The organism is Aliiglaciecola sp. M165 (genome assembly GCF_007197995.1).
Classification (GTDB): Bacteria; Pseudomonadota; Gammaproteobacteria; order Enterobacterales; family Alteromonadaceae; genus Aliiglaciecola.
The window spans coordinates 230,686-288,356 of record NZ_VKKH01000006.1 but is presented as its reverse complement, the minus strand read 5'-3'; the positions used below and the strand labels follow the sequence as shown (position 1 = coordinate 288,356).

At 42.5% G+C, this 57,671-nt stretch carries 48 protein-coding genes (2 of these 48 only partly in view); 16 read left to right on the top strand and 32 right to left on the bottom strand.

Going from position 1 to position 57,671, the window contains the following annotated elements; genetic code table 11:
* The 14 genes from FM019_RS13120 to FM019_RS13055 all read right to left on the bottom strand — a co-directional run.
* Positions 1-1,198, bottom strand: partial view of an oligosaccharide flippase family protein gene (locus FM019_RS13120; protein ID WP_185969284.1) — the 5' portion only. The gene continues 263 nt to the left of window position 1, outside the view; only the first 1,198 of its 1,461 coding nucleotides appear in the window; it begins with the start codon at positions 1,196-1,198; its stop codon lies beyond the left edge, outside the window.
* Positions 1,191-2,183, bottom strand: a complete 993-nt coding sequence (locus FM019_RS13115) for a hypothetical protein (protein WP_143836392.1) — start codon at positions 2,181-2,183, stop codon at positions 1,191-1,193. Before FM019_RS13115 ends, FM019_RS13120 begins: the two co-directional genes overlap by 8 nt.
* Positions 2,184-2,192: 9 nt before the next feature.
* Positions 2,193-2,879, bottom strand: a complete 687-nt coding sequence (locus FM019_RS13110; protein WP_143836391.1) for a tetratricopeptide repeat protein — start codon at positions 2,877-2,879, stop codon at positions 2,193-2,195.
* 4 nt (positions 2,880-2,883) lie between these two features.
* A complete protein-coding gene (locus FM019_RS13105) occupies positions 2,884-4,245 on the bottom strand; it encodes a putative O-glycosylation ligase, exosortase A system-associated (protein ID WP_143836390.1) in 1,362 nt (453 codons plus the stop codon).
* Between the two features lie 79 nt (positions 4,246-4,324).
* A complete protein-coding gene (locus tag FM019_RS13100; protein ID WP_260681622.1) occupies positions 4,325-5,680 on the bottom strand; it encodes a phenylacetate--CoA ligase family protein in 1,356 nt (451 codons plus the stop codon).
* A 12-nt stretch (positions 5,681-5,692) separates the two neighbouring features.
* Positions 5,693-6,793 carry a glycosyltransferase family 4 protein gene (locus tag FM019_RS13095; protein ID WP_143836388.1) on the bottom strand — a complete coding sequence of 367 codons (1,101 nt, stop codon included), beginning with the start codon at positions 6,791-6,793 and terminating at the stop codon, positions 5,693-5,695.
* Positions 6,783-7,991 (bottom strand): TIGR04063 family PEP-CTERM/XrtA system glycosyltransferase, encoded by a 1,209-nt coding sequence (locus FM019_RS13090; RefSeq protein ID WP_143836387.1) that lies wholly within the window; start codon positions 7,989-7,991, stop codon positions 6,783-6,785. Before FM019_RS13090 ends, FM019_RS13095 begins: the two co-directional genes overlap by 11 nt.
* Positions 7,992-7,993: 2 nt before the next feature.
* On the bottom strand, positions 7,994-9,892 hold the full coding sequence (locus FM019_RS13085; protein ID WP_143836386.1) for an XrtA/PEP-CTERM system amidotransferase: 1,899 nt from the start codon (positions 9,890-9,892) through the stop codon (positions 7,994-7,996).
* A gap of 12 nt (positions 9,893-9,904) precedes the next feature.
* Complete coding sequence (locus FM019_RS13080) at positions 9,905-11,059, bottom strand: TIGR03088 family PEP-CTERM/XrtA system glycosyltransferase (protein ID WP_143836385.1); 1,155 nt, start codon at positions 11,057-11,059, stop codon at positions 9,905-9,907.
* Positions 11,052-12,494 carry an exosortase A gene (xrtA, locus tag FM019_RS13075; protein ID WP_143836384.1) on the bottom strand — a complete coding sequence of 481 codons (1,443 nt, stop codon included), beginning with the start codon at positions 12,492-12,494 and terminating at the stop codon, positions 11,052-11,054. Before xrtA ends, FM019_RS13080 begins: the two co-directional genes overlap by 8 nt.
* Positions 12,491-13,687 (bottom strand): TIGR03087 family PEP-CTERM/XrtA system glycosyltransferase, encoded by a 1,197-nt coding sequence (locus FM019_RS13070; RefSeq protein ID WP_143836383.1) that lies wholly within the window; start codon positions 13,685-13,687, stop codon positions 12,491-12,493. Before FM019_RS13070 ends, xrtA begins: the two co-directional genes overlap by 4 nt.
* 5 nt (positions 13,688-13,692) lie before the next feature.
* Positions 13,693-14,739 carry a FemAB family XrtA/PEP-CTERM system-associated protein gene (locus tag FM019_RS13065; RefSeq protein WP_143836382.1) on the bottom strand — a complete coding sequence of 349 codons (1,047 nt, stop codon included), beginning with the start codon at positions 14,737-14,739 and terminating at the stop codon, positions 13,693-13,695.
* Complete coding sequence (locus FM019_RS13060; protein WP_143836679.1) at positions 14,739-15,551, bottom strand: XrtA system polysaccharide deacetylase; 813 nt, start codon at positions 15,549-15,551, stop codon at positions 14,739-14,741. The genes FM019_RS13065 and FM019_RS13060 overlap by 1 nt, the downstream gene beginning before the upstream one ends.
* A gap of 28 nt (positions 15,552-15,579) precedes the next feature.
* The gene (locus FM019_RS13055) at positions 15,580-16,992 is read right to left on the bottom strand and encodes a TIGR03013 family XrtA/PEP-CTERM system glycosyltransferase (protein WP_143836381.1); all 1,413 of its coding nucleotides are present in this window, start codon (positions 16,990-16,992) and stop codon (positions 15,580-15,582) included.
* A 158-nt stretch (positions 16,993-17,150) separates the two neighbouring features.
* Here FM019_RS13055 and FM019_RS13050 point away from each other — a divergent pair, with 158 nt between their 5' ends.
* Genes FM019_RS13050 through FM019_RS13035 form a run of 4 tightly spaced genes read left to right on the top strand, consistent with a single transcriptional unit; the run spans position 17,151 to position 22,017 of the window.
* Positions 17,151-17,786 carry an XrtA/PEP-CTERM system exopolysaccharide export protein gene (locus tag FM019_RS13050; RefSeq protein WP_143836380.1) on the top strand — a complete coding sequence of 212 codons (636 nt, stop codon included), beginning with the start codon at positions 17,151-17,153 and terminating at the stop codon, positions 17,784-17,786.
* A gap of 46 nt (positions 17,787-17,832) precedes the next feature.
* The gene (locus tag FM019_RS13045) at positions 17,833-19,437 is read left to right on the top strand and encodes an XrtA system polysaccharide chain length determinant (RefSeq protein WP_143836379.1); all 1,605 of its coding nucleotides are present in this window, start codon (positions 17,833-17,835) and stop codon (positions 19,435-19,437) included.
* The gene (locus FM019_RS13040) at positions 19,434-20,390 is read left to right on the top strand and encodes an XrtA-associated tyrosine autokinase (RefSeq protein ID WP_143836378.1); all 957 of its coding nucleotides are present in this window, start codon (positions 19,434-19,436) and stop codon (positions 20,388-20,390) included. The genes FM019_RS13045 and FM019_RS13040 overlap by 4 nt, the downstream gene beginning before the upstream one ends.
* Before the next feature lie 22 nt (positions 20,391-20,412).
* Positions 20,413-22,017: a hypothetical protein gene (locus FM019_RS13035; protein ID WP_143836377.1), complete on the top strand. Its 1,605-nt coding sequence runs from the start codon at positions 20,413-20,415 to the stop codon at positions 22,015-22,017.
* A gap of 49 nt (positions 22,018-22,066) precedes the next feature.
* Here FM019_RS13035 and FM019_RS20825 read toward each other — a convergent pair whose 3' ends face one another.
* Both FM019_RS20825 and FM019_RS13030 read right to left on the bottom strand, forming a co-directional pair.
* The gene (locus FM019_RS20825) at positions 22,067-22,222 is read right to left on the bottom strand and encodes a hypothetical protein (protein ID WP_185969283.1); all 156 of its coding nucleotides are present in this window, start codon (positions 22,220-22,222) and stop codon (positions 22,067-22,069) included.
* Positions 22,223-22,877: 655 nt separating this feature from the next.
* The gene (locus FM019_RS13030) at positions 22,878-23,942 is read right to left on the bottom strand and encodes an XrtA/PEP-CTERM system-associated ATPase (RefSeq protein WP_143836376.1); all 1,065 of its coding nucleotides are present in this window, start codon (positions 23,940-23,942) and stop codon (positions 22,878-22,880) included.
* 213 nt (positions 23,943-24,155) lie between these two features.
* On the opposite strand from FM019_RS13030, the gene FM019_RS13025 reads away from it, so the two are divergent.
* Positions 24,156-25,010 carry a mechanosensitive ion channel family protein gene (locus FM019_RS13025; protein ID WP_143836375.1) on the top strand — a complete coding sequence of 285 codons (855 nt, stop codon included), beginning with the start codon at positions 24,156-24,158 and terminating at the stop codon, positions 25,008-25,010.
* Positions 25,011-25,039: 29 nt separating this feature from the next.
* Here the strand turns inward: FM019_RS13025 and hldE are convergent, their stop codons facing one another.
* Complete coding sequence (hldE, locus tag FM019_RS13020; protein WP_143836374.1) at positions 25,040-26,467, bottom strand: bifunctional D-glycero-beta-D-manno-heptose-7-phosphate kinase/D-glycero-beta-D-manno-heptose 1-phosphate adenylyltransferase HldE; 1,428 nt, start codon at positions 26,465-26,467, stop codon at positions 25,040-25,042.
* An 87-nt stretch (positions 26,468-26,554) separates the two neighbouring features.
* Positions 26,555-27,199 (bottom strand): PAQR family membrane homeostasis protein TrhA, encoded by a 645-nt coding sequence (trhA, locus tag FM019_RS13015; RefSeq protein ID WP_143836373.1) that lies wholly within the window; start codon positions 27,197-27,199, stop codon positions 26,555-26,557.
* 137 nt (positions 27,200-27,336) lie between these two features.
* On the opposite strand from trhA, the gene FM019_RS13010 reads away from it, so the two are divergent.
* Positions 27,337-27,657, top strand: a complete 321-nt coding sequence (locus FM019_RS13010) for a GIY-YIG nuclease family protein (RefSeq protein ID WP_260681621.1) — start codon at positions 27,337-27,339, stop codon at positions 27,655-27,657.
* Between the two features lie 44 nt (positions 27,658-27,701).
* On the opposite strand, the gene FM019_RS13005 is transcribed toward FM019_RS13010, so the two are convergent.
* Entirely contained in the window at positions 27,702-28,604 is a 903-nt protein-coding gene (locus FM019_RS13005; RefSeq protein ID WP_143836372.1) for a DUF350 domain-containing protein, read from the bottom strand.
* Positions 28,605-28,783: 179 nt separating this feature from the next.
* On the opposite strand from FM019_RS13005, the gene glnE reads away from it, so the two are divergent.
* Positions 28,784-31,672: a bifunctional [glutamate--ammonia ligase]-adenylyl-L-tyrosine phosphorylase/[glutamate--ammonia-ligase] adenylyltransferase gene (gene glnE / locus FM019_RS13000; RefSeq protein ID WP_143836371.1), complete on the top strand. Its 2,889-nt coding sequence runs from the start codon at positions 28,784-28,786 to the stop codon at positions 31,670-31,672.
* On the opposite strand, the gene FM019_RS12995 is transcribed toward glnE, so the two are convergent.
* Together FM019_RS12995 and lpxL are read right to left on the bottom strand one after the other, a co-directional pair.
* A complete protein-coding gene (locus tag FM019_RS12995) occupies positions 31,669-32,277 on the bottom strand; it encodes a TcpQ domain-containing protein (RefSeq protein ID WP_143836370.1) in 609 nt (202 codons plus the stop codon). The genes glnE and FM019_RS12995 overlap by 4 nt on opposite strands.
* Before the next feature lie 78 nt (positions 32,278-32,355).
* A complete protein-coding gene (lpxL, locus tag FM019_RS12990) occupies positions 32,356-33,288 on the bottom strand; it encodes an LpxL/LpxP family Kdo(2)-lipid IV(A) lauroyl/palmitoleoyl acyltransferase (RefSeq protein WP_143836369.1) in 933 nt (310 codons plus the stop codon).
* Between the two features lie 112 nt (positions 33,289-33,400).
* Here lpxL and FM019_RS12985 point away from each other — a divergent pair, with 112 nt between their 5' ends.
* Positions 33,401-36,922: a PAS domain S-box protein gene (locus tag FM019_RS12985; protein WP_143836368.1), complete on the top strand. Its 3,522-nt coding sequence runs from the start codon at positions 33,401-33,403 to the stop codon at positions 36,920-36,922.
* An 837-nt stretch (positions 36,923-37,759) separates the two neighbouring features.
* Here FM019_RS12985 and FM019_RS12980 read toward each other — a convergent pair.
* Positions 37,760-38,410, bottom strand: coding sequence for a GNAT family N-acetyltransferase (locus FM019_RS12980; RefSeq protein WP_143836367.1), 651 nt, complete (start codon positions 38,408-38,410; stop codon positions 37,760-37,762).
* 156 nt (positions 38,411-38,566) lie between these two features.
* Here FM019_RS12980 and FM019_RS12975 point away from each other — a divergent pair, with 156 nt between their 5' ends.
* Positions 38,567-38,797, top strand: a complete 231-nt coding sequence (locus tag FM019_RS12975) for a DUF2789 family protein (RefSeq protein ID WP_143836366.1) — start codon at positions 38,567-38,569, stop codon at positions 38,795-38,797.
* Here the strand turns inward: FM019_RS12975 and FM019_RS12970 are convergent.
* Positions 38,794-39,159: a DUF3192 domain-containing protein gene (locus tag FM019_RS12970; protein WP_143836365.1), complete on the bottom strand. Its 366-nt coding sequence runs from the start codon at positions 39,157-39,159 to the stop codon at positions 38,794-38,796. The genes FM019_RS12975 and FM019_RS12970 overlap by 4 nt on opposite strands.
* 170 nt (positions 39,160-39,329) lie before the next feature.
* Here FM019_RS12970 and FM019_RS12965 point away from each other — a divergent pair, with 170 nt between their 5' ends.
* Positions 39,330-39,635 carry a hypothetical protein gene (locus FM019_RS12965; RefSeq protein ID WP_143836364.1) on the top strand — a complete coding sequence of 102 codons (306 nt, stop codon included), beginning with the start codon at positions 39,330-39,332 and terminating at the stop codon, positions 39,633-39,635.
* Between the two features lie 19 nt (positions 39,636-39,654).
* On the opposite strand, the gene syd is transcribed toward FM019_RS12965, so the two are convergent.
* Positions 39,655-40,200 carry a SecY-interacting protein gene (gene syd, locus FM019_RS12960; protein ID WP_143836363.1) on the bottom strand — a complete coding sequence of 182 codons (546 nt, stop codon included), beginning with the start codon at positions 40,198-40,200 and terminating at the stop codon, positions 39,655-39,657.
* A gap of 54 nt (positions 40,201-40,254) precedes the next feature.
* Between syd and queF the strand changes: the two genes are divergently transcribed.
* The 6 genes from queF to FM019_RS12930 all read left to right on the top strand — a co-directional run bounded on the left by queF (position 40,255) and on the right by FM019_RS12930 (position 46,855).
* A complete protein-coding gene (gene queF, locus FM019_RS12955; protein ID WP_143836362.1) occupies positions 40,255-41,106 on the top strand; it encodes an NADPH-dependent 7-cyano-7-deazaguanine reductase QueF in 852 nt (283 codons plus the stop codon).
* A gap of 21 nt (positions 41,107-41,127) precedes the next feature.
* Positions 41,128-42,486, top strand: coding sequence for a nucleotide 5'-monophosphate nucleosidase PpnN (gene ppnN, locus FM019_RS12950; protein ID WP_143836361.1), 1,359 nt, complete (start codon positions 41,128-41,130; stop codon positions 42,484-42,486).
* A 122-nt stretch (positions 42,487-42,608) separates the two neighbouring features.
* Entirely contained in the window at positions 42,609-42,983 is a 375-nt protein-coding gene (locus tag FM019_RS12945; RefSeq protein ID WP_143836360.1) for a DUF3192 domain-containing protein, read from the top strand.
* Positions 42,984-43,012: 29 nt separating this feature from the next.
* Positions 43,013-44,734 carry an HDOD domain-containing protein gene (locus FM019_RS12940; protein WP_143836359.1) on the top strand — a complete coding sequence of 574 codons (1,722 nt, stop codon included), beginning with the start codon at positions 43,013-43,015 and terminating at the stop codon, positions 44,732-44,734.
* Between the two features lie 188 nt (positions 44,735-44,922).
* Positions 44,923-45,930, top strand: coding sequence for an isocitrate dehydrogenase (locus FM019_RS12935; RefSeq protein ID WP_143836358.1), 1,008 nt, complete (start codon positions 44,923-44,925; stop codon positions 45,928-45,930).
* 601 nt (positions 45,931-46,531) lie between these two features.
* Entirely contained in the window at positions 46,532-46,855 is a 324-nt protein-coding gene (locus tag FM019_RS12930) for a ComEA family DNA-binding protein (RefSeq protein ID WP_143836357.1), read from the top strand.
* 67 nt (positions 46,856-46,922) lie between these two features.
* Here FM019_RS12930 and galU read toward each other — a convergent pair whose 3' ends face one another.
* The 8 genes from galU to FM019_RS12890 all read right to left on the bottom strand — a co-directional run.
* Positions 46,923-47,825 (bottom strand): UTP--glucose-1-phosphate uridylyltransferase GalU, encoded by a 903-nt coding sequence (gene galU, locus FM019_RS12925; RefSeq protein WP_143836356.1) that lies wholly within the window; start codon positions 47,823-47,825, stop codon positions 46,923-46,925.
* Positions 47,812-49,167, bottom strand: a complete 1,356-nt coding sequence (locus FM019_RS12920; protein WP_143836355.1) for a UDP-glucose dehydrogenase family protein — start codon at positions 49,165-49,167, stop codon at positions 47,812-47,814. The genes galU and FM019_RS12920 overlap by 14 nt, the downstream gene beginning before the upstream one ends.
* Before the next feature lie 86 nt (positions 49,168-49,253).
* A complete protein-coding gene (locus FM019_RS12915) occupies positions 49,254-50,123 on the bottom strand; it encodes a glycosyltransferase family 2 protein (protein ID WP_143836354.1) in 870 nt (289 codons plus the stop codon).
* The gene (locus FM019_RS12910; RefSeq protein ID WP_313901696.1) at positions 50,120-51,034 is read right to left on the bottom strand and encodes a glycosyltransferase; all 915 of its coding nucleotides are present in this window, start codon (positions 51,032-51,034) and stop codon (positions 50,120-50,122) included. The genes FM019_RS12915 and FM019_RS12910 overlap by 4 nt, the downstream gene beginning before the upstream one ends.
* Positions 51,035-51,045: 11 nt before the next feature.
* Positions 51,046-52,167 (bottom strand): glycosyltransferase family 2 protein, encoded by a 1,122-nt coding sequence (locus FM019_RS12905; protein WP_143836353.1) that lies wholly within the window; start codon positions 52,165-52,167, stop codon positions 51,046-51,048.
* Positions 52,154-53,908 (bottom strand): glycosyltransferase family 2 protein, encoded by a 1,755-nt coding sequence (locus tag FM019_RS12900; RefSeq protein ID WP_143836352.1) that lies wholly within the window; start codon positions 53,906-53,908, stop codon positions 52,154-52,156. Before FM019_RS12900 ends, FM019_RS12905 begins: the two co-directional genes overlap by 14 nt.
* 45 nt (positions 53,909-53,953) lie before the next feature.
* Positions 53,954-57,022, bottom strand: coding sequence for a glycosyltransferase (locus FM019_RS12895; RefSeq protein WP_143836351.1), 3,069 nt, complete (start codon positions 57,020-57,022; stop codon positions 53,954-53,956).
* An 88-nt stretch (positions 57,023-57,110) separates the two neighbouring features.
* Positions 57,111-57,671 carry the 3' end of a hypothetical protein gene (locus FM019_RS12890; RefSeq protein ID WP_143836350.1) on the bottom strand. Its footprint extends 1,101 nt past the window's final position, so only the last 561 of its 1,662 coding nucleotides appear in the window; the start codon falls outside the window, past its right edge; it ends in the stop codon at positions 57,111-57,113.

Sequence of the window (57,671 nt, the reverse complement as noted above, 5' to 3'; positions counted from 1 at the left end):
TACTGAACAAAATCATTGGCAGCGACACTAGACTGCTTAAAAACAGCATCTTAGGCAGTTGGTTCACGTCTAAGTAGCTAATCGTTAAAAAGATGGTCGTCACCAAAATCGCGTTTCTAGCCCACATAAGGCGATTAGACAAAACCTCTCGCTCCATCATGACCAAGAATTGTTCACTGAAAAACATCATCATCCCTGCAAGCATGGCGTACAAGCTAAACCACTTTAATAGTGGAATGGCTTCTAACCACTTTTCCCCTAACAACACGGTAATAAACTCGGGAGCGACTAGTGACAAGCCAAGACCCACAGGAAAAAACACATATACCGCGGCAGCAAAGGTGGTTAGTAGAATGTCTTTAAAATTCTTTTCATCACGCAGTACGGATAAATTTGGGATCAATCCTCTAATCACAGGCATCAGAAGCTCTTTGGTGAACAATCCGGCGAGGTTCACGGCAACATGATAAATCCCGAGGAATTGGGCGGAAGCCACCCGACCGACAATGGCAACATCTGCCTGATTGTTGATGTATCGTCCTATGCTCAATGGCACTGTTGCTTTTGAGTATTTCAGCATGTCTCGCCAGTTATAAAGGCTCAGCTTTGGACGATAAGGGTGTAGATAGTAACTCAATGCGCATCCTACAAAAGCGGAAAGTAGTTGCCCAAACACCAACGCCCAAAACGATTCGAGATACCACGCAAACCCAATGGTAGCGGTTAAGTAACTAAGACGAGTCCATAGCGTTAAGACAAAATCTACTTTGAAATTCATCTCTTTTTGCGCGATAAAAATGCCAAAGTTGTTAAGCCCTTGGATCACTCTCACCAAAGCCAAACAGTAAATCACTTCAATAAGCACGGGTTGCGAATAAAAATCTGCAATAAGGGGCGCCAAGAGCACTAACGGAAGTGCGACAACAAAGGCTTGGATGATGCCAACCGTCCAGGCAGCGTTGAACACGCGTTCGTCATGCGACTTGTAACGCAGGATATAAAGGTTCAATCCCGCTTGTGTCATGGATTCAAGCAATGCAACTACAATCGTAGCCATGGCGATGATGCCAAAATCGGCTGGCGTTAATAGCCTGGCCAGCACGATAGTGCTGACCATACCAATTAATTTAGAGCTCCACTTGGATAAGATGGACCAAAATATACTAAAAAAGGTATTGGTCTTGACTGGCTCAGTCATAGTGGAAAGGCATAATTCCATATATTGCGTCTATCAAACCATCTGGCGAGGTGAAGACGTTTTCCACCTTTCTGGTCTTAATATTTAGCGCCACAACCAGGGAGTTGTTACCCGATGAATATTTAAAATTACCTTTGGACAAAAATTTAATCTTTGCTTTGAGATTAGTTTTTCGAAGTTTGGAATAGCCTACATAAAAAATGTCACCCTCTGCGTAAAGCCCACGACACCAACCAATTGGGCGGCTTAATGCACTACCAAAGGGGTCAAATGTTTCAATATGGGTTTTACTCACCGGATCGCAGAACACCAATTTGCCGTCCACACGAGTAAAGACCAGCTTGTCTTGCCACAAAATCCCATCATGAACACTCACCTCGCCTCCCTGACTAATATCGATGCGTTGTTCGACATTATTCAGGTTAACCGCATCCTCTTGGGTACACCTAGTAACCCAAAGATCCTTGTCCAATTTGAATACGAAGTTCGGGTGGCTATCATGAGGACGGGTAGAATGCACCATTCGATAATCGGTTTCTTGGTCGAAACGATGCCAGGGATCTTTACCTTGGGTATTGATGATCTTATCAATATCACCGGTTTCTTTGTTCATGACCACGACATTATCGAGCCCTGTAGAGGTCGCAACGACTTTGTCATCAATCAGGTGAACCGAATGGATATTATGAAAACACGGGTGAGAAAAAACTGACTTAAGCGTCAAATCAGGTAAAGAATATCTGTGCACTTCGGTATCAGTGGGCAACCACAAATCGTCGCCATCCACACAACCTGCAGTGAACTGCAGATTAGGGTGTTCATTGGGATAATTTTCACCGCCTTCTGTTTTTGACAATGCCTGAGAAAATTCACCGGTTTGTGTATCAAGCATCACCAAACTGGCTTTACCGTAATACTTTCCTTCGCCTAGTTCAAAACCGTTAGGTCTGAGGCAGCCGCCAGATAACAAGAGTTTACGTGACACCAATGACTCCTAGTTGTTTAATGCTTTTTCAAGTTCAGCAATTTTGTTTTTTAATCCTTGCAGAGGATAACCTAGCTTGTAGGCCTGCTCTGCGTATAACTTAGCATTGGCTAGATCCTTTAACTCGACGTAAGCCAAACCTATATTATATTTGGTTTCTGATGAATCTGGCATTAGCTTGTCGGCTTGCAGAAACTTCTCCACAGCTGATTCATATTCGCCTAAACGATGAAAGTAAATCCCCCAGGTAAGATAGGTATATGGACGATTGGGAAAAACTCGTGCTGCCCGTTCAAAAAAACATCCAGCCGAGTGAACAGGTTCGATATTCTCTTTATTTTCTTTAAAGGCTCTAGACGTATTCCAAAGATGCTCGTAGCGGGCGTAAGCGTCCAGCGCAACAGGATGATTCGGAATAGAAGTCAGCACAAACAATAAATCTTGGGGTTGCTTGCCTGTTTTACCGCCATTTAGACGACGAACACTTTTAGTGAAATGCGCTGACTCCACCAAATATAACAAACCACCTTGATAGGTACCTGTCGATGCGCGGGTTTCTGCAGAAAAATAGTCCCATGGCTTGCCCCTTCGCCACTTAAGTTCCATACACTTGGAGTTGGCAAAAGCTTCGCTTGATAAAAGCAAAGCGGGCAACAATACGCCAACGATTTTCAAGAATTGTCTTATACTCAACATATTACTACCCATAAGAATGTTCTTTTTGTCTTCTCGCATCGGCTTGTGCATCTGCCAGAGGACTTTTTACTTTCTGTTTGTACTTTTTAGTGACTATATGTATCTGAATACTGCATACCACGCCCACTATGGTATAGAACAAATCAAAGTAAGCCAAACTTACATTACCACCAGTAATACAATAGCCCACCAAGGACAAGTTGAGCGCGCGGCTCAAATTAACCAACCACTGCTGATCGTTCTCTAGCCCCCATCGTTTATTTTTTAAATTCAGCCTTATCGTACCCAATAGGATCATTAAGAAAATGAATAATCCGCCAAACCCATGATCACCCAACACTTGCATATAAATATTGTGCGCAGCTTTGGGTTTAAGCTCTTTGGGGATCTGCGGTGTTTGAATTGGCCCAAAATTGGGCGTCATCGGCGCGTAATATCGCCATAATGGCCCATCTTTAACAGCGTGGAATCCGCCTCCGGTCAAGGGGTAGTCCATTGCGATCAAAGTAGATATTTTCCACGCCCACAATCGTCCGATAAAGGAACCATCTTGCGCCGCTGCGGTAGAAACGGTGTTTTGCCTTTCTTTCCATTCTCCGGGGGCAAATGCAAAAAATAACGGAATGACTATCGCGGCTAACACGGCATAGAGAACTTTGCGTTTTGACGTCCACCAAAATGCGATAAACAAAATACACAAACCGATAAAGCCACCGCGGGAATAGGTACCAATGATCGCTAAGATATTCATCAAAAACAGAATTTTTAAACCGCGCTTCAACCAGAAGTTCTCTGTGATTGAGATGAGGTAAAGGATCATAGGAATGCACATATTAATGGCCACGGCCAAGTCATTCCTGTCTTGAATAATTCCTGCTTTACCAACAATTCTATGTCCACCACCGGATAAGATAAATTTCACCGCTTCCATCGCCGCGTAAGAGGAAATAGACAGCACAATCGCCCAGATTAAGGTATCTATATGCAAGCGTTTAGTAATACACAGCGTCACAAAAATGTAGAGCAATAGAACCTTGGTAAATTGGTTCCAGTAATCCCAGACGTAAAACGAAAATGAGGTTTGGTTGGTGGCGGTTGATATGAGCGTCCAGATCCAAAACAGTATCACCAGAAAGCTCAGGCTATTCATGCGCCAATGTTTGTTTTTTTGAACAAACACATAAGAAAGCGCCGCCACGACAACAATTGTCAAGTTAAGGCGGAAATCATTGGAAAACCCAAAAGCCCATTTTGCCGGTGCGGTCAGTGCAATCCACACCCAAGCAGCCACCCCAATATAGGGGCGCTTGATACTGAAATAGATTGCCATAAACAGCAATCCGACAAGGATCAGGTCGCGACTCATTCGTCTTCCTCCTGATTCGAAGACCACTGAAACAAAACATAAAGTGCTATGACGTCTGCTAGCAGATATAAACTGTCAATCATGTTATGTCGACCTTGCTAATGACATACCGATATTTACCCGACTTCTCAGGGGCAATGTCATCCACAGATTCAATCTCAATTTCCACGTCATTGCCCAATCGTGCTTTAAACCCTTGGCTAATTGTATCACGCATTTGCTGATCAACACTGCCCGTTTTAGAAACCACCTGTACGCGGGTCAATGTCTTGCTTTCTTGCACAATTTTGAAAGCATCGACGGTTTCCATGTCGCGTAAAATATAAATTAAAGACAAACCGTGAAGTATGGTGCCGTCGGCGGCGACCACAAAGTCTGTGCTGCGCCCTTCAATGGATTCCAACATAGGCAGTCCCCGCCCACAGGCACACTGTTTGTCTGACATCACTGCGATATCCCCAGTACGGTAGCGAACAAAAGGAAATTCAGATGTACCTAAATGAGTGACGACAATTTCACCCGATTGTCCAGGTGGTAGAGGGTTGCCTTCTCTATCAATGATTTCAACCACAATATCTTCAAATGATAAGTGCATTCCACCTTGTGGGCATTGGTGGGCAATAAAACCGGCATCTCTTCCGCCATAACCGTTAGCAACTGGACAGCCAAATATTCGTTCAATGTTCTCTCTTTGATACGGATACAATCGTTCCGAGGTAACAAAAGCGACTTTGATGCCCAAATCGTTCATCTTGATACCTTGCTTTTCAGCGGTTTTCGCTAACAAATCAAACACTGAAGGGTAACCAAACAGCATGGCAGGTTTGGTTTGACGGATTTGTTCAATGAACGCCAAGATCTTTTCCGGAGTGAGATCAAACGCGGCAATTAATTCTGAACGGAATAATTTATCGCGGATCAAACGCACTTTATCTTGAGCACCTAGCTCAATTGGTGAACCCCAAGCGACAATTTCTTTGTCGCCGATATCGACGTCCCACCAACGTGTCGCGCGCCATTTTTCTGCTACATCATAAGAAACACGTTCGTTCCCTAATAAAAAAATCAGTGGTTGTCCGCTAGAACCGCCGGTATTAAAGCGACTTAATGGACCTGCAATATCAGATTTTAACGCTTCAAAATTGGCCGCAATCGTCGCTTTGTCAAGGAAAGGCAACTTGCTGAGATCAGCAACGGTTTTTACATCTTGCGGCGCAAGCTGTTTTTGCGCAAACAAGTCGCGATAAAAAGGCACATGCTCTGTTATTGTTTTGATGAACGTCTGCAACCTAAGTTGTTGGGCTTCAACAAGCTGTTCGGGTGATTGCCACTGGCTTTTTTCCAGCTTTTTGCGGATTGACACGGTATCGTGCTTTTTCAGCTTCTCGTGAAGTGGGAATAACAACGAAGAAACAACTTTGCTATAAAGTGACACCACAATCCCCTTTTATTTGCCTTTTCCGGCAAAAACATAAGCGTCCATTAAACGTTGGCTGACGTTCGACCAGTAGAATCGTTGGACTTTTTCCAGGCCATTGACAATTAGTGCCATGCGCTTAATTTTATCATCCATAACCTGGATGACTTTCTTTGCCATCAAATCGGGTTGTCCTGGCGGGATCATCATCGCATCATGGTCATTCTCCACCAGTTTAGGGATGCCACCGACATTTGTAGTCACCACAGCAAGACCGCTTGCCAAGGCTTCAATGACTGAATTAGGACTATTGTCGACCGTGCTAGGGTTGAGCAGTACATCCGCTTCACGATACAACTCGGCAATGCGATTACTATCGAGGCGACCAAGAAATTCCACATTATTTACAATGCTAAGTTGCCGGGCTAATTTGTTTAACGCTTCATATTCGGGCCCGCTGCCAGCCACTAAAAGCTTGGCGTTGGGGTATTTTTCCATGACTCTGCGTAAACAACGTAGAGCGGTGGGAATATCATAAATTGGCTCTAAGTTTCGTGTAACCAGCAATACTGGACCAGATTCAGTATCAACGTCGCCAAGATGTTCCTTAGGGAAAAATACTTCGTTATTCAGGATATTCGGCACTACATCAGCACGCTTATCATATTTGCCAAACACTTCCTTTAGATAATCGGACGGCACAATAACGTGTGATGCTCGGTCAATTGACAGCTTAACAATTGGCCACGAACGCTCAAAGAACGGCTCTGCGTGACCGCCTCGATAATTTACCACCACAGGCGTTCGCAATAGAAATGCCACCCAAATCGCAGGTGTCGCGAAGAGATGCCACGACCACCCCGAATTGGCCATAATGTGCACAACATCGGCTTTTGAGGTGTGTTTGAACAAGTTAAAGATGTAAGGTACGAGACGGAAAAACGCGCGAAGAAAAGGAATACGACCAATAAACTGAGGCGAATACGGTTTGTTAACGGCTACCAGTTCAACATAGGCTCCGGAGCTTTGAAGCAGTTGACGCAGTTGACGAGTCTGGTTTGCCATGCCACCCGCGGGTGGAGGAATAGGCCCCACCAATAAAACGCTTAATCCTCGAAGGCTATTTTGCATGGGTTAAAGACTCGTATATAGATTGATAATTTGCCACAGAGTTTTTCCAATTGCGTATTTGGGTGACAAACTCCCGTCCATTGATGATGGTCTGGGGCCAACTATCGGGCTGTGACAAGACATCTACGGCTGAGCGAGCTAAAGCGTCAATATTACCACTTTCAAACAACCAACCCGTTTTGCCATGTTCTATCAACTCTTTGTGCCCACCCACGTCCGAGGCTAAAACTAATTTGCCCTGCGCCATGGCTTCTAATGGCTTAAGTGGCGTGACTAATTCGGTTAAACGCATGGGTTTGCGTGGGTACACCAACAAATCAACTAAGCTGTAATATTTGCCTACCTCAGCGTGTGGTACTCGGCCTGGCATAATGACATGGTGTTCAAGACCCAATTCTGCAATGAGCATTTTCAGGTTGCTTTCCTGAGGGCCACCTCCAACGAGAAGAAACATTGCATTGGGTATGGATTTGATAATTTCTGGCAGTGCTTTGATGATCAAATCCAGACCTTCGTAACCGTAAAAAGAGCCCAGGAAACCCAATACGACTTTGTCTTCTAAGTTGTATTGCTTCAGAAGCTCTTGGTTTTTTTCAGTGATGACTTCGAACTGCTCGATATTCACTGCATTTGGAATGACGGTAATTTTGCTTTGCGGGACATTACGGCCCAATAAATCTTGTCTTAACCCTTCACAAATCGTTGTCACCGCGTCTGCCCGATTCACCACAAAGGATTCCAGTTTGCGGGTAAGCCGGTAGCGCAAATCGCCTTCTTTGCAGGTGCCATGATCGACGGCTGCGTCTTCCCAAAAAGCGCGGATCTCATACACAACTGGGATACCTGCTTTTTTACCCGCTTTGAGGGCTGCTAAGCCATTTAGTGCCGGAGAGTGCGCATGCAAAACATCTGGTTTGTGCTCCTCTATCGCCTCAAGGATCCGATCTCTTAACGGATTCACCAATGCCATTTGGTTTAACACTGGCATTTTCATGCTTAAACCTTTTGGCACCGGCGTGCGATAAAAAGTTAGCCCATCAACTTCTTCAACGGCATTCTCACATTGGCCTTGTTTGGCGCTGGTGACATGGCAGGTTTCCCACCCACGTGCGCGCTGCTGATTGAGAATACTGCGTGTTCTGAATGTGTAACCGCTGTGCAGCGGTATTGAATGATCTAAGACATGCAGAATTTTCACAATTATGCTGCCTTCTGTTGACGTAAGAATGACTCGAACATCATTAATGTCCATAAAGGCGCGCTGTTATCCCGTCTACCACTTAAATGATCATCAATCAGCGTCTTGAGCTGCTTTTGGCTAAAGTAACCACTGGAGGTCATTTGATTGGACAGAATCCCATCGAACAACCTGTCTTTAAGTGGACCACGGAACCAATTAGCCAGGGGTACTGCAAAGCCCATTTTCTTGCGATACAACACATCGTCCGGCAAATGTGGCTCCAACGCTTTTTTAAGCGAATATTTGCCTATGCCTTTTTCGACATTGTGTGAAGAAGGTACATTGAATGCCCACTCGACATATTTGTGATCGATGAATGGTACACGCACTTCAAGTGAGTGTGCCATGGATGCTCGGTCGACTTTAGTCAGTATGTCACCCACCAAATAGGTTTTTAAATCGATATACTGGGCAATCTTAACCGGGTCTAAATGCTGAACCTTGTCTCCGTATTTCCGAAAAACTTCTAAAGACGAATAGCCGTTTAGGCCGGTTTGGAATTCTTTGGAAAACAATTTTGCCCGCTCGTCTGCCCGTAAGATAGACATTGAGTTGTGATAACCTTGCACGGTGTCCATGGCCATCGACTGAAAGGTGGTTTTGGCTCGCAAAAACTTCGGCGCCCAGTCCATCTTTGGATATATGCGACCGAGTGGTCCAAATAAAGGTTTACGCAATCCTAAGGGCAAAGTGCGCCTGACCCGCTCTTCTGCTTGATGCATCTTGTAACGACGATATCCGGCGAACAACTCATCACCACCATCGCCTGAAAGTGCCACGGTGACATGTTTTCGTGCCAATTCACACACACGGAACGTCGGAATGGCCGAGCTGTCAGCGTAGGGTTCATCGTATAAGTGCGCAAGATGATCGATCAAATCAAAGTCATTTTGGCTGACAGTCTCTACTCTGTGATTAGTCTTGTAACGATCGGCAACCATTTGGGCAAATTCAGTTTCATTGAATTCTTTAACATCAAAACCGATTGCACAGGTATTCACCGGATCGTCTTGCAACTGTGACATCATGGCCACAACAGCGCTTGAATCTACCCCACCCGACAAAAACGCACCCAGAGGTACGTCGGCGACCATACGAATATCTACAGCTTCTTTTAAACGCTCAACAAGCTGCTCATCAATTTCTCTTTGCTCCATTTCTGTCTCGTAATGGACAGGCACATCCCAATATTCAACAGGCTCAGGTAGGCTTTTCATGCCTTTTTGCAATGTCAATTTATGCCCAGGCGCTAATTTGAACGCATGTTGATAAATGGTAAAGGGCTCAGGAACATAGCCAAAGGTGAAATAGTCTTCTATGGTCGAGTCACGAAGCTGTTTATCGAACTGAGGGTGTGCAGTAATGACTTTTAGTTCGGAGCCAAAAACAAACTCTCCATTGTCCATCAATGTATAGAAAAATGGTTTGATACCCATGCGATCGCGAGCCATAAACAAGCACTCTTTTTCCCGATCCCAAATAGCAAAGGCAAACATTCCTCTTAACTTGTGCACGCAGTCTTCGCCCCATTCTAACCAAGCATTGAGGATGGTTTCGGTATCCCCGTGAGTGTTGAATGTGTAACCATTTTCAGAAAGTTCTTTGTGCAACTCTTTAAAATTGTATATCTCACCATTAAACACAACACAAGCACGCTTATCGGCGCTAAGCATTGGCTGAGGGCTGCCCTCAAGGTCGATGATAGATAGACGCCTATGTGCCAGCGCTACACCCGGGTCGAAAAAATAATCGCCAGCGTCTGGACCTCGATGTATTTGTCGATCATTCATCTGTGCGATTAAATCCGCATCAATTTGTTTTTGCTCAGATAAATGAAATATGCCTGCAATGCCACACATGTTTTTGGGTCCTTAGTGGTTCGTACTTTGATACAGCTGATGATATTTATCCACCATTGTATCTATACTGAAGTTTTTCACGCAATGCTCGCGAACAAGATTACTGTTGATTTGTTTTAATTGTGGTTCAACAACGTACTGTTTCATGGCGTTTGCCATCTCTTTAGTGTCATTCACATTTACAAGGTGAGTAGCTTTTAAAGAAGCTTCAAGCAACTCAGGGTTACCGCCAACATTTGTCGCAATGACTGGTAACCCGCTTGCGGAAGCTTCGAGAATCGTATTTGAGATCCCTTCAGCAAGTGAGGGAAGAACAAATACATCCAAACTATTCATCAAAGCTGGAATATCTGATCGATTACCCGCAAACCAAACATAATCGCTAACGCCTGCTTGCTCTGCTCGTTCAACTAGAGAGGCCATTAGCTCACCATCACCAACGATGATCAAACGCAGTCGAGCTTTATCAGATTCCGTAATGCCGCTTTCTCCACCTAACAGCCAAATAAACGCATCCAACAGTAACCCTTGGTTCTTTACTGTTGCCAGCCGCCCCACTGTGCCAAATATGATAGTGTCAGGTGCGTGAAACCCCTTAGGAAATAATTCGGGTTCATGAGATCTGGGTGCGAACTTTACGATGTCGACACCATTGCAAATATGATGGATCCGTTGAGAAGCGATATTAATGGTCGATTGCAGATAGGCTAATGCTTCGGTCGAGAGTGCCACATATTTGTGGATATAATGACTCATAAAGCGTCGCAACATTTGATACTTTCTATTTTGACCGTGCATATCATTGATATCCCAGCCATGCTCGCCGTGGATCCTCAGTGGCACTCTGCACCACCAGCCCACCAATTGGGTCTCGATAGTTGCAGTATTGCGCGTATGTAATACGTCGGGTTTTAACCGTTTAATCAACTTACGTAAACGAAAAAATATGCGTACGTCGTTACCTTCTTTTTTCTCTAAATGGAAATATTCAACGTTGTTTGTTTTCACCCGTGCGCAGAATGCTTCCGAATAACCCGTCAGCGCAACAATAGTATGTCGGTATTCACTTGGATCAAGTGTATTAATCAAATTAACCACACCATTTTCAAGGCCACCGGTATCAAAACGATGCACCACATGCATAACGTGTTTGACATTCTTAGTCATTCACGAGTGCCTTCAGTTTTTCTGAAAATAGCTTATCCGCTGATTGCTCCAGGGCTTGTCGATCAACTTTTTCATTTTCAAGTTGCTTGGAAATAAATAATACAAAGCCATTTTGTGGCTGTCCCAGAATGGCTTGTATCGCCTGCACCAACTTGATTTCCAGGGCTTTGTGGGTCATGTGCCAAGGGGTCACATAGGAATAAGCGAGCAATCGCCTGTTCCCCACCACATCGGTTATTTCAATTACCCTGTAACGTTCATTGCGGTCATCTTTAACAATTGACCAATTCTCAATATTGTAGAGCGAATTAACCGCATTAATTAATTCCTGGCCCTCCAGATTTGCATTGTAATAAGCGTAATAGTAGTCAAAGCCACTATCATGACCGCTAAGTTCATCTGACGCATTGCGGTAATTAGGCAACCAGCTTTGGTCTTCGATGGGTTTACCCGCGGAGAATATCGATGAAATGTTGGGTTGAACGTCACTCACTACATTTTCGAAAGCGACTTTGTAGATATACGCACCAGCAATAACTGCTGCCATCAAGGAAAAAGCTTTGAGCATTTCATTCACTGGGGTTTTCGGTCCAGTTGGATTGCTTGAGATTTCTTTTTCCGGCAAAGGGTCTGCCCATTTTCCACCGACGGTGAACATGATCAAGATAACGACGCCAAAGAACAGCCATCCATACACCAAATGATCAACACCTGTGGCATACTTCATGTCTGACAAATAAGCGATCATTACAATACCGTAAGCCCTAATACCGTTGGCTAGAAGCGGAAGGACAATTGAAAAAGCAATGAAAATCAGGCGTTTGTTCAACTTGTTGTAGTTTAAATAAGCAAACAAGGTTCCGAGCGTAAACGATGCAATTAAATAGCGGATACCTGAACAGGCTACAGCCACTTCGAACAAGCCATTGGGGATTGCAATATAAAGCCCTTCGCGATACACAGGTATGCCAGTTAACTCAATGGCTAACACAGTAATGTCAGCAGTAAGTTCTTGTAACTGGGGAATTAAAAACTCACCTGCAGGGACGCTAAACAACCAGAAAAACGAAGCGAAAAGTAAAATTCTTGCCACCTGGTTGCCCATCACTGTCCAAATTAGCATGGGCAACATGGCAAAGGCGGCGTACTGCTCAATGACCTTGACCTGCGCCATGCTGCCAAACAGCCAGATTAATAGTGTACCTGCGACAAAAACGAGCGCGATGTATGATGGCTTTAGCGTCGCATTGTTAAGTGCAGCCCACTTAAGCTTAATAAGGTAGATGCAAATTGGCAGAATGATAAAACAATGTGCAAAGGTTTCGGACCTATACCAAATCTCCACTGCCGAAGCGATACTGTTGTAAAAAACAGCACCCCAAACCACGAAAAGCCCAACAAGATATTTAAATATACTACTTCTCAAAAATGTCATGCATCCATCCTAAATAATCTGGGTAGGCTACCCATGGTTTCCGACCATCTTACGTTATTTAAAATCCATTCCCTGTTGTTTGCCGATCGCACAACGTTTTCTATTCGTTTACAAACATGATCAGCATAATCTTGGGCGCTATCACAAATATCAATCGAGTCAGTACGCGCATCAATGCCTTCAATGGCCATTGATGTTGCAACCACAGGTTTTGCCATGGCCATTGCCTCTAAAACTTTGTTTTGAATACCCCTTGCGATCTGTAGTGGTGCTACAGAAACCTTACCCTGCTTAATGTAAGTTCTTACATCTTCCACCCGGCCAGTCACTGTAATACCATGCTTACCGTGAAGTGCGTTGACTTGTGCAGTCGGATTACCACCGACAACGCAAAACGTTGCCTCAGGTAGCTTTTCGCGTACTGTCGGCCATACATATTTTGCAAACCACAATACGGCATCAACATTTGCCCAATAATCCATAGCCCCAGTAAACACGACGTCAATTTCAGGCAACTCAGACGCAGATAATTTGGCTTCAGGATCAAAATATTCTACGTCGACGCCGTTAAGTAATCCAATCACCCGGGAATGCAATGGGTCAGGGATTTGCTGTTTAAACAGCTCGCCCTCAGGGCCAGAAACAAAAATAGAATGAACAGATTGATTCGCGACTTTATTTTCAAATTGCTGGAGTTTTATATGCTCCCTGGCATAAACCCATTTGCTTATGCCACTTTTGCTTAACGCGTATTGCCGCCACTTATCCGAGTCAACGTCAACAAAGTCAACTACCTGATGAATATTCTCGATGTGCTTTTGTGTGAACAATGCCATTACCGAAGAGTAAATAAATACATTTTCAATATTTTTGTCTGCGAGCGTTTTATCTACCCAACGCTGCATTTTGCGATGCTGATAGTATTTTTCTGAAATTGACCTGCCAGAAATGAATGCTCGCAACCCCTTAAGCTTGCTGAACAGCTTATTTTGATTGAGTAAATATACTTCTTGACAGTAATCATCCAACTTTGCAGTAAATTGCCAATCGTAGGGATCATCAACAAAACTGCCGAGATACACTTCGAAATGTTCACTTAGAACTTTTAACATGTTGAAAGAGCGAATTTTATCGCCTTTATTCGGCGGGAAAGGGATGCGATGACATAAGAACAACAACGGCGGTTTTTTCATCAATATTAGCCCAAATATTTAGATAAAAATGGACCAATAGCACGGCTCAGCCACACAGGTAACTTTTGCCACATTTTGATAAACAGCTGATATTTTGGATTGTTTGGGCTCAAATTGGGTAACTCTGTGGCTTTGACTAAATGGAATTGGTAGTGCAAAGGAACAGGCTCCATGCCCCAGGTTCGTTTGTATTTGAACGCGCCAGAGTCATCCTTGCTGCGACCAAAATCAAAATAATTGCAGCCTTTTTCTTCTAACGCGTGACACATTAGCTTGTAATACATGAAATCATTGCTTTTAAGTGCCCTGGCCTGAAACAAACCGCCGCCATAAAAAGGCATGACCTGATTCTTGTAATAAAAGCTCAACACCGAAGACACGGCTTCACCGTCGTGCTCTACAGTTAATACGTTGCATCGACTACCAAACTCTTTTTGCAGCGCTGCAAAATAGTGGCTGGGAAATACTGGCGTTCCTAAATTTCGCACACTCTCGGAATACACATCATAGGCAGTAGTCGTATCATCGTCGACGCGGTACTGGAGGTCATTTTTCAATGAATGTCTGATCACCGCTCGTTGCTTTTTCTTCACGCCAGCCAAGATTTTTTCTGCATCTTCTGCAAGCTGCCAACCAAAAGTAGAGTGTGCACACTTTTCAGTCAGCTTTGGATTATTACGCTCAAATGGATATCGCATTTCTAGATAATCAACACCCAACCGATGTGCCAATTCAATGGCATTGTCTTCAAGAAACAACATGACTTCTTGAGAGTCGGAAACAACGCCACCAAACATACAAAAAGGTGTTGAGATCAAGGCATGGCCAAACAGCAGACTCTTTTGTTCCACCAAAGGCAGAACACCGAGAATTTCCCCTCCTGACTCCGCGTAAAGGTAGTGACATTTGTGCTTATAGACACTTTCTATGATACGTTTCCACCCTGTCAGGTGGAAAAATGAACCATTGTTTGTTTGATCTACAAATGTATCCCAACGCTGGCAGATTTCATTTTCATTTCCTAGCTGGCGCAGTGTTAAAGCTTGGGTCACTAAGCTACTCCATATACGTCTTTCATTGTTGACCAGTTAAAGTCGGTCAGAAGGCGCTCTAATTTGGCTTCCGTTTTGTCGAGGTTGATGTAATGCCTAAAACGTGATTTCAATGGTGCATTGGTCAGCCGAGGCTGGTCCGCATCAATTTCCCAAGGATGGAAATAAAAGGAATACGGCTGTTTTTCTTGTTTTAAGTAGCGATTAACAAGCATTTTAGTCATGTTGTAGGGATAAAGTCGGAAATAGCCACCGCCCCCGATGGGAATTTGTTTGCCCATAAACTTCAGAGTTGGAATCGGTATTTCTATGATCTTTTCAGGACGCTCATAGGCAAAACGAGGCCAGTCAGGCGTTCCGTAGAGGTCATGTTTAACAGGGTAAGTGCTGGAGCTGTATTTAAAACCGAGTTCGGCTAATACTTCAAACGCCCATTCATTATCGTACCCAATCGAAAAGCTTGGTGCTCTGTATCCGGCAAGACGCTCTCCAATCAAATCTTCCAAATGATTTTTGGAACGCGTTATATCGTCCACCAGCTCTTGACGTGTCTGGGTATAGGCTCTTTTATGGGCGTATCCATGACTAGCGATTTCATGTCCTTGAGCATGAATATCTTTGATAAGTTGCGGGTATAATTCAGCTACCCAGCCTAAAACAAAAAAAGTCGATTTTACGTTGGCCTTAGCAAAAACATCTAATAAACGACGCGTGTTGAAATCAACCCTGGGTTGGTACTCCGCCCAATTTTCAGGCTTAATGATTGAATCGAAGGCTGATACGTGGAAGAAATCTTCAACGTCTACCGTCATTGCGTTTAACGCAGAATTTTTTACCACACTAGCGCCCTTTACCAAACAGAACTACTTCAACAGTTCGGATGAAAATCAACATATCAAGCAACATACTTTGATGCTTAACATAATAAAGGTCAAACTTAAGCTTCTCCATGGAGTCTTCAACGCTTGCGCCATAAGGGTAATTTAGCTGTGCCCAACCCGCCAGGCCTGGTTTAACATTGTGGCGCTGATTATAGTAAGGGATTTCTCTTATTAGCTGTTCGACAAATTGAGGCCGCTCAGGACGTGGCCCAATAAATGCCATTTCACCGCGGAAGATATTAATTAGCTGAGGTAATTCGTCAATTCGGTATTTGCGAATAAAGTGCCCTATTCGGGTCACACGACTATCATTTTGTGTGGCCCATTTTGCACCATCCTTTTCAGCATCTGGACGCATACTTCTAAATTTAACGATTTTGAAGAGCTTACCGTTTAGCCCCACACGTTCTTGTTTGTAAAACACTGATGTTCCTGTGCGCCTGCCATCATCAAGATAAATTATAGTTGCAGTAAGCAACATGAAAGGCCAGGTAAAAAACAGCACTATAAATGCTACGAAGGCGTTTAACCCATATTCCAACACATCTCTAAGGTAATTTTGAGAATTAAATCCATTGGAGTAGACCACCCAACTTGGATACATCAAATTGACAACAATTTGGCCCGTTTCTCTTTCCATGAAATCCAGCAAATCGGTGATCTCTACCCCCCTCAAACGACAATCAAACAGCACTTCAATAGGCAATGTTCCGCGTCTTTGGTCACAAGCGATGATGATTTCATCTATTTCGTTGTCAATCACATAGTTTCGAAAGTTCTCATCGATTTTCACATGCACCAGGCGTTCGTTTCGAATACCCTCTTCCCGATTGTCACCAGGGATTGGGATAAAACCTAATAACTCAAACCCAAGACGATCTACGTCACGACGCATTCTTTTTTCAATAATTGATGCACGCTCACCGGCTCCAATCACTACAATTCGCGTGCGTCCAAGCCCTAGTAGACCGAGTCGATTGGTAAAATATCTGAAGGTGACCAGAGATAAAATAATGACACCCGAGGCAACAGGTAAAAAGTACTGATTCACTCTCAGCTCAGCCATAAAGGTGCTGGTAATAACCTCAACCACGAAATAGGTCAAAGCTAGACTGACAAAAATACGCCTTATGATCCCCCTAAAGGTTTCTCTTAGTTTTGCTTCATACAAACCAACAGATAAGGACGACACCAGTACGAGGAATGTCAATAATCCGATATTAGCGGCCAGCTTTAAAAAACTCGGGGACTCGACCCCCAGAACACTTATGATCAGGAAATTGGCCAAATAAGCGGCATAGGAAACAATCACTGCTTCAGCTAAAACCAGCGCATTAGACCGTTTGTTCTGTTTATTATTGGTCGCCGCCATTAACGCACTTCCACAATTGATTTTGTCAAATTTATCATATGCTAAACGAATTATTTGAGATAGACTAACTTTTCTGGAGTGCCATTATAGAGATTAAAACGCTCGGGTAAATGGCAGATTTGCTAGATTTATTTCTGTTTGGATAGGAAAGACCTAATATGAAAGCAAGTAGAATAACGCAGTTGCTTATCGGCGTTGCCGCTTTAGCGACCATTGCAGGATGCTCAACCTCTGGTAATACCTTGCCTCAGGCGACCACGCGTCCTTCATTAACAACAAATATTGACGACTACAGCTACCTGATCGGACCAGGTGATAATTTATCAATTTTTGTTTGGCGTAATCCTGACGTTTCAGGTTCGTTTGTTGTCCGTCCAGACGGAATGATCACGACATCTTTGGTGGAAGACATCCCTGTCTCAGGCAAAACTCCCACCGCATTAGCAAGAGATTTGGAACAAGAACTGGGTAAATATATCCGCGATCCTATCGTTACCGTCAGCGTCACCGGATTCAACGGCCCATTTAGTGAACAGGTTCGCGTGATCGGAGAAGCCTCTTCTCCACGCTCAATCAGTTATACTGAAGACATGACCCTTTTAGACTTGATGATTCGTGTAGGCGGTCTTACTGAGTTTGCAAATGGCGACGGGGCTAAACTTATTCGAGTTGTTGATGGTGTGCAAAGAGAATATTCGGTAAGGCTTGAATCTTTGATCAAAGAAGGCAACATTGGTGACAATGTCGATATTTTACCAGGCGATATTTTAATAATTCCTGAAGCTTGGTTCTAGTCACTATTTTAAATGTTATCGATTTGAAGGTTAAAAAGAAGTATCTATGTTAGGAATACAAGAAGCGATTGATCAGGTACTCACCTATGTCAAAGGTGTTTGGATCAAAAAGCGCTACATCATTGTTTCGACCTGGTTAATCTGCCCTATAGGTTGGGCATATGTGGCAAATCTACCTGATGAGTACTCGTCGTCGGCAAGACTATTTGTAGATACCAGCAGTTTGTTGCGGCCACTTCTCAGAGGGTTGGCTGTTTATAACAATCCCAGTGAACAGGTCAATCTGGTTGCTCGCACCTTGTTGAGCCGTCCCAACTTAGAAAAAATCGCCCGCGAAGCGGATTTGGATATTACAGTGACGACGCAAGCGGAAATGGACGAACTCATTAACAATATGAGAAAAGATATCCGCTTAAACAGTACAGCTGAACAAAATATTTATAATATCCGCTACAAATCCCCTTCGCCTGAGCTTGCACAAAGAATTGTTCAAATCACGCTTAATGAGTTTGTTGAATCGTCTTTGGGCAATAACCGTCAAAGCAGCGATTCTGCGGAAGAGTTTATTAATCGTCAGATCGAAGAGTACGAACAGCGCCTGGAAGAGGCAGAACAGAGGCTTGCTGAATTTAAAGTAAGCCGCATAGACCGAGCACCTGGCTCAACACGTGATTATTACAGTCAACTGCAAAGAGAGATCAGCTCATTACAATCAACAGAGTTGCGTTTACTTGAGCTGAATTCTCAACTAGCTGCTGCAAGAGCACAAATGGCTGGTGAGGCACCCGTTTTTGGCCTAGCGTCTCCAGATTCAAGAATTGCACCATCAATCGCCACAAAGTTTGATGGGCGGATCGCAGCGATGGAAGCGAAAATTGACGAATATTTGATTCAGTACACAGAAAACCATCCTGATGTGGTAAAGACCAAAAGCTTACTTGACAATTTGTACGATGAACGTGAAAGACACATACAATCATTAGCTGATGTTGCCGAGCAAACTGGGTCCTACAGCCAGTTTGGCAACATTAACCAAAACCCGGTTTATCAAGAACTTAAACTAACGGTCGCCAACTATGAAAACCAATTGGCCCAGCTAACGGTGCGCGCGAATCAGACACGTGAAAAAATTGTTGAGCTGGAGCGAATCGTTGACCTGGTTCCTCAAATTGAAGCGGAAGCCCAGGGCTTGAACAGAGACTATGAAATTACTCGGAACAAGTACCTTGAATTGATTAGTCGTCGTGAACAAGCCGAGCTTTCACGGAAAGCAGAAGCAACCTCTGATGACGTACAATTTAGAATCATTGACCCGCCCACTCTGCCGACAAAACCTTCTGGTCCAAATCGTATTTTGTTTTATTCGGCGATCCTGTTCGTTGGATTTGGTGCCGGTTTAGGTCTGGCTTTTGTAGTGAGTCAAATCAATCCTGTCGTATTGAGCTCCAGCCAGTTGGTCAATAATTTCGGCGTACCTGTTCTGGGCAAAGTTTCTCATATTAATGCCGAGGCTATTGCCAAAGTGGATAAGCGCAGGATGCTGGTGTTCGCAGCTTCTAGCCTGACCATATTCTTTATCTTTATTGGACTCGTCTATGCCGACATAGCGTATGGTAGACTGCCCATTCATCTTTTGGGGAACTTGATATGAGTACGATAGAAAAAGCGCTTCAAAAGAATAAAGAACAGAAAGCCGAAACTAGGGAAAAAAACACCCTTGAAGCAGCGCAAGAAAAGGCGCAAGAGCTTCAGCAGGAACAAAACAATACGGTTTCTGAACCAGTTCAAGAACCCATCGCAGAGTCTGCCGCACCATTGGTGAATGAAGAATCAGTTAAACCTCCTCAAACCAGTGTCGCTCCTACGAGTGCGAAAGAGAAATTTATTCCACTGACCAATATTCAAAAAGATGGTTTCGTCTCAAATATGGGACGGAACACTATCAATGAGGAATATCGAGCTATCAAACGTAAGGTGTTGAGTAATGCTTTTGGGCCTCTAGCAAAAACACTTAACAATGCCAACATTGTCATGGTGACAAGTCCCAATCCTAATGAAGGTAAAACATTCACTGCCATTAATTTGGCATTGAGCATTGCCTTGGAACAGGACAAGACGGTTCTTTTGGTTGATGCAGACGTGTTACGTCCTAGTGTTATGAAAACCATCGACCAGCCTTTTGAAAATGGTTTGATGGAATATCTTTTAGGTGAAATCGATGATTTGGGCGAAGTCATTCACCACACAAGCTTGGATACGCTGCGGATTATACCTGCCGGGAAGTCGCACCATTTATCAACAGAATTGTTGGCCAGTGAAAAAATGCTGGAATCGGTAAGTGAGTTTGCTCATCGTTATCCTGATCGTGTTGTAATCATCGACAGTCCACCCCTTTTAGGTATAAACGAAACTGCTATCCTTGCAAACCTTGCCGGTCAGGCAGTTATCGTTGTGCAAGAAGGCAAAACGACACTAACACGTTTGTCTCAGGCTGTTGATCATCTAAACCCTGACATGGCAAAAGGCTTTGTCATTAATAAAGCTATGGGTAGCTCAGGTGACAGTGCCGGTTACTACGGATACTACTACGGTAGTGAAGAATAGACTGATAAAAAGGGATATTGGCTTGAAAAAGAGTGTGTTGGCCATTTCTATTTTGGCAAGTTTTAGTGTTTCTGCGGCAGAGTTAACTTACCGAGCGGATGTGAATGCATCCTATATTAATATAGGTAGTGACACGGGCGCCTCAGAAGAAAATGCATCAGACACCTTTTCCGTTCAGCCTAGCTTGGGTCTCAACTTTCAAAGTAAGAGGATCACGTCAGCAGTCACTGCCAGCCACCGTTACCTTGATCGACATATATCAACAACCAGTGAAGAATTGCGGGATTCAAGCAGTAGTAATTTTACTAATTACACTGCCACCGCAAACATCAATGTAATTGATAATGTGCTGCAATTAAACGCCAGAGGGAGCCAGTCTTATCAAAACGTTGATATTGCAACGACAATTATCAATGATGAAGTATTTGGTAGCCAGCAACTCGCCAAAACAAAGCGTGAGACTTTAGGCGCATCGTTTACCCTGCCTAACCCTGATTGGTTTGCATTGTCCGTGTCAGGAAATACTTCGAGTGTCACCACCGATCGTGCCCGAGAAGGTGCTGTGGCGGTCGATAGTGAGAACCATTCGGTTCAAGCTTCTATCACCCAAGGTGACGAGGTGAAAAGAGTCAGTTGGAACATACAAGGAAGTTACCGAGAAGCAAATGGTACTGGCCGGAATGATATTACTTCCGAACGTGTAAACGCGAATTTTTATGTTGGTGTTGCTGATGAGATCAGGTTGGTTGCAACGGCGCAGCAAGACAACAACGAGCTAAGTTCAGAGGATGTTGCTGGGACTCGAAATATAGATTTCGAAAGCTATGGCTTGGGTGTTTCCTGGTTTAAGAATGCCAGTCGCTTTATTGATGTCACTTATAACACCTCTAAAGAAGCGGACGGAAGTAATGACAACTTTGTCGGATTAAACTTTGCTTGGCGCTTTACGGCTAGAACCTCGGTCAGCGGTAGTTATGGAAAACGTTCTTTCGGACGAACTGGGCAGTTTTCTTTTGCTCATCAGGTCAGAAAGTTTCGCACCAGTGTGAGCTATCAAGAAGACCTCACAACATTTTCAACCCTATTGTTGGGTGAGGAAGCGCAGGCTACCTTTGTTTGTCCATTGGAATCCGAAGATCTGACCGGTTGTTTTCTTCCTGATACCATAGACTATCAATTGCAAGCGGGTGAAAGATTTGAGGATTTTAGTTTTTTCTTGCCCGAAGTAAGCGAAGAAGCCATATTGCGTAAATCATTAGCGATTACCAATGGTTACCAATTTAGAAAAATTCGTATCAGTACCACTTTGAGAAATACGCAAACAGAATTTCAAGACACCCTTAGAAAACAAGATAATTTAAATTTAAACGTGGCTGTCAGTGCCAAGTTAGGAAGAAAATCTACTGTAACATGGACAAACTCTTATTCGAATCTCGACAGCAGACTACTCGACGGTGGTTCAGACAAAGTATTGTCGTGGAGAAGTTCGTTAAACTACTCTTATCGAATCGGAAGGAACTTAACGACAAGGGTTGGGCTGCAGTATTCTAAAAACAATTCCGCGTTTGAAAACCAAGACTTTTATTCTCGAAGGTTAACCTTGTCAATCAATTACAGAATAAAATAGCCAGTAAGCGAAGCTTCCTTCGCTTATTTTGTCTTACAAAGACTTCTGTTTAACCCGGTAACAAGTAAAACAACCAAGCAGAAAACAATACAATAAACATGATTGTCTCTTTGGTATATTTGCCCGGAAAATACGCTCTTCTTCTATTTTTTCGGCGCTCTATTACTTGACTGCCACTTTCCCCTGCAGGTTTCAACGTTCTCATACTCCACCCAAACGGTTATTGATGGTAAACTTTATACTCCTTTATGTATAGAGAAGATCAACAACCAATAGTTCATTTTTTAATCATTTTATTTTAATGGTGCTCTTTATTTTGCTTTTCCATACAGAGCAGAATTAATTGATCAATTGCGTGCATATCCAGTTTCAATTACTGACTACGTAACCTCAATCCAAAGTTGGGGTTAAGTAGGTTGTCGGCAGATAACGATTTTTATTTAACCTCAATTCGGGATAAGGATATCTGCAAGCGATTGATTTAAAGCATAATATTTATTGACATCCAGTAGTGGCCTAAAGCTTATGAACTAGGCGCTCAAGTGATGGAATAGCGGGTTTTGTAGAATTTGAGGAACGTAGAAATTGGGCTTTAGGGCTCTGCTGGATGGCCATGCTTATCCCGAATAGAAGTTATTTGGTTAAATCAAAGTGATAGATAATTTAATACACTGAGAGGATATAGGTTTGAGAGATGAGAAGAACGAGATGCGCCATTGCATGCCTTTTAAAACGTAGGTGTTTCACTGTAATGATTGAGGCAAATAACCAAAGGGATTAACGCAATGTGGGTACGAAAATCAAAAATAATGGCATTTCCCGAGATTAGGAAACTGCCCTACTCTAACAACCTGAGAGATTCAGTCGTCAGATTTCAATCTGACATAGGTTTTATATTTTTTCTTTAGCAGGTTATCAATATAACGTGTCAATTTGATTTTGTGGCTGATAGCGTTGTCCAATGCGTCCGTCAGTTCATTCAACATAGTTTTGTAATATTGAACGTCTTTAACACGCCCATCTGGTGTCACATCTGACATCACCACGTTTTCGCTTTGATTGATTTGCGTTTCTGATTGCACGTTGGAAGCAGGAGAAACGTTTTCTTCCGGTCTAAACATCTCTTCGGACACTTCGGCGGTGACGGTATCAATGGCTGCGTCATCCAGCGTTTTAACTTCTTCTAAAAACCCATACAAGAGCACCCTATCCATCAAAGTATTGATGCGTCTTGGTACGCCATTGGTAAATTTAAATATTTTTTCAAATGCCCCTTCTGAGAACAGGTCATCTCTTTCTAGCCCAGCGTGATGCAATCGATATTCGATGTATTCTTTACATTCTTGCAATGTCAGCGGTGCCAAATGACAGGATGCAACAATACGTTGTCTAAACTGTTCCATGTTTGGAGCGCGCAGAATGGGTTGTAGTTCTTCTTGTCCCAGTAAAAAACTTTGTAACAGCGGTTTACCTTTTTCCTGGAAATTAGACAACATCCGCAATTCTTCTATGGTCTCTAGGGGTAAATTTTGCGCCTCATCAACGATCAGCAGTGCTCTTTTACCATTATTGTGCAGCTGGTATAGATATTTCTCTAAGTCTTTAAGAATGTCGGCTTTGGTTTTGTTTAACGTATCAATTTCGAATTTACTGGCAACCATTTTTACCAACTCATCCGGTGACAATTTTGGCGTGACGATTTGTGCCGCCATGATGTCATCTTGAATATCATTTAACAGACTATTGGCGATGGTCGTTTTGCCCGTGCCTATGTCACCGGTGATGACAATAAAGCCCTCAGCTTGTGAAAGACCATATTGCAAATAGGACATTGCACGTTTGTGCCACTTACTGGCGAAGAAAAAGCTCGGATCAGGTGTTAGTTGAAAGGGTTTTGAGTTCAGCCCGTAATAATTCTCATACATAGTGTAAAAATGCCCTGAATACCTAGTTCGTGTAGCTTTTTGCTGCAAAAGTTAGTTTGATAGTTTAACACAACCTGATGTGCTCCGACTGCGTAGCTTAGCGGCAGGTGACCAAGGGCGCAATGAGTTTGTGTCGAATCACTGCAATGAATTAGATTTCTGACTACACTTCTAGTTGTTTGACGTTTACTAATAACAATAAAAGGAAAAGATATGGACGAATCCATCGACGAAACCCTAAAACAAGGTGCCGATACAGTTGAGCTGGTAACACAGACCGCAATAGAATTAGGGATGACTTATGGGCCTAAATTATTGCTTGCACTGTTCGTGCTGGTCATCGGCTTTTGGGTCATTGGTATTTTATTAAGAGGTGTTGACCGCGCTTTAGACTCAGCGAAAGTCGATGCAACGCTAACTCGATTCCTACATAGCATAATTAGCGTGGTGTTAAAGCTACTGCTAATCGTCGTATTCGCGTCGATGATAGGTGTCGAAACCGCATCGCTTATTGCAATGCTGGGTGCTGCAGGTTTAGCAATCGGGCTGGCATTGCAAGGTAGCTTAGCGAATTTTGCTGGCGGTGTGCTGATCCTATTGTTCAAACCTTTTAAGGCTGGAGACATTATTGAATCACAAGGGTATTTGGGTAGGGTTAGAGAAATTCAAATTTTTAACACCATTCTTTTAACTCTAGACAATCAACGTGTGATCATTCCAAACTCGTTGTTATCAAATGGCTGTGTGACTAATCTGTTTTGCGAAGAAACACGACGTGTTGATGTGACTTTTGGAATTAGTTACGAGGACGATATCACCAAAGTTAAGAAGCTGCTGCATGATTTAATTTCATCAGATGAAAGAGTTCTCAAAGATCCAGCGTTTGAGATTTACGTTTCAGCCCACGCTGATAGCTCAATTAATATCCTGACCCGTTGCTGGGTGAAAAGTGAAGATTATTGGCCTATGCATTTCGGGTTAATTGAAAAAGTGAAATTTGCGTTTGATGAGAATGATATCACCATCCCATTCCCACAGAGAGACGTGCATTTGCACCAGGCAAATTAGCCTATAAATTCGTTTTGAGCTGACGGACACTAAGTGTCCGTTGACTCTACGATATTTTGGATGATACTAGTTGTTGAAACGCCGGGCTCAAAATTGAGCACTTTGACCTCGCCGCCATTTGCGATGACCTGTTTACCGCCAGCAATGTCTTCAATTTTATAGTCACCTCCTTTGACTAAAATATCTGGAAGTAATTCACTGATAAGACGCTCAGGGGTTTGCTCGGTAAACTCCACAACCCAATATACCGATGCCAATCCTGCTAAAACCGACATGCGACGGCTAACATTGTTGACGGGCCTACCTGGGCCTTTTAGTGTTTTTACAGACGCATCGGAATTCACTGCAACGATCAACTTATTGCCGAGCTTCCCGGCGTTTTCTAGATAAGAAACATGACCCGCATGCAAAATATCAAAACAGCCATTGGTCATTACAATTTTCTCACCGCGCCGTTTCGCCTGTTCGACCGCGATGGCTAGTTGTTGTTGCGTCATGACCCCACGTCCAAGATCATCGACACTCCCAACTGCGTCACTTAGCTCAGTAAAACTAACAGTGGAAGTTCCAAGCTTGCCGACAACAATACTTGCTGCTGCATTAGCTAAAACACTTGCATCTTCCATCGAACACTTGGCGGCCAACGCAACAGACAAGGTGGATATTACAGTGTCCCCTGCCCCTGTGACGTCATACACCTCTTTCGCTTCGGCGGGAAGATGCAATTCGTTTTGTGATTTTTGTAGCAGCGTCATGCCTTTTTCTGATCGCGTTACTAAAAATGCCTGAAGATCGAGTGATTGAATCAGATCCTGTGCTTTGTTGACTAGTGTGACTTCATCGTCGCAAGTGCCAACAATAGCCTCAAACTCACTCATGTTGGGTGTGAGTAACGTAGCGCCATGATATTTGCTGAAATCGGTACCTTTTGGATCTACTATGACAGGGATCCCCTTAGACCGAGCAACTTGAATAAGCGCTTGTACATCGCTTAGTGCCCCTTTCGCATAGTCAGACACTATCACTAGATCACTTGAATCAAGATGTTGCGCAAATCGGTGGGCTAATTCTGTTTTGTCCACTTCATCAAAAGAACGCTCAAAGTCCAGTCGGATAAGTTGTTGATTTCGGCTCAATACTCGCAGTTTTGTAATGGTGTCATAACCTGGCACTCGGCAGAAATCACATTGCACGCCCAGGGAGCTGAGTGACTGAGTTAATAGGTGGGCAGACTCATCATCGCCAGTAAGCCCCAACAGAGTCGCTTGCGCGCCCAAAGCGGCGACATTCATAGCCACATTAGCGGCTCCGCCTGGTCTATCCTCAATGTCTTTGATCGCAACAACTGGAACAGGCGCTTCTGGCGATATTCTTCCCGTAGGTCCTGTCCAATATCGATCTAACATTACGTCACCCACGACAAGGATGCGTGCATTACTCACATCAGGTATTACCATATATTAATTCCGTTTGGCCGAGGAAATAGCAAATTGGGCTGATTATACCGATATTTTTAGCAAAATGCGCAGTACAGAATCGTGCGGTTATAAAACGAAATAGTAGATGGAGAAATAGTGACAGGTACACCCGGCAATTACGAACAAATGCCATATCGCATGAGTAAATTTAATGTGCTTTTTAACATAGAAAATGACACCGATACTAAAGCACAATCCACCTGCCACCAGCAGTAATAAACCTACTCCTGGTACCGATTGATATAATGGATAGATTAACAAAACCGCGAGCCACCCCATAACCAAATAGGTGATCACCGACATTTTTGGGAAGCGGTGTCGAACAAAACACTTAAACACCACACCAAATAAAGCGATAGACCAAATCACGGCTATTGACAACCAACCAACCCATCCGCCAATGCTCACAGCCAAAAAGGGCGTGTATGTGCCAGCAATCAATATGTATATCGCACTGTGATCGAGTAGTTTAAAAACTTGCTTGGCATTGACTCCCGTAACAGAATGATAAATCGTAGACGCTAGAAACATTAAGGTTAAACTAGCACCATAGATTGCTGAAGAAGTTACCGCTAGGGTCGATTCACTGCGCAGCAGAAGGTAAACCAAACCAACAATTGCAAAGACAAGGCCAACACCATGACTCATTGCGTTAAGTACTTCTTCTTTTAGAGAGTACGAGTGTATAGGCTGTTCGTCTGTATGAACCACGTTTTATTTGCTCTTGAATAAACTTTCTGCGTTTATAGTATCTTTTCAGCGTACACTTGTACACTGAATTAATGATTTTGAATTGACGAAGCTACTTTTGCTCTACACGTTGTCATTGTTCGAAAAGGAAAAGGTAATTGAAATCAAAACCTTGGGTAATGTATCTAATTGAAAATCGGTTGGGGCAGCTCTATTGCGGGATCAGCACTGATCTAGCTCGGCGTTTTAGTGAACATCAGAAAAATGGTAAACAATGCGCCAAAGCCCTAAAAGGGAAAGGCCCATTAACCTTGAGATATGCTGCAATTTTAGAGGATCATGGGTCGGCATTAAAATGTGAATATTGGATGAAAAAGCAAAACCGTCATCACAAGGATGCGATCATTGCTGGCAAGCAAAAGCTTCCTTTTCCTCATGAAACTGTTTCTGATGAAGAAATCCGCCAGATTGAGCATTAAAACTTTCGCTGCCTGACCCCTTATTAATGTGGACGAGTAAAACGTTAAGCGACCAGCCCACTGACAATCAAAGCAATGCCGATACTTAACACCATCTCGATACTGGCCACACCTATGTTGTGCTGTTGGTCAACTTCCTGCACCACATTTAACCCCGCCAAAACAACGCGCTTAGCAATTATGACCAAAGCAACCAATAACAAGGTCAGAGCCATCCCAACTATTAGCCATCCTGTTAAATTGCTGACATAACCCACTGGGTTATAATTAAGCATGCTTCCCGCAGCAGAAACAACTATCGCTGTGCCAATCAGATTACCACTATGTTGCACCGCCAGTGCCAATTGCCCCTTAGTCAAGGAACGTTGAAACGAACCGCTTTGATTATTCTCTTTATATCGACGTTCATATATTCGTGTGGTGGTTAACAAAATGGCTTGGGTGACCACAAAGCCGCTAAACACCGCAAAAAGCGCGTTGATATCACTCCCTTCCACCCAGACCATAACATTACTGATGACCAATGCAGTAGACACGGCACTTGCGGAATCGACCAGGGCAATACTGGTATTACGCTTTTTGATCATCGCTTCCTTGTCGAGCCGATGCAATATGATTTTGTCATGTAAGATGCGTCCCACTTTAATGAGCAGGATCCCGACCAAACCAAATAACAGCATGCTAAGCGCTGCGCCCATAAAGTCTGACTTGTCTGAACTGACCGCCGCCGCAGACAGCACTATACAAAGTGCCAACATCCGGCCGGCAACACTGATCCCAAAAGCGAAATTGTCTTGTGCACACAATTCGTTTGAGGTGCTGACTGAGGCCATTTTTCCTGACATTAGTCGCAGAGTGAACAGCAAGCTAATAGCAATAAGTATATCAATGGCAAGATAAACCCAAATGTCTGATGACAACGGAATAAGATTGACTAGCACTTGCATAGATGATTTCCAAACACAAAGTTATCGTGAGAACTTTTTGATTTTTAGGTACATTTTTGTTTCATGCAAATGTTTTCTGCACATTCAAAATCGACGAGTTCAAAAATAAACACATTGATTGTAGCAACATATGATATAGCATTGGGTTTAATTGTTCAGCAAGGTTTAACGTTTCCAGCATGCAAGCAGAATTCGCCCAAATCAGCGCACAATCAACACGATATCAAGAGTTGTTGGTCGAAAAACATCCACAATATTTGAACGCCATTAAAAAACATGACGCCCTTACTCAGGCATTCGGTTTGAGCGAATTTATTGGCGACAGCGTATTGGTTGACCCTGAGCTTCTGGAATGTTTACTCACCCATCCAATGCCCCCGACAGGATTGACCGATTACAAAGGACTCCTAGCGCAACATTTGACACACATCAATGATGAAGCCGTGTTGCTGAAAAAATTGCGGAGTTTTCGACGCTGGCACATGGCGTTGCTGGCGTACTGGGATTTACTCAACTTTCAAACCATTGAGCAGTCATTGCAACAAACCTCTGCATTAGCCGATGCACTTATCAATGGTGCTTACCATTGGTTATATGATTTCTTTTGCCAGAAATACGGACAACCCCAAGGACCATTCGGCCCCCAACCTCTGCTCATTTTAGGTATGGGAAAGTTGGGGGGTAAAGAGCTGAACTTCTCATCCGACATTGATTTAATTTTTTGCTATCCCGCTAATGGCGAAATAACAGGTCAAAGAAAACCTTTAGAACATCAACAGTTTTTTACCCGCCTCGCACAAAGATTAATACATGCACTCAATCATACTGACAGCAATGGGCGTGTATTCCGGGTTGACATGCGATTACGTCCTTTGGGTGAAAGCGGTCCTTTAGTGATGCACTTTTCCGCGTTGGAAGACTATTACCAAGAGCAGGGTCGCGAATGGGAACGTTATGCAATGATAAAAGCGCGAGTGATCAATGCCGATTGCCATTACGCAAAAGAACTCATAACGATATTACAGCCCTTTATATATCGCCGATATCTTGACTACAGCGCTATTGATTCATTGCGCAGCATGAAATCCTTGATCACTCAGGAAGTAAGGCGCAGAGGGCTGAAAAACAACATTAAATTAGGACAAGGGGGCATACGTGAAGTCGAGTTTATCGCCCAGAGTTTTCAATTGATCAAAGGGGGACGTATCCCTGCGTTACAGACACCCAGTCTACTCGAAACACTTCGGGCATTGTCTGAACTGGAGTTTATGCCTGACACTGATGTTGAACAGTTAACAATGGATTACTTCACGCTGCGCAAGGTCGAACATTGTCTACAACAATTTGCTGACCAACAGACACAACTATTACCCGAAGATGAAGCCGATCAGCAACGTCTGTGCAAAGTGCTGAGAAGTCTAGATTACCTCGCAGTGGAGCGACAAATTCTGCAGACAATGACGCGTATTAACCTGCAATTTCAATCACTCATTGGTGATACTAGCGACACGGAGTCGGATCTTGATGATCCTCGGAAGTCCGAGTTTAGTGACCTGTGGATGCTAGCACTTGAAATTCAAGACATCAGACAGCTTTTTAGCCAGTATGTCGAGGATGAAGTCGCCCTTAACCTGAGCAAATTAGTCGTTGAATTCAAGCAAAACGTGCAACACAAGCGGCCGTCGACGAAAGCTTTGCAAACTCTGGATATTCTTATGCCAGGGCTTTTTAACTCTATTGTTAATGAGCAAATAGAAAGCACTGCGGGATGCGAAGCGGATATTCTTTTCGAACGAATCTCGCATATTTTATTATGCGTGTTAAAGCGAACTACGTATTTGCAGTTATTGGTCGAAAACCCCGGTGCTCAAGGGCAGTTAGTGAAATTATGTTACGCCAGTTCCTGGATTGCATCACACCTTGCCAAACACCCGATTCTTTTAGATGAACTCCTTAATCCACTGCACCTATATAATCCTACACCACTGTCTGATTACCCAAGCGAGTTGCGGCAAATCCTTTTGCGAGTGGAACCCAATGATCTTGAGTTGCAAATGGAAACTCTTCGTCAGTTTAAACAAATACAGCAGTTAAAAATCGCCGCAGCCGACGTCACCGGTGTACTCCCTGTGATGAAAGTCAGTGATCATCTCACTTACTTGGCTGAGGCCATTATTGCTGAAGTGGTGAACATGGCTTGGGAGCAAATGACTAACAAATATGGCTATCCAGAAGGTTCGGATGATCAGAATAAGCGGTTTGCCGTATTGGGTTACGGCAAACTCGGAGGTATTGAACTAGGATACGGTTCAGATTTGGACCTGGTATTTATCCATGCAGTCCAACAAGGCAGTCGTACGTTGAATGATAAACCGCTTGAGTCGGGGCAATTCTATACACGACTTGCTCAGCGCATCATGCATCTATTTGTGACCGTCACGCCATCGGGTCAACTCTATGATGTCGATATGCGCCTGCGTCCATCGGGTAACGCAGGTTTATTAGTTTGCCATTTGCATGGTTTTGAACACTACCAACTTCAAGAGGCATGGACATGGGAACATCAGGCGTTGGTCCGAGCAAGAGTGGTATATGCTGAGACTTCCCTTCAAGAGTCCATAGAAAGTGTTCGCCGCCAAGTATTATGCATGCCGAGAGATCAATCTAAGCTCAAAACAGATGTGTCGAGCATGCGTCAGAAAATGCGCGAGCATCTAAACAAGGGAGATCAGTTTTGGTTGGACGTAAAACAAGATACTGGCGCTATCGCCGATATCGAGTTTTTAGTTCAGTTTTGGGTGCTAGCAAATGCTTCAGCATATCCTGAACTTTGTGAATGGTCAGACAACGTTAGATTGTTGGAAACCCTGGAAAACTTACATTTGATCAGTACTGAATATAAACAGCAACTTGTCGATGCCTATTTGGACTATCGTAACAGCTCACATCGATTGACCTTATTAGATAAAGACAATTTGATGGCCAAAAGTCAGTTCCTTGAACATCAAGAAAATGTGACGAGCATTTGGCAACACACATTTGATGGCGACACGTACGATAGTGACTAAAGCCTTGTGCAGTTTTCTCGTAGATAGCCGGACGACGTTTCAGTTATTACCATCGAGCGTTGTTTTGGACAAATAAAGGCCATCACTTCGCCTTCAAAGCTCCCATCGATGGCACTAGCAATTTTCGCCATAGAACCTGTGATAGTGTTATCCAATTGAAATTGATTTTTGATTATGAAGTCTTTATCCAATTCCCATATTACTTGCATACCTTCCAATTGTGCGAAGCTGGTAATCGCTTCTCTAAGGGTGCTGCCGGCCCTGAAGCTACGATATTTATGCTCGCCTACCCAGCGCTGCGAAATATTGCTCTGAATACTTTCCATTTTCTTTAAACGACTGTCTAAAGGTTCTTTTGGTGGATTGACTTCCATAACAAAGTCACCAATATCGTCTTCAAACGGTTTGGTGGATGACATTCGATAGGCCGCATAAAATTCCGTCATTCCCTTAGAAACGCTTTTTTGTTTGCTTTCCCCCTCAGGTTTAGGACTAGAAACATTGTAACTTTGCAGATTGAGTACGATAGCCGCAATGATAATAAGCGCTAACGCCAAACCGATATGCCTGGCCCAAAATAAAAAGTTGGACGTTCCTTTACTCATTTACCCACTGGCCTAAATTCTTTAATCTTAATCACTGCGTTTATACTCTGTCCTTCCTGTACGAATAATCATTTTCAATTAATCGTAAAGTGATGGATCCTCCTCAAAAGGTCTTGTTTTAAACCGTTTATGCATCCATAAATACTGCTCAGGTGCAATCTCAACCAATTGTTCAACCATTTTATTTACCCGGGCAATATCATTTTTATCGTCACCAGAGGGAAAATGATTAAGTCCTGGTACAAATTTAACTTTATATCCCTTGTCAGTTCGCAAAGAGACAATAAAAACTGTTTCACAATTCGCCTGTTTGGCAAACAATAAAGTTCCTTTGGTAGTGGCTACATCTTCGACAGCAAAAAAAGGAACAAATTCACTACGGTTGCGACCATAGTCTTGATCAGGGAGATAAAAACAAACCTCCTTATCATCTAGCGCATGGATTAGCCCTTTTACATTTCTTTTGTGGATCATGTATTTGTTAGAGCGCGCCCTGCCACGATACTGCACGTATTCCATCAAAGGATTGTTGTGCTTGCGATAAAAAGCTACAGATGGGTGTCCTAAGCCAGCAATACGACAGCCTAATTCCAAATTCATATTGTGTATTGCAAGACCGAGCACGCCCTTGCCTTTTCTAAGTATAGCCTCAACATGCTCGTAACCCTCTACTTCGCTTATCATGCGAACTCGCCAATCTGGCCACCACCATCCCATGCTAGCCTCGAGTATAGCCATACCGGCATGTTCAACATTTGCATTGACTAGCGTTTGAATTTGTTCGGCATTTTTTTGCGGAAAACACAATTCCAGATTACGCTTTGCGACACGCACTCTTTTTTTTGCAAAGGTGCTAAGTAATTTGCCAAGACCTTTACCAATCCATTTTTGAACAAAGTAAGGCAACCAAGAAATAACGTAGAGTATGAGAATACTTAGCCATACCAGCCAGTACTTAGGGAGAAAAAACGACAGCTTAAACGGAGGAGCTTTTACATGCGCGTTTGACAAATGCTGATCTCGTTGAAAAATTTGATGTATTGTAAATAACAAATGAACGTTATACCAACTTGCTTAATTAAAACGTTCTTGATCGAAGTGAAATTTAAAAGGAAAAGAGTCCATGACCCAACCTTTTTCATCCATATTGGATGCCAGTCCTGTCGCAACCTTATGCTGCGATAAAAAAGGGGTCATCAGCTATGCCAATGTTGCAGCAAAATCATTATTGGCGCTGGACCAATTGGCTGAAAAAGCGCCTAGCTTGTTTGATGTATTTGCCCAGACAACCTACACAAAAACACTTAAAAAACATCTAGAATCATCAAACAACCCACTGCAGGTCAATCACGGCCACCCTTTTGAAATAGTTTTGCATAACGGTACAGAAATGCCGGTCACTCTGATGGTGACCGCCATGTCCAACGACACGGATCATCAATGGGTTTTGACGATCAATCAGGCTGAGAAGTTCATCGAAATTGAACAACTCAATAATAGTCTGATGGAACGCTATAAAGTGGCCATTCAATCTGGCATAGGAATTTGGTATTACCATCAAGAAACAGACAGCTTAAGTTGGGACGAGCAAATGTTCAGGCTCTACGAAGTCTCACCAGATGATTTTGCCGGTAATGCCAACTCATGGATTGAATGCCTTCACCCCGAAGATAAAGAAATGGCGGTGAATGAGTTAAATCAGGTTTCTCGATATGGCGATACCTATGAAGCCGCATTCAGAATTATCACCCCAACGGGAAAAGAGAAATACATTAAGTCTTATGGCCGGGTGATTAAAGAGGGAAAGAACACTTATAAGTTAATGGGTATAAATTATGACTTAACTGATCATTTCACCACGCAAAATAAGCTGCAAGATACTCAAACAGAAAATGCTTTTTTAGCTCGAATTGTTCAAGAAACTGACAACGCAATAATCATTTTCAACAACGACGGCAAAATCAATTGGGTTAACAGGGCCTTTACCAATATCAGTGGCTACTCATTTGATGAGGCAATTGGACGATACCCTAATGATCTATTGGGTGGGCCGCTCACTAGCAAAGAAACAAGTCAGGCAATCAAAGACGCTGCATTGGCAGAAGAGTCTTTTAACTGTGAGATTATTAACTACGGTAAACACGGTAACGCCTATTGGATTAGGATGAATAGCCTTCCTATCCATGAAAATGGCAAGTTGAAGGGTTACGTTGCCGTTGAAAGTGATATCACCAAACAAAAAGAGTACGAATTACAATTGTTGCAATCGAGTAATCTGCAACAGGCGATTCTAAATAGTGCCAACCAGATCATCCTTTCCACTGATCTAAGCGGACGTATCATCACCTTTAATACCGTAGCGGAACAATTGCTTGGATACAACCAGCAGGATGTCGCCAATAAATTAACGCCAGAGCAATTTTTTACTCAACAATCACTTAAAGAGCATGCAAAGCGTCTATCAGAAAAGACTGGCACAGACATTTCCGCTGGATTGGCATCGATTACCCACACGGCGAAAATGGGAATAATCGAAGAATATGAAAGTGTTTTTGAACACAAAAGCGGCCAACAATTTCCCGTGCAATTGAGTGTAAGTTCTATCCAAAATCCCGACCAAAGTGTAGAAGGCTTTTTGTTTGTCGCGCGTGACATCTCAGAAATGAAGCGTATTGAAGCTGAAAAAGACCGAAGTGCTTCTTTACTTGAAGCGACAGGAAAAATGGCCAAACTAGGCGGCTGGGAATTCGATGTAGAACAAAATAACTTATATTGGACTCAAGAAGTTTATCTAATCCATGAGCTACCAATCGGCAGTGAGATTGATGTTGAACAAGCTACCAATTTTTATACCGAAGAGGCAAAACCTATAGTGGAAGAAGGGCTGGCAAATGCCATCGAAAATGGCAGTTCATTTGAGTTTCAATTATCCATTATTACAGCAAAGAATAATCACAGATGGGTACGCTCTCTTGGTAACGTTGAGTACAAAACAAATGGTGATGTAATTCTCCGTGGCGCCTTTCAGGATATTACTGAGCTCAAAGAGGCAGAAGAAAAAGCCAAGGAAGCCAGCCAAGCTAAAAGTGAATTTTTAGCCAACATGAGCCATGAAATACGAACACCAATCAACGGCATCATTGGCATGAATGACTTATTGCTCAACACGCCCCTTAACAAAGAGCAGTTGCGGTATGCCGAGCTGGCGCAGGCAAGTGGCCAGGCTTTAATCACATTGATTAATGACATTCTAGATTTTTCTAAGATAGAGGCAGGAAAACTCGAGATAGAACACATCGATTTTGACCTGCATGATATGCTCGGAAACTTTATCGAAACCTTTTCCCTAAGAGCCGAGGATAAAAATCTAGAATTGATCTTTGCTATGAATGAAAATGTCCCACAATGGATTAATGCCGATCCTGGACGGATCAGGCAAATACTCACCAACCTAACCAGTAATGCAATTAAATTCACTCAACAAGGAGAAGTTGTCGTTAAAGTTAGTTGCCCAGAACGCGGAAAACTGTATTTCTGCATTCAGGACACAGGCATTGGGATCCCAGCAGACAAACAACACCATTTATTCGAGAAATTTAATCAAATCGACGCATCCACTACCCGTAAATTTGGTGGCACGGGGTTGGGTTTATCAATTTCCAGAGAATTGGTGTCTTTAATGGGAGGGGAAATTGGTGTTAACAGCGAGTGGCGCAAGGGCTCAGAATTCTGGTTTAGTGTTGAATTTGAAGAAGCGCAAACGTTTCCAAGGCAAAAGCCGTTTGATTTCTCACATTTTGATTTTAAGAGTATTAACGTGTTGGTGGTTGACGACAGCCTGGCAAGCAGAAATGTCATTACCTCGTTTCTTCAGTCGACGGGCATAAATGTGCAGCAAGCAGAAAACTCACCAGTCGCCCTTAAAGCGTTGCGAGAGAGGGCAAAAAACAATCTGTTTTTCGATTTTGCCATTATCGATGCCAATATGCCCGGCATCAATGGCGAAGAACTAGCAAAAGCGATCAAATGTGATAACAACTTTGCTAAATTAAAAATGATATTGATGACGTCTAATGCGAAAAAAGGCGACGCAAAAAAATATGAAGAACTCGGCTTCAACGCTTACTTTAGTAAACCGGTAAAACCCGTAGATCTTATTTCTACAATCGGGTTGCTATCCAAGCAGAGTGAAAAACAGGGGGAATACAAACAACACACCCACGAACTCATCACCCGACATACGGCGCCTCATTTGACTCAAAAAATGCCAAGAATTCTGCTGGTTGAAGACAATCCTATAAATCAAGCCGTCGCCTATGAAATGCTTAAAAACCTGGGGTACCAAATCGAATTGGCCAATAACGGTTTAGAAGCTATCGATATTTTAGACAACGCTGCCAGCCCATTTAAATTGATTTTAATGGATTGCCAAATGCCAGTAATGGATGGGTACGAAGCAAGCCGGAAAATACGGGCTGCGCAAGATGTCAATTTTGATCCAAACATTCCTATTGTTGCGCTAACGGCAAATGCAATGAAAGGCGATGAAGAAAAGTGTTTTGCTGCAGGTATGGATGGATATCTGACCAAACCTATTGTTGCCAGTGAATTGCAGGAAGGGTTGCAAAAATGGATAAGTATTTAACCCCAATCCCGGATAAGCAACGCCTGTAAGCACCGCTATTTATCCCCCTATCTTCGTTGTTCATTATGCGTTTAGAGCGACTAGACAACATAATTCTCGCCTCGATAAGGGAATAAATCACGGCACTTACCTATTAAAAACCAATATAAAAATGACAATAGCTTCTATGTCATTGATAAAGCTTTAAAAACTAAGCTATTCCGACATTTCTTATCCAGAATTGGGGTTATTTAAATCAAAAAAAAGCGCGACAGCTAAGCTGTCGCGCTTTTATCGAATTTTGAGCATCCCTCTCAGCTATCCATCGCCATAAAACCATCCCGGTCAACGTCCGTATACACCCCTTTCCTTCTATTCTCACTCATCCTAAGTGAGCCACCCATCCTGGGTGTGTTCCTTTCCATTAATCCTTCTTACACTGCCCATCCTACTTGCAGCACTTCCCATCCATAAGATTGTCCTAAATCATCCTTTTCCGTCCGTGGCACTATCCTTAGTTATTTCATCCATATCTAATGTTCTTCATGAACATTGCCTTCATCCAATGAAGGTGTCCTCGGGCTGTCCTTAAGTCTTCCTGACTCGTCGTGTTTCCCTGTGACATGATTAAAGATATAGGAAAATGAGTTTCTCGCTAGGGGGCAAAATGTGTTTTTTTTGTAAGCCTTTAGACTAAAGTCTAAATTTTGATATTTTAACTATACATATCAATTAGATACAAATTCAGTAAGACTTGATACGGGTATTTATTCCACTTAATACCTACAACCTTGTACGAAATATCGCACAAAAAAAAGCGCGCTTTTCGCACGCTTTGATTTTAGGTTTCACATCAACTCATCGGATTTCTGGTCGAGGTCTGAACATTATCTGCCCAGTAATGTGCGCAACTTCCAAATCCTCGACATGTTGATACTCACCGTCGGCAAAAAATGATAGGCATTTAGGGAGAGTAACATATACGCCTACCCCTTCGCTTTTTTGCTCTTCGAGCATGACAGTGTCAATAGCACTCATAAGCATGTGACCCAGGCCACGGTGTTGATGATCGGGGTGAACACCAATGAATGACAGCATATGGTATTGTTCGTGAGGGATGTGCTCTCGAACACGCTGCTCTTTTTCAACCATCTGTTTAGTACCTAAAAACCCTGCAGTAAGCAACATTTTTAGGCGCCAATGCCAAAAACGTCCAGGACTAAACGCACTGTTAGGACTAATCAGGCAAGCCACCGCGAGTAAACGCTCTTCTTCAAACAAGCCAATCATCGGTTGTTTTGCTGTCCAAAATGCGTTCAGTTCTTCTCGAATTGCACCGCGCAAGCGTGACTCATAGCCCTCGCGCTCCCCCTCAAAAATATCTAAAAACAAAGGATCGTCGTGATATGCCTGATACAGGATAGAGGCGGCGATCTTTAAATCTTCAGCCGTTAAATAAATCGCCTTAATGTTTTCCAAAGGATTAATGCTTTCAGCAGCGCTTGACATGGTTCTTCTCTAAAGGAATTTACGTTCACTCTATCTAAATTTCCTACATTTGTTAACACCTCATTAACGTATGACGGAAATTTCACCATATGGCACCGTGACAAGCAAATTTATGGCTATAATTTAATCAACCTTAATGTCAAAAGTGTATGTGAAATGATTGCTGATAATTTGAAGATGAACGACTTGTTTATGCAGCTAGGTTTGCCAAACGACGATGAGTCAATTGATGACTTCATCGAAAAAAACAGAGGCTTGGCTGCGCAGATAAAGCTAGAAGATGCGCCTTTTTGGGATCAGGCACAAGCCAGTTTTATAGAAACCTCCATTTTGGAAGATGCTGAATGGGCTGAGCTGATAGATCAGCTCAGCAACCAATTGCGTTAGATATTTTGGTAAGCCGTATCGCCCCACCCCACTAACTGGCCGTTTTTGAAGACTAATGGTGTGCATTCGTCTTTAGTGGTGACACCATCTCCTTCCGTTCGTTGGGTGCGATAAAACAAGACTTGGATTTCGTCGTCACCACGTTGATGCAACTCACTAAAGTCTGGTGTGCCCATATCTCTTTTGATTGCGTTGACTGACGTATCTGGGGAAAGATTGGCGATGGCTTTGCGGTTTTTGCGTTCTTTTTTCTCCCAACTGGAAGAGTATGAATAGTCGCCATCGTCACCTCCAACTGAGATAACGCATCCACTTAATGTCATTGGTAGGATAATGGCAGCGGCAATGAGTGATTTTTTCATCAATGTTCCTTTTTATTCTTTAAAAATGTGTTGAAGACTAAAATGTACGTGAATTAATACAAGTATGAGGCCAAATTTTAACTATCTGTTTTATATCGTTATTTTTTAATGAAGCTGTTATTCAATCGAGTTATGATGAGGACTTTAACTAAAAGTTAGTGATTTTCGTCATGTCTGAGCAAACTTCGTACATCGCGTCCTTGTGCAATAAATTGAGCCAGCAAGGAAAACAACCCAGCGTCGCGTTAATTAGAAAATTGGCGAATCGACCCTTACCTTTGCCGCTGGTCGTCAGCGTTTTGCAAAAATGGAAAGTGGATCCCGAGCAACTGCCGAAGTTATCCGAAACGCAAGAAGCTAATCAGCCTGTTGATCGCACGGATCATCAACGCATCCTCGATTTAGAAACACGGGTCAGTCAGCTAGAGTCCCAGTTAACGTCTCTATTGGGCCAAATTCAGGAGGAGCCTAAGTAACCTCTATTCAGAACAGAGGTTAAATCAGTTTGGGACGAAGCTGTGAGACAAATTGAGTAAGGCTTTGTGCCAAAATTTCTTTGGGCTCCAGTCCAACTTGCTCGAGTACCACATTGCCCGTGGGATTATGCACGCTGATAATAAAATCCTCTTCGTCTGTCACCGCAAAAAACAACGTATCGTCTTGCCCAAGCCGACGTTTCATCAGCACATGGGCTATCAGATTTTGTTGTAAACGTTCAAAATCATCTTTGTTCCAAGGCATTAGAAGCTGAAGATCCCCTCGCTTGGTGTGTGCATTGAGGTTGTCACTGAAGTAACAGGTAAAGAATCTTGCTAATTCAGGATTCATTTTAATATCTAGTGCATTTTCAAAATCGTCAAAGTGACATTCATTATTTTGTTTTACTGGTAACCAGGGCACCCACTCATCCTGCTCGCCCTGGTATTCACTGCAAGGCGACACCCAAGCGCTGTCGAATTGATTGACCAAGGGGATCTGCTGCTCTTGGTGCACCTTCACATACTCTGATACAAATCTTTCTAGTGCCGAATCTATTTCCACGCGCTACACTCTTCATTTATTGATATCCTGTAGTTTATCGATTGAGAACCATAAATGACAAAAGATTTGAGTAAAACTTTCTCAAAAAATGATCCGCTTTCCGCCCTGTCACTGGGTAAACCTGTTGAATATTCTGACCAATACAATCCAGAATTGCTGCAACCTGTGCCCCGCGCATTAAGCCGGGATGAAATAGGATTAAGTGCAGATTTACCTTTCCATGGAGAAGATTTGTGGACGGCCTATGAGCTTTCCTGGCTAAACAGCAAGAATAAACCGCAGGTTGCCATCTTGGAATGCACAGTACCTTATGATTCGCCGAATTTAATTGAATCAAAGAGTTTCAAGCTGTACTTAAACAGTTTTAATCAGACCAAGGTAGCGTCTCATCAGGTGCTGCAGTCAATGTTGCAGCGAGATTTATCAGCTTGCGCCGGTAGAAATGTACAGGTAGGTCTCATTTTACCTAACCAGTTCAACAAGTTAGACATCGAGGATTTGCAAGGTGTGTGCATTGACGAACTGGATATTGAGATTAATAATTTCGAATTAACGCCAGAGATATTAAGCACAGGCTCAAACGACGTTTCAGAGACGTTGATGAGTAATTTGCTAAAATCCAATTGCTTGATCACCAATCAACCGGATTGGGCAAGTGTTTTGATTAAGTATGAGGGGCCACAAATTGATCGTGAAAACCTGTTACGCTACTTGATCTCATTTAGAATGCACAACGAGTTCCACGAACAATGTGTTGAACGTATATTTTGCGATATCAAACAGTACTGTGCACCGAACAAGCTCTCCGTTTATGCGCGTTACACCCGTCGAGGTGGCCTAGATATCAATCCGTTCAGAAGCGACTTTGAGCATCAGTACACGCGTGTCCGTCAAGCGCGTCAATAATTACATTTTGGAGACATGTGAATGCAGTCTATTCAATTGAACCCGGTAGGACCTTTAAGCCAGCTTTCTCAATTTGAGGTCGATCGTCTGAAACAATCTGTTAATGGTGGCTTGTATAAACTCTTTAGAAATTGCTGTTTGGCGGTGCTAAATTCCGGGGTTGAGGAAGATGACTACGAAAACTTATTTAGTCCTTATGAAGATTTCGAAGTCAACCTGATCCGCCGTGAACGCGGCGTAAAGATTGAATTGATCAATCCTCCAGCAGTTGCATTTGTTGATGGGGAATTAATTCGAGGTGTTCACGAGCACTTGTTTGCAGTGCTAAGAGATATTCTCCACATGGGGGGGAAATATCGATTTGATACTTCCGATGTGCCTGAGTCTCGTTATTTGACCGATATCGTGTTTGATATGCTCCGGCACGCCGAGGCCATCACTGTTGGCAGTGATCCCAATATGGTTGTGTGCTGGGGCGGACACTCAATTGGCGAAATTGAATACAAGTACACAAAAAAAGTCGGTTACCAACTTGGCCTGCGTGAAATGAATATATGCACGGGCTGCGGACCTGGTGCGATGAAAGGCCCGATGAAAGGGGCCGCGATTGGGCATGCTAAACAACGCTATAGTCGAGGGCGTTACCTAGGGATTTCAGAGCCCTCTATTATCGCTGCCGAACCCCCTAATGCTATCGTTAATGAGCTATTGATTATGCCTGATATCGAGAAGCGGCTGGAAGCCTTTGTGCGTATTGCCCACTCGATTGTGATTTTTCCTGGTGGTGTTGGCACTGCAGAAGAACTTCTGTATCTGCTTGGTGTGATGTTGGATGAAACTAATCATCAACAAGTTGTTCCACTTGTATTGACGGGGCCGGCACATAGCAAGGCCTATTTTGAAGCTTTAGATCAGTTTATTGGTGCAACCTTAGGACCAGAAGCCCAATCGTTGTATGAGATTATTGTCGACGATGCTGTCAAAGTGGCCCAAACGATCCGACGAAAACAAGAAGCTGTGCATGCACACCGTCGTCAAACCGGCGACTCATACTTGTTTAACTGGTCGCTAAAAATTGAATCGGATTTTCAACAGCCCTTTGAACCCACTCATCAATCGATGGAAGATCTCAATTTGCACCTTGACCAACCCAAGGCTAAATTGGCATCAAATCTGCGTAGAGCCTTCTCAGGAATCGTGGCAGGGAATGTGAAGGCAGAAGGGATCAAACAAATCCGTGAAAATGGACCATTTAAGATAAATGGCGACCCAACACTCATGGCATTGTTGGACGAATTACTTGAATCTTTTGTTTCCCAGCAAAGAATGAAGCTGCCAGGCAGTCACTACAGCCCGTGTTACGAAGTGATAAAATCTTAGCTTGGAATATTGTTTTACAATTGAGTTCGGCAAATAATCGTCTTTTCACGTTAAGTGCCCTTTAAACACGGCCGCAATTTATTTAACATGTACGCTAATTGAAATGGATACTTGAATCAGACATGAACACCAAAGTAGTAAAACGTATTGGAGTGGGAGTTGTACTTTATGTCACATTTGTGGCGGGGCTTATCATGTATAACCCTGACGATACTTCTGATATGGGTTGGGAAGACCGACAAGAATACAACAAAGTTCAACTCACAAAACTAGAATTGGGAACGTCTCGTGCGAGTGTGCTTGAGTTAATGGGTCCTCCTGATATCAGCGAAGCTAAGAAAGTGGGTGTGAGTCGCGTTCAGGTCATGTTCTATCGCACACAACATAAACAATCAGACGGTATAACCACCCAAGACGAATGCACGCCATTATTGTTTGAAGATGAAGAATTGGTAGCCTGGGGAGACGGGGCTTACCAAACGTATCTCAACCGTTAAACACAGTTTGCCTCAAATCGAGATCAGCAATGCCAACCAATGTAGTGGTTAAACTTTTTGCACTGGTAGCCGGCACACTCGATGACGTGAGCAACAACCCGGTGACAACGGAGCAATTTAAACGGGTGGTAAAGACCAGTGAACATTTTTTGGCTGGTTTCAAGCAATACCCTGATATCGTTATCGCCCAACCTCTGCTGTATAAGTCCAGACAAAGCTACCTGCACAATTTGGCGTTTAATACTTTGGCCTATTGTGCAGTGTTGTGTAACCGGGCAAAGATCAATGATCTGTGTTGCCAGCAATTGCTCTGCGCTATCATCACTCTTTATGGAGAGCGCCAAACAGAGCTCACAGATGCTTTTGCCAATCAAAGTGCAGTAAAAGACACCGCCAACAAACATAAAATCAATAAACGACTGGCAGAGTTATTGGAGAAAACCCAACAGCATAGTTGGTTAAGTGGATACGTCGTTTTTACCAAGCTCTATTTTGATCCCTTGAATAAACCTCGATGGCCAAGGAAACTCAATCGTGTTCAGCGGATAATATATTCCGCTCATGTTTTATCCGTCGCACTCACTCATCGACAAAACAAAAAGTCACCGTCATTTTCACAGGTGTTTAGAATGCTGATACAAAGCGCGCCGGTTGAATGGCATGAGGATTTAAGCGCACTGCTGGAATACCCCACTCTCGTGCCGCCAGGTACTCTTATTCAGTCAAAACCCGGACAGCACGCTATTGTTTTGAGTGTCTCGGCAACAAAAATACTGGTATGCAACGTTGATCCTAGTGACCCGAGCAATAACCATTTATCCCGACTATATACCGAACATGTGAAAAAGCCCTTAGGTGCTCAGTTGGTTTCGGGATTTACTCAAATTCACCACTTGTGGAACGAACAATGGCTAGAGGAGCGAGCAGATTTCACTAGCGTTGATTGGGACACTTACCCACTGGATAAACCCCCTGCGGTTTTGTTAGCAGTGCAAAAACATCTTAACAACGGCGACGTTGACATTGACAAGCTAGCCACCCAAATAAGTGAAGAGCCTGCTTTTGCTGAGTTTTTGAAAAAAGCGGCTACCTTTTCAAACCGCAATAAACTCCCAGTGCAACAAGTAAAGCATGGGCTAATGATGCATGGCTACGAGCGCACCAACAATATGCTCATAGAGCAAGCGCTGTTGCTTAGGCTCAATCAACATTACTTCCCACTACAACAAAACTTTACCCAATTTGTACATTTTGCTGCACAAATTGCTGCAGAATTAGCCAAAGCACAAGGCGATATTTCACCGGAGCAAGCCTCTAACCTTTTGTGTTTTGCCTGCAGCGGTCTGTTCACCCAACCTAGCTTAAAGAGTCGAACTCGATGGGAGATGCTTCCCACAAAGAGTTTCAATGTGGCACACCTAATAAAGATTAAACAGCAAGACAATTTGACTTCCCATGCTGTCAAACTCAGCATTGCCTGGCAGCAACCCAAGCTGTTTGTTAAAGCATTAGAACAACACCAAAAGATGCCCGATGACATGTCTGGCAATAAATTGTCTCAACAACTTGGCGTTTTATTAGGTATTTCTGTTCTTCTGGCTCGACAGTTGTTTTTCAATGAGACAGACTTGTGTAAAGCCTCACAAGACTACGCACAGCAGGCAGCGAGTAAACTGTCTCTTCCCACTTCAACTATGCATACGATTGCACTCAATGCCATGACAAATAGCCACAGCTATCAAGTCATGTAAGAATTTCGTTAAGATTAATTTAATTGGCTTATAAAAGCGCCAAACACCACATAGTTAAAGGCTTAACCGTAGTAAAACGGCGCAAAAAATGGTATAAAGCCGCCCATCTTTAAAGACTCCGTTCACGGTAAATTTGTGCAAGGCAACCTATTCGCCTTGGCCGTCGAACTCGCTATTAGGAAATCACTATGTCCCAACAAAGAATTACCGTTATCAAAGGTGACGGCATTGGCCCAGATATTGTCGATGCAGCACTGCAAATCCTCGACAAAGTCGGTTGCAACTTCGAATATGACTTCGCAGACGCCGGGCTGATGGCACTAGAAAATCATGGTGAGCTATTACCTCAAGAAACATTAGATCTGATCGCTAAAAACAAAGTGACCTTGAAAGGCCCTCTAACTACCCCTGTGGGCGAAGGCTTTACGTCAATCAATGTAAGTTTACGTAAACGTTTTGAATTGTATGCAAACCTGCGCCCTGTATTGTCGTTTAAAGGCACTAAAGCACGTTATGAAGACATCGATATCATAACAGTGCGTGAAAACACCCAAGGCATGTACTCCGGCCTCGGTCAGGTAGTGTCAGATGATGGCAGCGAAGCGGAAGCCATGAGCAAAATCACCCGTGATGGCGCTGAGGCTATTGTTACATTTGCCTACGAGCTTGCCCGTCGTGAAGGCCGTAAGAAAGTTACAGCCGTCCACAAAGCTAATATTCTGAAATCCACTTCTGGTTTGTTTTTAAAAGTTGCCCGTGAAATCGGTGAAAAATATCCAGATATCGAATCGACTGAAATGATTGTTGATAATACATGTATGCAGTTGGTTATGAACCCACATCAGTTTGATGTGATCGTGACCACAAACTTGTTTGGTGACATACTATCCGACCTCTGTGCAGGCCTTGTAGGCGGTTTAGGTATGGCACCCGGTGCAAACATAGGTAAAGACTGTGCAATCTTTGAGGCAGTGCATGGCTCGGCCCCAGATATCGCCGGTAAAAATCTGGCTAACCCCACTTCTGTCATTCTTGCGTCGGTTCAAATGCTAGAATACCTAGATATGAGTGACAAAGCTGACAATATCCGACAAGCACTTAAAGAAGTCATCGAATCGGGTGATCGCACAACACGCGACCTTGGTGGAGAACACGGCACCACTGACTTCACCCAAGCGGTACTTGATAGACTATAAGTTTACTGAGTCTAGTATGGCTAGAAAGGAGCACATGGTGCTCCTTTTTTATTGCTGATACTTAGCATGTCATTCCCAAAACTCATGTGAATACAACGTCATACACACCATAAATATTACGTCATACCCGCGCGCACTTGGCGGGTACCCCCCAATTCATTAGTCGCATTTTGAATGATCCTCGCCCAAGAGCGTCGCGAGGATGACGTCCCTCGCGTTCAAAATTCCACGTCAACAAGTCCAAAAAAATACGTCTTACCCGCGCGCACTTGGCGGGTACCCCCCAACTTATTAGTCGCATTTTGAAAGATCCTCGCCCAAGAGCGTCGCGAGGATGACGTCCCTCGCGTTCAAAATTCCACGTCAACAAGTCCAAAAAAATACGTCTTACCCGCGCGCACTTGGCGGGTACCCCCAATTCATTAGTCGCATGACGTGTGTAAATGAACCAACGTGAGAATGACGTGGGCAGACGAATCAACGGGAAGAAGACGTATGTGACTACCTACCCAAAAACTAGACTTTACAAACTGTCACCCTAATCCTACTTTTATATCGTGCACAAATCGCACACAAGGAATGAAACACAACAAGGAAATTTATGATGAAAAAGTTCTTACCCACTCTGATTATTGGAGCAGCCATTTTTGCTGCTGGAGCTCCACAGTTACACGCCAAATCACTTGATCAAAAAATTGAAACCGCCAAACAACAACAGGCGGCCGCAGCGCAAAAAATCAACGTCAACACAGCCAGTGCGGGCGAGTTACAGCAACTGCCGGGAATCGGCGCAAAAAAAGCATCTGACATCGTCGCCTATCGCAAAGCCAACGGCAAATTCGCAAGCCTACAAGACTTAACTAACGTGAGAGGCGTGGGTGATAAAATGGTCGAAAAATTGAAAGAAAAGATAGTAGTGAAGTGAAGGTTTTTATCTAAACCTAAAATAAAAAGGCACCGCAAGGTGCCTTCAATAAATAGTCATATCGCTGTTAACCTTGCTGTTGAACAAGACCTTTAAGGTAATCTAAGAATTCGTCTTTTAACTCTTTATGGCGCAACGCGTATTCAACATTCGCTTTCATGTAACCCAGCTTGCTACCACAATCATGACTCTTACCCGTCATATAGTACGCATCGACTTGCTCTTCACTCATCAATGCAACAATAGCATCCGTCAACTGAATTTCACCTCCCGCACCCGGAGGAGTAAACTCTAGCGCATCCCAAATTCTTTCTGAAAGTACATATCGTCCTACTACGGCCAGATTTGAAGGTGCTTCATCAACAGGAGGTTTCTCTACCATCTGATAGATCTTGGCTGATTCACCTTCACCTAATGCTTTACCTTCCAGATCTACAACACCGTAACTGCTAACTTCTTTTTCCGGAACTTCTTCCACCATGATTTGACTGACACGACTGGTATTAAAAGTGGCCACCATATCAGCTAGATTGTCTTTTTTAGGGTTACATGCGGCGTCGTCAATAATCACATCGGGCAATACAACTGCAAAAGGGTCATCCCCCACCATCGGCCGTGCACATAAAATGGCATGTCCAAGTCCTTTTGCTACACCTTGTCTAACGTGCATAATCGTCACGTCTTTAGGACAAATCGCTTGAACGTCCTCTAAAAGCTGACGCTTAACGCGCTTTTCTAACGTTGCTTCTAATTCAAAACTTGTATCAAAATGGTTTTCAATACTATTTTTACTAGCATGGGTTACCAAAATAATTTCTTTGATCCCCGCAGCAACACACTCAGCTACAACATACTGGATAAGCGGTTTATCTACTACTGGCAACATCTCTTTAGGGATTGCCTTAGTTGCGGGTAACATCCTCGTTCCCAACCCTGCTACAGGAATAACCGCTTTTTTAACTTGACTCATTTTTCACTTCCTTAACTGATAATCCTCGACCTATCGCATAATAATGCAAGCCGTATTCCTTCATTAGCTCTGGTTCAAATAAATTTCGCCCATCGAACAGAACAGGATGCGTAAGTTTCTGTTTGATCAAATCAAAATCAGGCGCTCTAAATGCTTGCCATTCAGTACAGATTACCAGCACATCGGCACCATCAAGAGCCGCCTCTTTAGTGCCCATCAGTTTCAATTCGGGCCGGGTACCATAAATGCGCTGAGTTTCTTCCATAGCCTCAGGATCGTAGGCTTGGACTGATGCGCCAGCATCCCACAAACTCTCCATTAAAACGCGACTAGAAGCTTCGCGCATATCATCAGTATTAGGTTTAAAAGATAATCCCCATAATGCAACAGTCTTGCCGGTAAGCTCACCATTAAAGTGCGAAGAAATATAACCAAACAATTTTTCTTTTTGTTGGTAGTTAACCGCTTCCACAGAATTTAATATTTTTGCATCGTAGCCCGCTTCAGTTGCACTACGAGCGAGCGCTTGCACATCTTTGGGGAAACATGAACCACCGTATCCACATCCTGGATAAATAAATTGATAGCCAATTCGAGGGTCAGAACCAATACCCAAACGAACATTTTCTATATCAGCGCCAAATATCTCCGCCAGATTAGACATTTCGTTCATAAAGCTTATTTTGGTCGCCAACATGCAATTTGCTGCGTATTTGGTTAGCTCTGCACTGCGAATATCCATTACAATGATTTTGTCATGGTTGCGGTTGAATGGCGCATAAAGCTCACGCAGTTTCTTCTCAGCAGATTCACTATTAGTACCGATAATAATCCTATCTGGACGCATGCAGTCGTTAACAGCTGCCCCTTCTTTTAGGAATTCAGGATTGGAAACTACATCAAAAGTCAGATCTTTATTGAGGTCAGAAAGCGTCGAAGAAATTTTTGCAGTGACTTTGTCTGCAGTTCCAACAGGAACGGTTGACTTGTTAATCACAATTTTGTGGCTGGGCATAAATTCAGCGATTGTATTCGCAACAGCCAATACGTATTTTAGATCTGCGGAGCCGTCTTCATCCGGAGGCGTACCTACGGCAATAAAAATGACGTCGCCATGTTCAACGCCCATTTTTGCGTCAGTAGTGAATTTAACCCGTCCTGCTTCAAAATTAGATTTTACCAGAGGTGTCAATCCCGGTTCATAGATCGGAATAAGGCCCTTTTCCAGGTTTTCAACTTTTTCCTGATCGACGTCGATACATACCACATCATGCCCAACCTCAGCGAGCACCGCTGCTTGAACCAACCCCACGTAGCCGATTCCAAATACGGTAACTTTCATTTTACCTGTTTCCTTCCAATTGATTCGAAGTTTAACCAAAAATTTAGTATTGGTTTCTAATCTACAATAATACTTTCCTAAGGACTTTACTCCCAATTGTCCCGATAGGAACCTTGTCGGTTGCAAATTCCATCCCAAAGTCCGCACAACATGAATTTTAGTCTCTCGATTCTGTTGTTTTGCAATACGCAATTAGCAAAAAATCTGATAGGTATCACACACAAGTTTCGAAACTTCCAATAACCAGGTACATAATCCCTTCGAGAAAGAACCAAAATGTTTCTGAATTGGTAGTAAAGCCTGACTGGTGTACCAACTTTGTATGTAATGCCAGCAAATTTGCCGCGAGAATCTCCTAACCTATGGACCATTTCGACTTTGTCAGCAATAGCCACCAACAAATTGTGGGTCCTCGCACGCCAACACCATTCATGATCTACACCATCAATGAATAGTTGCTCATCTTTCATACCAATGCTGTCCAATGCCGCCAGGTCAATCATCATTCCCGACGATATAATTTGCGTCACACACACTAAATCGTCATACGCTGCAATCTCCTTTTGTACTCTTGGCTTTATGGTTTTTTCAGAGAAAGAGCATAAGATACGTGGACCAATTGCAACCACAGGTCTTTTTTGGATTTTTGATGCTACAAGCAGGGAAGAAAGTCTGAATGCAAAATCACTATCAACAGAGCTATCTTGGTCAAGCAGTAAACCATATATACAGCCAGCTTGTCGTAAGTCATTTAGTCCAACATTATGGGCGGCAGCAATACCTATGTTATTTGGAAAATGATGGTAATGCATTGATTCAGTTTTTAAATCAATTTCAGTTGCTTTTGGCGAGTTATCAATGATACTCAACACATCGACCTGTTGAACGACTGTTTTTAATAATTGTTCAGTAACGAACATATCAGGTTTGTAAAGTATTATTGTTGCGCCAATCACTCGTGTCTTACCCGTTTATTTAACATATATCTGTCTACTTTATAAGCCAGCTTCACAAATTTCGAAGGCATTAGTCTGAGAATTAAAACACAAAGGGCATAGACTATATTGCTGAGATTCATTTTGTTCAACACCTTCATCGCGTAAATCCTTGCCTTAAACTCATTCAAAGATTTTGAAAAACCTCTTCTCTTGTAAAAATCATTTACGCGACGAAATTTTAGTAGCTTTTCTTTCGAGTTTGCAAACTTAATTCCAGAGGCAGCAAGCTCTATCCAAAAAAAATAGTCCTGTGTATTTTTTAAATGTTCTTTGTATCGGAACCCCATTTTAAAAATCTCGAATCGCAGAGCAACTGTAGGATGATTCAGCGAACACCTTTTTGGCAGAAAGCGGACAATTTCTCTATGTTTTAAAGGCAAAATCCTCTTGCCGACCTTTTCACCGAGTTCATTGATTTCAATTAGAGATGACCCTAGAACCGATATATCAAGATTTTTCTGCAAAAAATCTACTTGATACTTAATTCTTCTCAACTCAGATATGTCATCAGAGTCCATTCTAAAGAAATACTTAAAATCACACTCGATGAAATACTCTATCAAGAAGTTCATACAACTACTTAGCCCGCAATTATACTCTCTTTCGAAAACAATTACGTTCTTTTGTGATGTCGGTAATCGAAATAAATAATCAGAGATTTCTTTACTAACTGGTCCATCTATCACTATAGCAAAAACGAGGTTTTGATATGTTTGATTAACGATACTCTCGACTGCATCTTGCAGCCAGGATAAGCGATCCAGCGCATGTACAGACATACCAACCAAAACGTCAGCTTTTCTGTCATTCGGATTTAGTTCGCTCTTAATAACTTTTTTTAAAGACACTAATTTTTTACCATGTGCCAAGTGTTACATTTTCATAATAGATCATGTCTTTTTTTAAAGTGCTCGTGGGCATCAACAACATCACTTAGTGTCACTCTATTAAGTATTTTTTTGAATATGGGGGCCAGTTCTTTTGGAGCAGAGTTAATTAATTCAATCAATTCTTTCCTTTTTTGTTGGACAAAAGGCTTCGCTGTCTCAATTTCCACCAGTAGATCATACTGAACAAGGAACTTTTCCAGGTTTGACCGATACCTTTCCAACTGCCCTTTTTCAAACCTTAGTTTAACAGATGCATATCTAGGTACGTAGCCCCCCCGATTGGTTTTCAAAATATCTGCAAACTGTCGGTTCTGTATCGGCCTTCCTCGCAATAGCAACGCCACATATTCTTCTTGACTTCGATACATCCTGTGCAAAACAAAACTTGGTTTAACGTCACTTATATCTTTGCCATATCTAATTTTTGCGTAATTGTCCCTAGCAACCGAAAAATTGCTACCATCTGCAAGACTATACTTCGCTTTGTAGGCATATACATTATGTGGGTTGATTGCTTCAGGTATGACATGAGTCCCAACAGCTGATTTCACGTGATTTCCTTTTACACCTTCAATATTACTTTGCAAAGCAGGTAAAAAAGACTCGTTCTCATTACAGCGATTGACCCATTCAAAACAAACCACATCTGCATCAACGTTTTGAAGATGTTGATGTATATTTGAGTCGAGATTTTTTGGTGTCCAAAACTCATCTATATCTAAAAAAAACACATGAGAGAACTTTTGCTCGCGACTCCGCTTTAATTCGTGACGATATATTTCAACTTGAGGAGCGTCTATCGAAGGTTTAAAGAAAACGTCTCCATTTAGAAATTCTACCTTGTCATTTGATGCCAATTTTGCAGAAATTTGCTCGGTATTGTCGTCTGTATTATTAACGTATACGCTAATGTGATCGAATCCAAACGATAAGTGATGAGCCAACCACTCTGGTAGGTAACATGCCTCATTTTTTGCAATTGCCACTATCTTTACTTTAAGATGACGGCGACGTATCAACCTATGAGTATAAAACCATTCTAGCTCTCTACCAAACCGATGAAAAAAAACCCTTAAGTTGTTGATTTTTAATAATTTTTTAATATTTTTCACGTATTATATCTTTAATGGCAAAATTTTCACGCTTTAGGGTCAAAGCAGGGTTATAACAAGGATCATCGTCAATATACGTTTTCCATTTTTTCTGGATGAAACTGAGTTCCCTTTTAAAACGTTCTCGTTTCATAGGTTCAATATCAAGGCCTCTAGAGACAGACTCGTGATGATACAGTACTGACTCGGCACAGTATATATTCCTTAAACCTCTTTGCGCTAACTTCAAACAAAAGTCGACATCATTGAAAGCAACCTGCAAGTTTTTTTCATCCAATCCCCCAATTTGTAAATAGTCAGTTTTTCGAACAACTAGGCAAGCAGCAGTTACTGCACTGAAAGAACCAGTGGCTTCGAGGCGAGATAAATATCCTGAATGGTCATGTGGGAAGTATTTGTGAGCATGCCCAGCGCCGCCTCCATAACCCAAAACTACGCCCGCATGTTGAACTCTATTGTCTGAGTAGAGTAGCTTTGCTCCAACGCACCCAACTCCCTCTTGCATCAAATGAGAAATCATCGCACATAGCCAATTTGCGCTAACAACTTCTATATCATTGTTTATTAATCCAATAATTTCACCTTTTGCATGCTTCACTGCAAAATTATTGATAGCAGAATAATTGAAAGGAAACGGGTATTTTAGCAGTCTTACCTTTTCAATTTTTGATAACTCGTCAAAGTACGCTAACGCTTCCGGATCATCTGAATTGTTGTCAACTAGCAATACTTCGAGTTCCTCGTATATAGTTTTGTCCAAAATAGAGGATATACATGCCTCAACAAGATCTTTGCCATTGAAAGTAGGGATAACAAGAGTCACCAACGGCTTCTTCTCTAATTTTCGCTCTACACTGTAATATCCCGATTTGTGCCATTTGACTGAGTACTTTGAGATCTTTTCTTTTAACTCTTCGCCGTCGAGATGCCGTTTTAAAGTTAGCTTGTTCTGAACTGGTTCAGATACAACTGCATGTGGGACCCGGTCCAGTTTCAGGGGATTGCTTTCAAGCGCTAATGAACACATAAAAGAAGTTATTCCTCCTGAATACAAACAGTTAAATAGCTCTTTGTTCTTCAGAACATTTGAACACTTTAACAATACCCCGGTTCTTATATAGCCAGTCGAGAGCTGTAGTTCTGGATCCCATTTAGGATAGAAACGTGGTGAACAATACTCGTCGTTTTTCTTATAATAATCTGTATCGAAGTAACAGATATCAGTGGCAGTATTGGTAAAAGTATTTGCGGCTTTGACTAGTTGGCTGTTTACAATATCTCCACAATTTATCAAGAGAACGCTATTCTCAATATTGAATTGATCTAGAAGAGAGATACTTGGAATTGATGGAAATTTGTTTTTAATTTCCAGGGTTCGATCTTCACATTTTTTTTGTAAAAAAAATGCAGATAGACTCATTTTTGCAACACGAAGCGACTCTATAGTTCTTTCGATTTTTTCCAAATCCCACTTTTCCAAAATTAAAATTACTGAGATTTCAGCAAATCGCTCTTTGGGTTTCTGTTTTTCGACCCACTTGACACGCTCCATACGATATTTTCGGTATAGTTTCTCGATTTGGGATTCTGTGGGATAACCAAAGAACATCCCTGAATTTCTCAACGAACGTGCGTACCACTCATGAATAAGAGCATGATTTTTTAGCGGCTTTTTCACTACTTCTGGAATTATTGACACCAAAACTTTTAAAGTTTTGATTGCTATACTTTTTAACACCATTTTTTCTCAATTTTGTAAGTTATTTGAACATCGCATTTAGGGTGCTTAGGGGAGCAATTCTTCAAGAACAACAGAGACTCTCTCAACAAACCGTTCGTGCGAAAAACTAGAATTCGCTATTTGAACCGCTCTTTCACCCATACTTGAGCGTAAAGCACTATCTAGTGCTAGCTTTTTGGCCATCACAAATAAATCAGATTCGCTTCTAAACGGTACTAAAAATCCGCTCTTGTTATGCTCTACTAAATTCACCAAAGCACCATGGGAATAACAAAGAGTGGGGAGGCCAAATGCCATTCCCTCTAGAATTGTGCGCCCGAAGGATTCTTGGAAGTGCGAGAGATTGACGATAACGTCAATTTTATCATACAGTTGCTCAGGATCATCTATATAAGGTTCAATGTCGACTAAAGTGTGCAAGCCTTTTTCTTTCTCTCTAGCGATTTTTTTTGTCAACGGTGTGGTTGGACCGAATAATTTGAATCTTGCATTGAGTATGTCTGCTTTTTCAAATAAACCCGCGAGATTGACAAAATCAACTACACCTTTCTTCGGTAAGTTACTGCTAACTAATCCAAAAAATAGAACATTGTTGTTGGGCCCAGCTGCGAGATCGTTTTTTTCATTTTTGTATTCAAAAGAAAAGCAGTTTGGAATAACGCTTATTCGCTTTGCATCCGGATTGGTTAAGACCGTCAACAACTCCGCTTTCATTTGATTGGAGTTTGCGATCAAGTGATTTGAATTCGTTGACACACGATCATAAGCTTCCTTTGCCGACGCCCCCAACGTTTTCAATAAACTATCATCTGCGCTGAGAAGTTCTCTCACATGAGTTATGATTGGAATTTTCAAATTACGACAAGCCGAATATATTGAATTGTGTACTAGTGTATTTAGGTAAATCAAGTCGACCTGATATTTTTCTATCGCAGTTAAAAATAGTTTTTCTGTGTGCTTAAATATGTTCGCTCCAGATTGCCACCAAGGATCGTTAATAATTACGAATGCTTGACAATATTCTTTCAAGCACTCTATGTAATGCAAATTCTCAGCGCTTGGCAAGCTAATAACGAGATTGTAGTTAAGTTTTGCTATTGCTTTAGCAATATCTAGTAGACTTTTTTCAGCACCAAATAAAGTCATTCCTGAGGCATGACCACACAGCAGAATGGTAGGATTATTACTTTTCAAAGCACGCCCTTCAAATGTGGGGAATGATTCAATGAGTTGCTGGTTTGCTAAAGGAGAAAAAACTTCAGAGATACTGATGTCTGACTCTTTATCACCTCTCGTCAAATGAATGTTAACAAACCAAGAGACAGAAAATTTGGGAGATGGGTCAAATAAATTTCTGAAGCCTTCATTAATATAATGTTCCAATGGGTCTGCAAGCTCCTCTTGCAGAAAAGCATACTTTCTTACATACCAAATTGGATCCCACATACCGCTATACCTTATTAAGTCAGCATCACATAGGTATTCTGAGGTTTTCTGTGTTAAACCTAGTGACATCTCATATGGAATAGGGAAAGGGCGTCTCTCACTAAATTCAGATAAGTATGGAGTCGAGTTTTCATTGTGCCACTGCTTGGCGCTGTCCAGGTAGTCTTTACGATTACCCTGAAACTGAGATATCAAGTGAGAAGCTTCAAGATTAGTCAATGAGTTTTTATTTATCAATCCGAATGAGAGAGGGATACCACTTAAAACCTCTACAATCGATTTACCTCCGTAAGCTTTTAAAATTCGGTAATAATACTCAGTATCAGCCCCAAATTTAACAGAATCCCAAACGCCCAGTTTACTCAATACTTCTCGCTTTATCATAAGAGACGAAACGTTTCTATGAACAAGCGAATTGTCAGGCCTCCAATAATCAAAGAACAATGATTGTGTGCATCTAACCCAATGAGAAACACTGGCTTTTGCTTCGCAATTTACAAGTGCTAAGGCTTGCTTTTCAATTTTCTGACAATGTGACCAATCGTCAGAATCATGCACCGTAATGAAATCCCCAGAGGACTCTCTAACTCCTCGATTTCGTGCATGGTAAGCACCTTTATTTTTTATTTGCTTAATAACTCTAAACTTTTCATTGGCAGCACTCTTATTCAGTTCTAGCCATCTATTAACTTTTAATAAAGTATCGTCATCGCTGCAATCGTCGACGATTAAAACTTCAATATTTTTCCAAGTTTGATTCAATATACAGCTCAACGTTCGCTCAATGTACGGCGATGCATTGTATGTAGGAACAATAATAGAAACTTTTATGCCATGATTAATCAATTCCCCTGAACTATATAGATCGTCCATTGAATATATATTGTTGCAATTGTCAGTATACCTGATCTTTTCAAGACCATGTTTTTTAAACACCTGATTCAAAACATCTACTTTTTTTCTGTTTTGGCAATGATCAAAGCTAGCCGAACTGTTAAGCAAATTAAATTCGAGAAGGCAGAAGTCTGCAGCGTTTGACTGTGCGCTCTTAAAAGACACAATCTCCTTTTGAGCGTCACTTTTTTGGTTGCAGCGAATTAGCAACTGACAAAACAACACGTTAAGACCATTATTTGAAAAATGGCTCCTCGCGTTATTCGCAAGCTCGCAATATATCAAAGATTCGCTGAAGTCTCCCAAATAATAATACCAGCGACTTAAAGCCCAGCAGGCATAACAGTATTCCAATTCACTAGTTCGAAGTTTTATGAGTGTTTTAAGTTTAGGTATCATGATCGAATGATTCCCCGACCAAAGATGATGTTCATATGCTAACGCAACATTTTTTCTAGGAAGCCTGCCTTCTTTAACTCCATATTTTAAATAGTGCAAAAGAGGATTAATTCCGGCTTGATAAACATCTTCGTACTTACCAAGGTAGTGGGTACCGTCAAACTCTTGACTTGTCTTCATTGGCCAGAGTGTTTTATTTTTCAAGTAGATTTTAAGCATTTCCTCTCTTGTAGAGTTCTGAGGAAATTCAGCGCTTAGTTTAGTATATGACTCGTCAAATAGAGCACTATCAGCTAGGATTTGGTACTCTTCTTTGGAATACCCAATAACGAGTTTATTGAGCTTTTTAAAAAGCAAAAATATATTTTTTATCAATGCTTAAAAACCTTCTGCTGGTATACATTCTAACCTATAATCGATATAGGTGGAAAAGTTCCGCTACTTTATTGACCAATAGGAGGCATCAATATTCAACAATCGACTGCCACTGTTTGGCAACTTTTTCAATCGTGTGACCGCTCAAACTCTCAATACACCGTCTCTTTAGTGCATCGTAAAACTCCACATCTATTGAGAGTTTTAATAAAAGTTCTGTCGCCTCACCCAAGTTATTGTATTGACCTAAAACTGGAACAAAACTGCAGCAATCCGAATACTCCCAAGTAACAACAGCTAGATTCTCGCTAATCGCTGCGGCAATTCCTTGTCCCCCACCAGTTACGCCAGGGACATTAAATACACAGTCAAGGTCTCTGTAAAATCCTCTTAAATTTTTGACAAAGGGTTTACAAAGTAACTTTCCTTGATTGGCAAGCCCCATTAAAATAGGTGATAGCGACAATAATTCATCTATCTTGTTTTCCCCGACGAGAACCCACCGCAGATTGCAGTTTGTCTGAAACATGTTCTGAATTGTCTGGAAATCTGATTCTGTAAACTTTTGGAATGCTTGTAGCAAGCGTCCCCCTCCTAAAACAGAACAAATAATAAACTGCTTTTCACTACCCCTAACTGACTCACCTTC

Bases quoted from the DNA above. Each gene is read 5' to 3' on its own strand.
- queF (WP_143836362.1), top strand. From the start codon at position 40,255: ATGACAAAAGATTTGAGTAAAACTTTCTCAAAAAATGATCCGCTTTCC.
- FM019_RS12970 (WP_143836365.1), bottom strand. From the start codon at position 39,159: ATGAAAAAATCACTCATTGCCGCTGCCATTATCCTACCAATGACATTA.
- FM019_RS13030 (WP_143836376.1), bottom strand. From the start codon at position 23,942: ATGTATGAGAATTATTACGGGCTGAACTCAAAACCCTTTCAACTAACA.
- FM019_RS12965 (WP_143836364.1), top strand. From the start codon at position 39,330: ATGTCTGAGCAAACTTCGTACATCGCGTCCTTGTGCAATAAATTGAGC.
- FM019_RS13080 (WP_143836385.1), bottom strand. From the start codon at position 11,059: ATGACTAAGAATGTCAAACACGTTATGCATGTGGTGCATCGTTTTGAT.
- FM019_RS13005 (WP_143836372.1), bottom strand. From the start codon at position 28,604: ATGCAAGTGCTAGTCAATCTTATTCCGTTGTCATCAGACATTTGGGTT.
- galU (WP_143836356.1), bottom strand. From the start codon at position 47,825: ATGAGTCAAGTTAAAAAAGCGGTTATTCCTGTAGCAGGGTTGGGAACG.
- FM019_RS12900 (WP_143836352.1), bottom strand. From the start codon at position 53,908: ATGGTGTTAAAAAGTATAGCAATCAAAACTTTAAAAGTTTTGGTGTCA.
- FM019_RS13060 (WP_143836679.1), bottom strand. From the start codon at position 15,551: ATGACGGTAGACGTTGAAGATTTCTTCCACGTATCAGCCTTCGATTCA.
- FM019_RS13110 (WP_143836391.1), bottom strand. From the start codon at position 2,879: ATGTTGAGTATAAGACAATTCTTGAAAATCGTTGGCGTATTGTTGCCC.
- FM019_RS13105 (WP_143836390.1), bottom strand. From the start codon at position 4,245: ATGAGTCGCGACCTGATCCTTGTCGGATTGCTGTTTATGGCAATCTAT.
- FM019_RS12940 (WP_143836359.1), top strand. From the start codon at position 43,013: ATGCCAACCAATGTAGTGGTTAAACTTTTTGCACTGGTAGCCGGCACA.
- FM019_RS12935 (WP_143836358.1), top strand. From the start codon at position 44,923: ATGTCCCAACAAAGAATTACCGTTATCAAAGGTGACGGCATTGGCCCA.
- FM019_RS20825 (WP_185969283.1), bottom strand. From the start codon at position 22,222: ATGAGAACGTTGAAACCTGCAGGGGAAAGTGGCAGTCAAGTAATAGAG.
- FM019_RS12945 (WP_143836360.1), top strand. From the start codon at position 42,609: ATGAACACCAAAGTAGTAAAACGTATTGGAGTGGGAGTTGTACTTTAT.
- FM019_RS13070 (WP_143836383.1), bottom strand. From the start codon at position 13,687: ATGAAAAAACCGCCGTTGTTGTTCTTATGTCATCGCATCCCTTTCCCG.
- FM019_RS13055 (WP_143836381.1), bottom strand. From the start codon at position 16,992: ATGGCGGCGACCAATAATAAACAGAACAAACGGTCTAATGCGCTGGTT.
- FM019_RS13085 (WP_143836386.1), bottom strand. From the start codon at position 9,892: ATGTGTGGCATTGCAGGCATATTTCATTTATCTGAGCAAAAACAAATT.
- FM019_RS13045 (WP_143836379.1), top strand. From the start codon at position 17,833: ATGTTAGGAATACAAGAAGCGATTGATCAGGTACTCACCTATGTCAAA.
- FM019_RS12975 (WP_143836366.1), top strand. From the start codon at position 38,567: ATGATTGCTGATAATTTGAAGATGAACGACTTGTTTATGCAGCTAGGT.
- FM019_RS12995 (WP_143836370.1), bottom strand. From the start codon at position 32,277: ATGAGTAAAGGAACGTCCAACTTTTTATTTTGGGCCAGGCATATCGGT.
- FM019_RS12985 (WP_143836368.1), top strand. From the start codon at position 33,401: ATGACCCAACCTTTTTCATCCATATTGGATGCCAGTCCTGTCGCAACC.
- FM019_RS13095 (WP_143836388.1), bottom strand. From the start codon at position 6,793: ATGCAAAATAGCCTTCGAGGATTAAGCGTTTTATTGGTGGGGCCTATT.
- glnE (WP_143836371.1), top strand. From the start codon at position 28,784: ATGCAAGCAGAATTCGCCCAAATCAGCGCACAATCAACACGATATCAA.
- FM019_RS12980 (WP_143836367.1), bottom strand. From the start codon at position 38,410: ATGTCAAGCGCTGCTGAAAGCATTAATCCTTTGGAAAACATTAAGGCG.
- FM019_RS12920 (WP_143836355.1), bottom strand. From the start codon at position 49,167: ATGAAAGTTACCGTATTTGGAATCGGCTACGTGGGGTTGGTTCAAGCA.
- FM019_RS12930 (WP_143836357.1), top strand. From the start codon at position 46,532: ATGATGAAAAAGTTCTTACCCACTCTGATTATTGGAGCAGCCATTTTT.
- FM019_RS13040 (WP_143836378.1), top strand. From the start codon at position 19,434: ATGAGTACGATAGAAAAAGCGCTTCAAAAGAATAAAGAACAGAAAGCC.
- xrtA (WP_143836384.1), bottom strand. From the start codon at position 12,494: ATGACATTTTTGAGAAGTAGTATATTTAAATATCTTGTTGGGCTTTTC.
- FM019_RS13050 (WP_143836380.1), top strand. From the start codon at position 17,151: ATGAAAGCAAGTAGAATAACGCAGTTGCTTATCGGCGTTGCCGCTTTA.
- ppnN (WP_143836361.1), top strand. From the start codon at position 41,128: ATGCAGTCTATTCAATTGAACCCGGTAGGACCTTTAAGCCAGCTTTCT.
- FM019_RS13025 (WP_143836375.1), top strand. From the start codon at position 24,156: ATGGACGAATCCATCGACGAAACCCTAAAACAAGGTGCCGATACAGTT.
- hldE (WP_143836374.1), bottom strand. From the start codon at position 26,467: ATGGTAATACCTGATGTGAGTAATGCACGCATCCTTGTCGTGGGTGAC.